The sequence below is a fragment of the Peribacillus sp. GL_122 genome (assembly GCF_057835005.1).
Genome location: NZ_CM174415.1, coordinates 2,713,945 through 2,771,615, shown reverse-complemented (window position 1 = coordinate 2,771,615; position 57,671 = coordinate 2,713,945). Strand labels below are relative to the sequence as shown.

Below are 57,671 nucleotides of genomic sequence, written 5' to 3'. Positions count from 1 at the left end.
TTTATAACAACAAATATGATAAACAAACTCATCGAAATATACAAAAGAAACCCTAATTACTCCTTTGTTGCCTCTAGTTTTTATGGTTGTATACGACCTCCCATACTTATTGACAAAGATCTCTTTTCCGACATTCACCTTTTACGAGGAGACCGAGGCGCAAGACAGATTCTAATGGCGAAGAGAGAAAAGGGGATACTTGTTCCTTTTTATGTGGAAAAATGGTTTGTTGATATTGATAATATGAAAGAATATCTTTTTTGGAAAAACAAAATAGATAACAATTAAATAAGAATAATAATGAAAATGAGGAGACTATATGGATATTATCGGAAAAGGGGTAACTCGAAAAGATGCCTGGGAAAAGGTGACTGGGCAGGCGATTTACACAGGAGACCGCGAAGAAGTAAAAATTCTCCATGTTAAAAAGGTAATTAGTCCTTATGCACATGCCCTTATTAAAAATATTAATCTAACCAAAGCTGAAAAAGTTCCAGGCGTTCGTGCAATCATAACAGGTGGGAATTTACCACTAACAGGAGAAGAAATCAGGGATCGGTACCCCATAGCTCAAGATAAAGTCCGCTATCATGGAGAAGTAGTAGCACTTGTTGTTGCTGATACAATGAAACAAGCAGAGATTGCAGCTGACAATATTCAAGTTATCTATGAACCTTTAGCCGTTGTCAATTCACCAACGGAAGCCTTAAATCCCAATTCCCCTCTACTCCACCCAGATTTAGACACCTATAAAAAAATATCCGAGGTATTTCCCGAGCCAGGCACAAATATAGCAAATCGAACCAAAATCAGAAAAGGTGACAGGAAAACAGGTTGGCAAGAGAGCGAAATCATTATTGAGGAAAAGTTTTCTTTTTCCCCCTCCGACCATGCAGCCATGGAAACAAGATGTTCATTAGCGGAAATTCACTCAGATGATAAGATCATTATCACTTCTTCTTCTCAAGCTCCCTTCATGATCAAGCGTTTGATAAGTGATTACTTTGATGTTGAAATTGGAAACGTCATAGTAAACACTCCACTTGTTGGAGGGGCATTCGGTGGTAAAGCCTCGGTCCAACTTGAACTATTAGCTTATATCGCGTCAAAGGCCGTTAATGGCAGGCTAGTAAAAGTTGAAAATAGTCGTGAAGAGGATATTTTGACATCACCTTGTCATATTGGATTAGATGCAAACATTAAATTAGGTTGCACACAATCTGGTTTGCTAAAGGTCGCAGAGCTGACGTATTTATGGGACGGGGGAGCATATGCCGACAAATCTACAGATCTAAGCCGTGCTGGAGCTGTAGATTGCACCGGACCTTACAACATAGAAAATATTTGGTGTGACTCTCTCTGTATGTATACAAATCATCCATATGCCTCGCCTTATCGAGGTTTCGCCCATTCAGAAGTTCTGTTTGCTTTTGAGCGGACTATGGATTCTCTTTCAAAAAAGCTTGGAATGGATCCACTTGAACTTCGTGAATTGAATGCGATACTGCCAGGGAACTCCACCCCAACACAAGTTAAATTGAATTCGAGCACGGTAGGTAATCTTCCTAAATGCATACAAGTGCTTAAGAAAAAAATGAATTGGGAAGAGGGCCAGTTAGTTAAAATAAACGACAAGATAATAAGGGCAAAAGGGATCGCTTGTATATGGAAAACTTCAACGATCGATACCAACGCTGGATCTGGTGTCATTTTAACCTTTAACCCTGATGGCAGTGTAAACCTTATTTCAGGACTAGTAGAAATTGGTACAGGAACGAAAACGATATTAGCACAGATTGTATCAGATAAATTAAAGGTCTCAATTGATCGTGTAAACGTTCAGATGAAGGTAAATACACAAAATACTCCAGAACATTGGAAAACGGTAGCAAGCCGTGGAACATTAATGGCAGGAAGGGCTGCGATTCAAGCTGTGGAAGATGCTCTTTTACAAATAAAGAAACTTGCTTCTTGTGTATTACGAGCTCCAATTGAAGACATCGTCCTTGGCCAGGAAAGGGTCTTTATGAAAGGGGAACCGAATATAGAAATTCCTTTCAAACGGCTAGTGTATGGGTATACATATCCTGACGGAAGCACAATTGGAGGACAAATCATCGGTAGAGGGCAATATACCATACCACATATAACAAATTTAGATCCCAATACAGGTGCGGGCAGACCAGGTCCTGAATGGACTGTTGGCGCACAAGGGGTAGAAGTAGAGTATGACATAAATGAATATACTTACAAGATAGTAAGGGCAATATCTGTCATTGATGCAGGAAAGGTTCTGAATCAAAAAACTGCAGAAGGACAAATAATGGGTGCAATGAGCATGGGCATAGCATTTGGTGGGCGTGAAACATTCTATTTCGATCACCTTGGCAGAGTATTAAACCCTCAACTCAGAACCTATAGACCGCTAAGATATGGAGAAAACCCTGAATATATCTGTGAATTTGTAGAAACACCACACTTAGATGCCCCATATGGCGCAAGGGGCCTTGGAGAACATGGGCTTCTTGGTATGCCAGCTGCTTTAGGTAACAGTTTATCTTTGGCTGCTGGGATTCCTTTGAACCAGTTGCCATTACTTCCTGAACTCATTTGGAGGGGGAAGAGAGGGAGAAGAGCGTAATGTTACCTTATAATTTTGATTATTATAAACCTCAATCGATAAAAGAGGCGATTGAACTTTATCAACTATTAAAATTACAAGAAAAAAAAACTATGTATTATGGTGGAGGGACTGAAGTTTTAACATTAGGACGTTTAAATTTTATATACACCGATGCGATTATTGATTTAAAAGGGATTCCCGAATGCAATGCATTCGGGTTTAAACACCAAGAACTGATCATTGGCTCAACATTGAGTTTACGCGCAATCGAAGAAAATAGGCTATTTCCGCTATTAGCGGATACTTCAAAAGAAGTTGCTGATTATACATCAAGAAATAAAATCACTATAGGTGGAAACATATGTGGTCAAATTTTTTATAGAGAGTCAGTTCTTCCATTTTTATTATCAGATAGTACTGTCATTATTGCAGGACCAAAAGGAACGAGGAAAGAATTTATTAATGAAATTTTCCATAAAAAGCTACGACTTGACGAAGGGGAATTTCTCGTACAAATTGTAACAGAAAAAGATTATCTGAAAGCTAAACACATTAGTGTAAAGAAAAGGCAGCAATGGAAAACGGGATATCCGCTTTTAACAGTTGCCTCATTAAAAAAAGAAGGATTTATTCGATTTGCATTCAGCGGGGTATGCCCATATCCTTTTCGGTCAATTCAAATGGAAAACAAACTAAATGATAAGAGTTTATCTTTTAAAGATCGAATTTTAACCTCTTTTGAGTTTTTACCAACTCCTGTTTTAAACGATATAGAAGGATCCAATGAATATAGATTATTTGTTTTAGAAAATACCCTTTCATACATTTTGTCATATATAGGTGGTGAGGAACATGAATAGCCATTCGGCGGATCGAAAAATTACCATTCAATTAGAAATAAATAAAGAACGGTATGAGAGGGATATATTGGCATCAGATATATTGCTAGATGTTCTCCGAGACAAAATTGGACTTACAGGAGCTAAACCTGGATGTTTAAATGGAGATTGCGGCGCTTGTACGGTTATAATGAATAAACAGCCAATGAAATCCTGTTTAATGTTAGCCATTGAAGCCATTGATTCAGAAATCCTTACAATAGAGGGCCTCAAGAATACCCCGATTCAGAGAGCATTTGTGGAACATTTTGCTTTTCAATGTGGGTATTGTACATCAGGATTTATAATGATTTGCCAGGCTTTACTCCTTAATGACAGGAACCCAAGTCCTGAAAAAATTGAAACATGGCTTTCTTCGAATATTTGTCGATGTACCGGATATAAAGAAATTGAAAAAGCAATATATTCAGTAATAGAACTTTTAAATATAAAAAATCAAACAAATCAGTGACGTTTGCCCGTTTATATGAATAAAATGCCTACATGGGGAGTGGTGATATTGATTGAAACCTGTGTAGATAATTCAGAAAAAAAAGTAATTCACTCCTTTCAGCGTAATCTCGAAATTACAACAGCCATCCTATTATTAACTGGACAAATCACAATCATTGGCGTTTTTGTAAGAGCAGGCAGATTTAGTCTCTCATTAGGTGGGCCCCTTTTTGGGGGCCATCGTTTAGAAGGGAAGGACCACTCGCAAGTGGGAAATCTTTTTATCGATATATTGGACATCATTATAGCTATATTATTAATCAATGATGCCATACATGTGACTGGAATATTTATTTCGTCAGGTGATTTCTCAATTAATGTTTCCGGTCCTATTTTTGGTTATCCTGAAGTTGTTCCGGCATTGCCAATTGAAGATTATAATTTTTTTAATACGATTGTAAAGAAGCACTATAACGTACCACCAGAATTATTAACTACATTAAAAGGGAATGAGTAAAAATGTCATTAACAGATATTCCTACAATTAAAAGTTCGAGAAACAATGCCTTTCTAATAGCCATTCCCATTATCATCTTCATATTTTTTTTCACTCAGCAAAAGTCCACAGATGTCTAAATTACAATAAAGGAACCTACCTAAAACCTAGAAAAGATTGGGTTAGAAACTTTGAATCATTTACGGATTCAAATGAACTAGATGAAACACCCGTAATGATTAGATCATGCATTATAGAGCGGAAGTACAATTTAAGTGGATTGATCAATTAACTTTGATACCTTTAGAGTAATAAAGGTTTTAATCACTTCAGAGGTAAGGCCTTTTTGTGGCTTTACCTTTTTTTGTTGTGCTGTTTGATGTTATATAGGGTAGAGATGGAAGCGAATAAATTTCGGACAAAGAATTGAAGGAGTCCATATCCACGATAAATCCATTTTTGAATAAACTTTGGATAAAAATCTAAAAACACAAGCATTAAATAGCAAACTAACATAGAAATGAGAGAGGGAATTTGATAGTAATTCCATTTAAACTCTCTATATAGTTATTTTATCCATAGTCTATTCTAAAGAAATCCCCATTCTAGCCAGGAACTATCACCTGGCTTAATGCTAATAAGGTTTCAAAATACTCTATACAGGAGGTAGATAAAAGTGGAAAAGAAAAAAATGATAATAAATGGAAAGATGGTATCTTATATCGAGAAAGGCAATGTTAATGATCCCCCAGTTCTTTTATTGCACGGGGTACCTGAGTCCAGCCTTTTGTGGAAGGAAATGATTCCATGCATTGTGTCTTGTGGATTTAGAACCATTGCACCGGACCTCCCTGGATTCGGCCAAAGTGAACAGTTTGATGAATCCTCAACATGGGAAAGATATGAACAGTTTGTATCGGATTTTACAAGGGAACTAAAACTAGATAAATTCCACCTTATTGTACATGACTGGGGCGGACTTATTGGACTGAAATGGGCATGTGATCATCCAGCGAGAATACTAAGTCTCTTTGTTTCAAATACAACCATATCAGTAGATTATAAGTGGCACTCACTTGCTCAGATTTGGAGAACACCATATGCCGGAGAGAAAATAATGAAACGCATGTCAGATGATCCCCAAGCTCAAACTGAATTGAAGAAAACGATTCCGAGCATAGTTGACGAAATTCTGGAAGACTTCTTTCGTGTCTTTAGAACACCCGAATCTTGTAAAGTCATCTTAGATCTATACCGTTCCGGAAATATAGAAAAGGTAAAATCGTACAATCAAAAACTAAATCAGATCAAAATACCTGTCACAATAATTTGGGGAGAGATGGATCCTTATATACCTTTTGAATTTGCCTACAAGCTCCAGAAAGAAGGTTTCCCACATGCACAGGTTCACATTATTCAAAATGCCGGGCATTTTATCCAAATCGAAGTGCCTGATAAAGTGAATTCTTATATCCAACAGCATTTTAAAAACGTGTAAACCTTTTATAAGATATATAGAAGGGGAGAAGCGGATGAAACGTCAGCATTCCCCTTTTCGATTAATGTTAACAAAACTTTATTGATAATCTTATTGTATTATTAAAAAGAGTACCTATAAAATAGAGAAATAGAAAGCCCTAAAGCAGTGAGTCTTTGGACAAAACGCTGCAAGTAGTTGAGTATGACCAATTCTAATATGTTGAGAGATTATAATATAAAAAGGCTTTGTTCATTATCAGGGGCTGATTTGCAGCTCTTTTTCTGTTGCAACTATGGGGTAAGAATAGTTTAAGAAAAAATTATTATACATAAATTATATAATTTGAGGAGCGTGCGGATGAAAACCGATAATTTTGATTATATTGAACTTTGGAAACAGGCAATGGCAGATCATACAGGGAAGATACCTAACAGGCTAAAAGATGATGCAGCAGAAGAAGATTTTTGGTCTTCCAAGGTGGCAGAGAAAAAACAACATAAAGCGGATCCTTATGCAAAACATGTGCAGCAAGAGTTATTGGCATTATTAAAACAGGATGATCATGTTTTGGAAATCGGCCCTGGATGGGGCAATTATACATTCGATATTGCAAAAGAAGTCAGGAAGCTAACTTGTATAGATAGTTCCAAAAGCATTATCAATTTTTTGGAATCCCAGGCGAACGAAAAAGGTTTCGAAAACATGGAATTGATTCATGATAAGTGGGAAAGTGATACTAAAAGAGACAGATATGATGTAGTATTTGGTTTTAATTGTTATTACCGTATGACAGAAATCGGTCAAACCTTATTAAAAATGAATGATTCTGCAGCCCGGTTAGTGATTGTAGGTATGACAACCGGCCCAGAAAAACCTCATTATATGGAATTGAAGCAACGAGGATATACGATCAATTTAAGAAAGCGGGATTACATACACATCTTGAATGTTTTGTATCAACTTGGAATACTGGCGGACTGTAAGATCGTTAAATTGAAAAGTAAAAAAATCTATTCCACCTATGAAGAAATGATTCGCGATAATACAACAAAAATTCTCGATGAACATTTTTCCTATGATGAAGTAAAAACGATCCTTAATAAATATGTGGTGGAAAAAGAAGGAGCTTTCGAATACGAATATCCGTTTCATGCAGCTTTGATGTATTGGAATCCGAGGTGAAATTAACTATTCCAGTACCATTTTCTCTGAATTCATTATCTTCTTTTTAATGTCCTTTAGGAAAAAGGTATTTTTTCTGAAGGATATTCGCAAAATAATATTAACAAGGCTACAAAACAATGATGGGAAAACGGAGTGTGAATGATACATGAAAGAAATATCCGAAAAGAGATTTTGTGAAACTTGTAAAAAAGAGACAGTACATACAGTAACTGAAGATGCATTAGAAATAGAATATTCCTGTAATGAGTGCGGTCAGCACCAAGACATTTTCAAGACATTTTTTTAGAAAACATTCGAAACAATTCGAATGGAATTCGCAATCGAAATTTTGCTGCAAGGGAAGAAGTTTGACTAAAGTCGTCTTTCTTTGGTATTTTGACATGACCAACCCTAATGGAATGACTCCCCGAATAAAGGGATACCAGTAGGAGTTCTTTCAACACCGCGCAGATATTCCCACTCCCCAGTTGAATTAGTCAATCTCAATGATGCCGAAGGGGTCTTGAAGATTGCAAAAGGAATCGTATTGGACAATGGAGGGAAAGATTTAAGTTTTATTTAACATATTATTGCGTAAAGAATGAGTTAAGTTTCTTATACCGTTCATACTTTAGAAAATAAATAAAGGTTAGCAGTTTTCCGCTTTCCAAGGGCAAAAGAATAACTTATTAATGATGGGATAATCTCAAATAAAAAGACAGCACTCTGGTTGGGATTGTTGTCTTTTTGGTTTGAAAAGAAAGTTCCCTCTTTCGTTAGAAATCATTGTTTCTAATTATGTAAATGTTTGAATTCTATTATTCTTGGGCTTTTACTTTCTCCGTTGACGAGACCATCACGACTGAGTCTTACGCCATGTGGTGGAGCAATTATGAAATCAATTAAAAAATACAGCGGTAAAACTTTCTTATTTCTATTTCAACGGCATGCAATATGTGATATATTGCATATTATATATTGGTATTTCAAGGAGGTAAAGCCGTTGGTGCATTCAAATTCATCACATAAAATTAAACGTACTTCTGTACGTGAAGAAGCATACATGATTTTGCGGGATTGGATTGTGCAGGGAATCCTAACGCCAGGCCAACAATTACGCGACAAAGAATTAGCTGAACAATTGGGAGTAAGCAGAACCCCCATTAGAGAAGCACTTTTAAGGCTTGAGGATGAGGGATTTGTAGAGACCAAGCCTAGCCGTTCAACTATTGTTTCCCCTATTCAATTCGAAGAGGTATTAAACATATATTCCATTGTTTGGACACTGGAAAAGTTGGCTATGGAACAGGCTTTTGATTTTATTGAAGAAAAACACTTAATTGAGATGGAAGCCATCAATCATGAAGTGAAAAAAGCAATCGACGAGGGAAATCAAATAATGGCCGTTCAGAAAGATGATGACTTTCACTCCATTTACATCAATCTTTCTACAAATGATGAATTAAAGCGGATTCTATCAGGACTCAAACAAAAGCTTATACGAATGGAACTGTTTTATTTCAATCAGGTAAGTGATGTTCATCTTTCCATTGATGAACATGTTCAGATCATACAGGCATTAAGAAATGGAAATCTCACTATGGTGCTTAAGGTGATAGAAAAGAATTGGAAAGAAAGTTACTTTAGAATTCAAGCCCATACGGAACGTGTAAAAAGTGGGGAAGAAAAAAATGAGTAATGATACTTTAGTTGCTATATCAACTTCAAGAAATAAAGGAATTGCACTAGTACTGACTGGCGCTGCGTTATGGGGAGTATCAGGAACGGCCGCTCAATATCTATTCCAGCAGCAAGGTTTCAGTCCAGAGTGGCTCACTGTTGTACGCTTGTTGCTTTCTGGGATCATCTTATTGGGGGTCGCGTATAAGAATGAAAGACTGAAAGTTTTTGAGATTTGGAAAACTAAAAAAGATGCGCTTCAAATTATCCTTTTTGCAATTTTGGGAATGCTCGCTGTTCAATACACATATTTTGCAGCAATTGAACATGGCAACGCAGCCACTGCCACAGTCCTTCAATACTTGGCACCGGCCCTGATCACTTGTTATTTAGCCATTCATTCCAAACGTTTTCCAAGCATTACTGTGAGTGTAGCTGTGATCATAGCGATTTTAGGCACTTTTTTGCTTGTGACAGGAGGAAGCATACGTACACTTTCCATTTCCGGGTGGGCAGTATTTTGGGGAATAACATCAGCCTTTGCATTGGCATTCTATACATTGCAGCCTTCTAAACTCCTTTCAAGATGGGGTTCAATGATTGTTGTGGGATGGGGCATGTTGATTGGGGGCATATGCTTTAGCATGATTCATCCTCCATGGGCATTCGAAGGCAATTGGACGTTACCTTCATTTTCAGCGGTATTATTCATCATCATTTTCGGAACGATCATTGCTTTTTATTTTTATTTGGAAAGTACAAAATTCATCTCTGCTTCAGAGGTAAGTTTATTAGCTTCAGTTGAGCCATTATCCGCAACCTTAATATCCGTTTTCTGGCTGAATGTAACATTCGGTTTTGCCGAGTGGCTCGGCACACTCTGCATTATAAGCACTATTACGATTTTATCAATCGTAAAAAACAAGTAATATCTGTTGTAAACCGGGCAAAATAATGGAATCTCTGCTGTAGAATATAAAGCGATATATAGACTTTAACTTATAAACTACCATGAAGCTCGAACATACATTAAAAAAAGCAATTACACTACATGTGAATTGCTTTTTTTGTATTTTACGAGTTTTACGCATGCATTTAATCATTCAAAAATACATTGATTTTTAAAAATGCTTTTCTAGCCTGAGCAATTTTTACATATTACGGCTGTTGTCGAGATGGTATTACAATAAACTCATTAACAGTACCATCTTCAGGTTGAATTAAAGCAAAAAAAATCGTTTCCGCAATACGATCTCAAAAGCATCGTATAATTCTTCTATGAAATGTAATTGAGAAGAGTTTACCTTATATCTATATAATGTTGCAGAACCTTTGACGGGAAGAATTTGAGGGGCAGGGGGCGTAAGGAAACAATAATGGCAGGGGGCATTGTTAAATTCCGTTGTGCTTGCTTTAAACAGTTATACATTGCTTTACCGCCAACTGAATTGGCAGAGTGAATAGTGATGCGGTTAGCAAAAAGTTTTTCTTTGACCATCTTTTGAACAAGCATAAAACCATTCCTAGTTTTATTTAATAAATCATGGTCCAAAGAGAGGTGTTCAATATCAAAGTTTTGCAATAGCTCTATACATTCGTCAATAGTCTCGACTAACACATAGCCATCGGGAGCTTTCCGATAGTCATCCAGAAAAACGCTGATTTTCTCCATTTCTTATACTCCTTCCCTTATAGAAGTGTGATTAATAAAAGTCAAAAAAACCCAAGAAAATATGGTTTTATATATTAAGTCTAACACAACAATGTAAGAAGGGGACATTTTCGACGTTAAAGGCTAATATACGACAGCCTTTTTTTATAAATATTCTTTATACTTATCGTTGTGCTTCTTCAGCCACTCCCTTATGAAACTCAGTTGCATGGTTTTTTAACTAACCTATTGTCTTCGGACAGTTTAGTAACTCCCTCTAAATATTCCTTGTGAAATATGATACAAAACATCCGCTTAAAAGTTAATAATTGTAATAATTAGGGTAAAAGGTAATATCTTACCTAAAAGGAGAAGTGATATGTTACATCCAGAAGAGATTTTCCTTGTACTAAGGGACAAAACGCTGCTGTTGGAGTTAAAGGAACAAATAAATGACTATCATATTTTCTACTTATCAATGATTGATGATCAGCTTTCATTGATTGATAATGTTTTAAAAGAATGTAACGTTGATTCCTGCACTATATCAAAAGGGTAAAACCAACATTCACTGTCTTATATAAAGGGAATCAATTTATTAACTATAAATAACCAGCTTAGCGCCCCTGAGAAAGGCGCTTTTTTATGTCAAATTTAACTTGCTCCTATATTACACCCACTATTTCTTGGCGTCTCATTCTTGAAGTTTCAAGTAATTTAAACATTAGTTCATCATATTTTAAGCACAAATTGCGACGTTGTAGTGTCCGTGTATTAATACTATGATAAATGACCTAATCTTATAAAAAACAGCTTACATAGGACCATGTGAAGTAGAACCATTATTATGAATATTAAAATCCTATATATCAATAATAAAAAGGTGTTATTAAACTTTGGAAGGAGATGGTGTTATGAAAAAATTATTGTTGATGGGATTTATTTTTTTATTTCCTCTAAGCATGGTGTCTGGAACAACCAGTGCATACGCTAAACCGCAGGTACAAAGTGTTAGTCAATCTGAGGTAAAGTTCGCAAATGAATTCAGGAAACTTTGGATTGATCATGTTTTGTGGACAAGTAATTACATTACAAGTGCAACAACAGCTGGAGCGGAGGATCAAAAACAGGTATTGGCTAGGCTTCTGAAAAATCAGGAGGATATTGGAAATGCTATAAAGCCAGTATACGGAGTGAAAGCTGGGAACAAACTTACGGATTTGCTTAAGGAGCATATTGTTATTGCGGGAAAGATTGTAGATGCGGCTAAAAGCGGAAATGAAGTCTTGGTGAAACAGCTAAACAAAGAATGGTATAGAAATGCTGATGAAATAGCAGCTTTCCTTAGCGGTGCCAACCCCTATTTGAAAAATGAAGATCTAAAAAATTTGCTTTATATGCATTTGAAATTAGTGACAAATGATTTATCTACAAGCTTAGCAAAAAATTGGAACGGAAGAATCGTTTCAATTGACGAAGGGGTCACACATATAATCTTAATGGCGGATACTATCTCTGCGGGAGTTATAAAGCAGTTTCCGGATAAGTTTTAAAAATAATCTTAAGAATCCTCAGCATTCTGTTGGAGATTCTTTCATTTTGAGAGGCAATTGATTATGTTTATATACTGGTTTAATCAAAAGCCGCACGCTGGTTGGGTAACTGCATTATTACACTAAATTGCCTGGTTACTTTAAGTACATTCCTTCACAACCTCTATTATAAAAGAGATTTCTTTAGCATCATGCCAGTACATATAAGGTAATTACAACATCAGAAATGCTTTGATAATGAATTGTTTATGGTATGAGGTATCAGGAAAGCATCTAGATAGTAAAGCTACTTTAAGAAAATTTATGGATTAGGAAACCGAACATTCTTTAGCTAAGGAATGTTCGGTTTTAATTTTATTGATGCTCCTACTTTATTTGAATGCTTTAATGACCAACCAAACATCTTAGTAATGTTTGGTTAAACGTTTTCTTAAACTCTCGAGCAATTCTCATATTAATATGTCACAGTATTCCTTAAAAAATCGCTTAATTTTCAACACTATTTTTAAACATAACCAAAAGAAGAACCCTTTTCGAAAAGAGTAGGGTTTTTTTTATTTCCAGTTAAAGATTGAAGTCCTCAAGAGCTTCTTCCAATGTATCGGAGAGTAATGGACGGAAGCCGATTGGTTGAAGCTTTTGTAATATCTTCTTGGTAATAGCCACAATGAATTCTTATTCAACTAAAGGGTGCGTTAGCTGAAGATCAGAGCTATCTTTAAGGCGGCTTTTTCTTATGGCACTAACTGGACAGGTTAGTTGAACAAGCTATGAAGATCCAGCTGAATACTTATGGAAAAAGAAATTTTTGACAGTTATGTGAACTGGTAGGATTAGCGACTAGAAATAAAGAATACCTATTTATCAAAAGGGGGCATCTTTAATGGAAAAAGAAAACTTACTAGCTGTAAAATGTTCGTACTGCAAAAAGGAATTGGACGCAATAGACTTGGTCATCATCAATGAATCACTTCAGCTGACGCATATTCAATGCCCTGATAAAGGAGAAAAAGCAATTATTGATGTAGGATATTTTAATGCTGTATCCCGAAAATACCTGACCTGTACTCGTGAAGAAGCCCCTATAAGTTTTTAGTGGAGCGTAAGTCCATGGCTTTAAAATCCTTCTACAACTAACAGGTGTGTTAGCTGAAAATGAAAGCTATCTTTAAGTGAGTTTTTTCTTTTTACTATAATTACCTTTTTTTTAGATTCAGCATGAAATCGTTCCAGGATTTATTTGCATTGTAATGGGTTACGATATTAGTAATTTATCTATTTTAATTTTTATCATAATGAATTAAAGGTTATATATCCGAAATAATAAAATTAAAGTATACCAATTAATCTGTTTCTATCACATTTGGTTGTCTGGCTCCTGCAAGACACAATGTATTCTTTAGAGTACAATTGTCATATGATAGCAGAATCTTATTCCTTTTAGGACACAACTCCATATTAGTTAAATCCCAAATTTAATAAATCGGAGGTATGAATGTTGAAAGACAAATTTAAAAAATTAATAAATGATCCAAAAGTACAAAAGGCAGTAAAAGAAAAGGTAATTCCTTTGGTGAAAAAAGAAATTGAAAAAAGAAAAACAAATAAAACATAATCCTTATGAAGGACCTAGGCTGCACCGAATGGATTCGAAGTGATTAACTACGAACACACGGATGTTTCCGACATTAGAAAGTTACCATTTGAAGCCAATTAAAGTTTAAACACATTATTAACTAACGAGTGTCTTAGTTCATTTAGAAGGCCACCAAATTGGTGGTCTTTTGAATGTAAGATTCTTATACAAATCATACATTCAAATTAGAGAAGAAAGTACCCTTATGCAACTAACGGTGCAGGTTAGTTCACTAAATATGGATACTTTTTCAATTTACATATATTGTAGAAGGAAGAAATGGAGGGATGAAATTTGAGGATTTTCAAGATATTTTCTATGTGCATTTTAATGATAATATTCTTAAATGCTTGTAGTTTAGAAACTACAAAAACGAAAAGTGGAATTTTGGAGATACCTAATGAAGATGAATATACAACTTTATTAGTGCAAGGTGTTGATGAGGACGGGGTAACTTCCCAGTCAACTTCAAAGATCATTACAGATATTAATGAAATACAGGCTTTTATAGAAAAAGTGAACAAAATGGAAGTTGTGCAACCTCCTAATAAGGAGTTATTGGAGAAGAGTAAAGAATTAAATAAAAAAGGGAATTATTTTTTTGTTTTATCCGATAAGGAAACCATGGATAACAAAGTATACACTATAAATTTTTTTAGTGATGGAAGGATTATGTTTCAAGAACCGAACGGAAAGAAGCAAGAAACAAATGGAGCAGAACAGAAAATGATGTATTTATCAAAAGAAAAACATTCTGAAGTTCTTCTTGAAATGAAAGAATTATTAAACATTAAGTTTTAATTAACCATTCTTCAACTAAAAGGTCGATAGTTTAACAAAGGGTTGCTGCCGCAACCTTTTCTTATGGCACTAAAGGGGCAGGTTAGTTGAAGAACGGTAACAGAAAAAGTAGGGTAATTTGTAGGAGGTGCTAGTATTCGAGTTTTCTTATGTTTTTTTTATTTGTTTCTTTTAAGTGGTCTAGTAATGGGTTCAATGGAAAGTATTTTTTTTACTGATATTTTTGGTAAGGCAGGTAAAGTTATTCCAACACTTTTTGCAATACCTTTAATTTATTTGATACGGGATCATTTTAAAGAGATAAAAGAACTGGATTTTGGAATGATGTTGTTTTTAAGTATTGCTTCTTTTACAGGACTTGCAGTCATCTTTGTTGTTTAGAGATGTTAAAAGGTGATTTTAAAATTTCCTTAATGAACTCCCTCAGTTTAATAGATAATGCTAACGAATACTCGCTTATTCGCAGGATTTCAAACCACATGGTATAGGTTGCTTTAGATGAACGAAAGAGATAGGACCGTTTTGATAAGATGAGGGCAGATTGAAATAGGGGATCTGTTGAAAATCCCATATTATTACATATACTGCACGCATTCTCCACGCTGCCCCTGGAGGCTTTCCCTCCCATGTCTCAACGGGTCATAATCCTATGCCCTTTCATTCCTTCGTCATGCCTATCCAAGGGGTGAAGGCCGGGTTTTGCTAACGGAACGGGTCATTGCCCTTTTGTTCATTACATCCAGTACTTCGTGCTTTCTTTGAAATCCTACGGATAAGCCAACTTTCGTTAAATAACAATGTGAATGTAAATTTACGCTGCTAGTTGTTCAAGTGGGAAGATCATTTCCGGTTTATAGGCAGAGCCATTACGAGCTATCCCTACTAGGACACGGGCGAGTTCAAAGTTTCATGATGGATTTCATTTTCTTAATCTTCTTCACTTTAACATTATTCGAGTGTAGGGCTTTAAACTCAGGGTTATTCATCACCAGACTCATGATCTTCCACGTTTGGAAAGAACAATTTGGCCTTTCCACTTCCCAGAACTTGCTTCAGCGAGATGCAATCCTCCATGACGAAGGAGCGCATTCCCGTGAGCGAACCCACTCAGATCTCCAGCTTCTCCTAAGATTCCCGCTAGTGAAATCTCGCTGATTCCTTTAATGGCAAGTATTTGCTTAACGAATGGAATCTGTTCCAAGACTTTTGTGACTTCTTGCGTCACTCTTTCGAGTTGGAATGAAGCGAGATCATATTCCTCTAATAACTGTCCCAAGTGAAGTTTATACGCATCAAGGGCTTGTTTCGTACCAATTGAACGCTTGGCCAATACAAGCAGGGAACGGGCTTTTTTATGCCCGGAATGTCGCTTCATACATGATTTCCAACCGGTTACGATATCTTGAGGCTGTAAGGAACATAATTCAGCTGGGGTAGGAAAGAGGCGTAGGGTTGCGATTGCCCCTTTACATGATACGTCTTTAAACACTTGCCGGAGCTCGGGAAAGACAACATCCACCCGGCGATTAATTTGGTTGATGGAGCTAACAAGACGCTTAACGATCACATTTCGGTTAGCCATAAGGACACGAAGTTTTTCAAATGATTCTGAAGTGGAACGAACGAAGGCATAGTAGCCATTCTTCACCATATCAGCGATGACAAGGGCATCTTTTTTATCACTTTTGGATTGCGTATTATCACGATTTTCTTTGTTTCTTTTGACATGGTGAGGATTGACGGTGACGACATCCATGTTTTGTTTGACTAGCCACTTTGAAAGGTTTATCCAATAATGTCCGGTAGGTTCCATTCCGACTATCGTTGTGTCTAAGTTTTTCATTTGTTTTAGTTCCTGGATCCAGTTTAGTAATCGAGTAAAACCCTCTTCGTTATTTTCAAAAGACAAGGGTTTCCCGACCACAATGCCCCGAAAGTTTACAGCACGGGCCACGTGTACGTGTTGGGCAATATCCACACCAACAACTAGATGTTGATCCGTAATTCTCTCAATTAGTTGATTTTGTTTGTTTTGCATTTTAAAATTCATAGTAGGGCTTCCTCCTTAAGACTTTGAGTTAGATTGGTCTCTATACTCGTATCTTACTGAGGGGCTCTATTTTTTTCAAACCTGATATTTAACGATCTACAGGAATGCTAACGGGTGCGTTAGCTGAAGATCAGAGCTGTCTTTAAGGCAGCTTTTTCTTTATGGAACTATCGGGGCAGGTTAGTTGAACAAGGAATTAGATAATTAGGCTAATATAAGACTTAAGTTAGTGGGAGATAATGTGGATGACAAATTAATGGAAATGCCCTTTCCAGAACTTATCTCAAAATTAGCGATAGCACCTTTATATATTTTAGTGGTAATAGTGGCTATTTTAAATGTAATACTAAATAGAAAAAATAAAGGGTGTTTTAATTTTTTCTTGATAATGGGTTCTTGGGTATACATTTGTATATATTTATTATCACTGTATTTCTTTTTCTTTGGAAAATAAATGGTTATACAACTAGCATGAAAATAAGTATTTTTAAAAATGAAAAATGACAATACTTAAGAAGACCCTGCTCAATCGTTTAAAAAAAGAGGGAGAGCGTTAATTAATTAGTCTATGGATTAGGGTTGACTGGATTAAGGTCAGTATCAGTATTGACACTTCCTAACCATTTTCATTCTTTGTGGTGAATCGCCGATTTTTGCGATTCATGGATGGCTAAAGGGTGCGTTAGTTTAAGATTGGAGCTGTCTTTAAGACAGCTCTTTCTTTATGCAACTATAGTGCAGGATAATTGCATAGGAATGGCTTAAGGTGGCGGTCAATGGGTGAGGTATACCCTGAAACAGGGTATACCCAAGACTCATTTTTCCTTTTTTATCCAAAAAGTCCAGAAGGAAGGAACAAAACAGTGCGTAGAACCCTATTACAAGAAGGTAGTAACTTGGAATGTATCCTCTCACGAATAAGAAAATTGCAAATAACAAGTACGGAATTGTTAAAATGATTCGCAACTTTATCACATGGACACCTCCATATTCATGGTTACCTTGGGAACTGCTTAACCATTTCAATCATTTCGGCTTCCGTATAACCAATGACGGATAGTGCGATTTCAATTTCTTCAGCAGCTTTATAGTCAAATAAATTAAAATTTAGACAATAAAGAGAACGCTTGTTTATTTTCTATTGCCAAGGAAACTGCTTCGACGTCTTGTAGTAACTTCAGGTCCTCAATGTAGAATTGGGCGGTTCTCATCGCTAAGTATTCATTCAGTGCAGTTGAACTGAAGAAGAGTCTTGTCAAAGTGGTGATTGCATGAGGGATGAAAATTTTATTCATCGTAGCACCTCTTACTCATAATATTCTGTTACTTAAATGAGGTACCATGTGTGGGTTGTAAACCTTTATTCCAGCTAATATGTGATGAGAAAAGTTACTCACCAAATGAAAATAATAAGGACTAACCAAGTTGATTAGTCCTCTGAACCATGCAGTCCATTGTCGCTGATAATATTTTTTCTGGAGTGCTGCGGAAATTATGCTTTTATTCAGTAGTAATCTCTTGTATTCCTTCATTTATATAAAAGAGTTTTTCTTCTATGCCTTGAAGGAAAATTCCCTCATCTAATTTTTTAATTTCCAAAAGAATTAACAAAAGCAAAAAAAGCAACAGAATACCAAAGATATACAAACTAAAAGTATGCACCTTTTTCATAGTTGTTTTTATCTCCTTTTTTGCTGAGATGGGGATGCTTTGTTAAGAAGTATTATATATTTGGAATTTCTCGATTATGTTCTTTTTAAATACTCTTTATTTTTATTTTTACAATCAAATTTACTGCACCAAAGTAAATTATTTTACAAAATATAATTTATTCTTTTTCACTCCCATAATAGTTGAAAAGGGTATTCTATGTATTCGTTCGTCCACATTAATTACTCTTAAATGTCCGTTCATTTGATCCACATAATGTACCAATCCTTTTAGCTACTCAGTCGATTATTTTTGTAAAGCGTAAAGGAAATCGGAAAAGTAAACTCCATCGAAACAGCAATTAAATCATTCATCTCTTCCAGGTATTGTTCATCCAATACGGGTTCGGGTTCATCGTAATATTCCTCGTCAAAATAATGCCGTAGCATTTTTATATGTTCAGGTAGCATCAGACTGGTCCATTTAATATTACCTCTATTTCAAATGGTCATCTAAATCACTCCTTATTTAGATTACAAACGAACGTATGTTCTTTTTTGAATAGCTTTTTATTTTGAGTTGGTAATCCAAGTTGGAACGAATCATGGATTTGAATCATTAAAATTTGCATATCAATTATGTTAAATAGACAGGCTTTTTTATTTAAATTGTGGTTTAAGCAACTAATAGTTAATAAAAAAAAGGTGCGATTTGTAGATGGCTAACGGTTTGTTAGCTTAAGATCGAAGCTGTCTTTAAAGCAGTTTTTTCTTAAAAATTCTAATTATAAAAAAATAAGATGTTTCTTATCAAGAAACATCTCATAAATATCTATTCTTTAAATTTTAACAATCTCATTGCATTTAAAATAACAATTAAGGCTGCACCTGTATCACTTAATACAGCCATCCATAGTGTAAGCCAACCTGGGAAGATAAAGACCAACGCAAGGACTTTAATAATGATAGAGAACCAAATATTTTGTTTAATAATCGTTAAAGCTTTTTTGCTTAACTTCATTGTATGAGATAATTTATCAAGATTATCAGCCATTAAAACAATATCAGCTGTTTCCATCGCGGTATCAGTTCCTGCACCACCCATAGCGATACCTAAATCTGCTGTTGCAAGTGCTGGCGCATCATTAATACCGTCTCCAACCATTGCCACCTTATGACCTTCATTTTGTAATTTCTTTATGGCATCTACTTTATCCTCTGGCAATAATTCTGCGAAATAACGATTAACATTCGCTTCTGAAGCAATCATTTTAGCGGTTCCTTCATTATCTCCAGTCAACATGACTGTTTGATTAACTCCACTTTGTTTTAATGCTTCTAAAGCTGATGCTGAAGTGTCCCGTATTGTATCAGAAACAGCAATAATCCCGATAACTTGATTTTGTGTCCCTATTATAACTACTGTTTTCCCTTTGTTCTGTATTTCATGAATATGTTTTTTTATATCCTCTAAATATACATTCATTTCTTCGAATAGCTTTAGATTACCTGCGTAAAAAATATCTCCTTGAATTGTAGCTTGAACGCCTTTTCCTACAATACTTTTGTATAACTCACCATTTTTAGGTTGGATTCCTTTTTCGTTGCCGTAACGAACAATCGATTTTGCAATAGGATGTGTTGAGAAACCTTCTAGTGTTAATGCTATGGACAGTAATGTCTCTTCTGATACGTTTATCGTCTTAATTTCTGATACTTTAGGCTTTCCTTCCGTTAAAGTTCCTGTTTTATCAAATGCAATGGCCGTGATGGCACCTGCTTTTTCTAAAAACGTTCCGCCCTTAATTAATATTCCGTTCTTTGCGGCGTTTCCAATAGCTGATACGATCGCAACAGGAGTAGAAATGACTAAAGCACAAGGACAAGCTACAACTAGTATTTCAAGTCCTTTATATAACCACTCTCCCCAAGTGCCAAATCCAAGGAGTGAAGGTACAACCATAACTGCCATTGCTAAAATAAATACAACAGGTGTATAAATACTTGCAAACTTATCTACAAATGCTTCTGTTGGTGCTTTTTGTTCTTGTGCTTCTTCAACTAAGTGAATAATTTTTGATATAGTCGTATCTTCCACTAACTTAGTGACCCTAATCTCAAGAGAACCATTTTCATTTATAGTTCCTGCGTATACTGTATCACCAATATTCTTATCGATAGGAATTGATTCTCCTGTAATAGGTGCCTGATTTACACTTGATTCACCTTGAATAATTTCACCGTCTAATGGAATTTTATCACCTGGTTTAACAAAGATAATGTCACCGACATTTATTTCTTCAACTGGTTTTTTAATGATTTCTGAGCCAACATAGATCCAAGCTTCAGGGGGAGCTAAATCCATAAGATTACGAATCGAATTCCTTGTTCGTTCAATTGATTTTGTTTGTAGTAAATTGCCGATTGCAAATAACCAAACAACGGTGGCACCTTCAAGCCATTCACCGATTAGAGCAGCTCCAATAGCCGCAACAGACATTAGGACATTCATATCCAGTGAACGACTTTTTATTCCATAGAATGCACTTTTAACTGGCTTAGCCCCACTTATCACCATTGCAATGGCGTAAAGTATTGAGGACATCATTGTAGAAACTCCATTAAATGAACCGATAAAGCCAAGAACTATTAGTACACCAGATAAGATCACTAAACCATTTTCGTTTTTATTTTTATGAGTCTGTATCGACTGATTGTTTGATGGTAAGGAAGCTTTAAATCCGATTTTAGAAACTTCAGTCATAATATCTTCAACACTATTGGAATGTTCGATTTTCATTTTTCCAGTCGAGAAATTAACGCTGACATTTTTAACGGATGAAAGGGTATTTAAGTGGTTTTCAATGCTCTTAGCACAACTACCACAATCCATTCCTTCAATTTCAAATGTTTTTATATTACCATTTTGATTTAAAGGTTCAATAGAAAATCCGAGTTTTTTGATTTCACTCTCAATCGGGATAAAGGCATCAGCGTTACTGGCTGCAACTTGCATTTTCGCTGTGCTGTAATTAACCTTTACTTCAGCTATATCCTTTAATGTGCTTAACCCTTTTTCAATGGTTTTTGCACATGCAGGACAATCCATTCCATGCACTCTATATGCCATCTTCTCGCCAGGAGGAAGAGAATTCGAGATTGTATCTTTTGTCCGTGGATCATTACTATTACAACAGTTTGTTTTCACGGGAATTTTATCTTCTGTTGTTTCACTATTACAACAAGCATTAGTTTTTTGCTTATTGTCACTTGTAGGGGAAGGGCTACAACAGCTTATTTTTTCTAGCTCATTAACGGTTTCCTTCGATGAATTACTGCTACAACAATTATTTTTTTTTTGAATTAAAATAGGTACTGGGTTAATACCATCTACTGAATGATGGTTACTTGAACAACAACTTGAATTCTCTAGTTTTGCGATTGATATATCAGAAGCGCTACAACCATTTTCCTCTTTATTTTCATTCATTTTATTTGAGCCACAACATTGTTCATCCAATTTAATCACCCCTAATCTATATGACGATCGCAACATGCAACATCATTTTGAACATCTCCAAGAACTGTATCAAACATCGTTAATAAATCTCGTATATGTTGATTTCGTAAACTGTAATAGCTGTATTTTCCTTCGTTCCTCCCCACAATAATTCCACAACCTTTTAAACACGCAAGATGTTGAGAAATATTAGATTGATTACCGCTAATCTCTTCTACAATTTGGGACACCGTTTTTTCTTCGTTTTTTATACTTTCGAGAATTTGAATCCTTGTTTTATTAGAAAATCCATGGATTAGTTTAACTTTCATATCGATATCAATATTTTGCATATATTTACCTCCGAACATATTAGACAGAGCTAATGTGTTTTGTCATTATCATATTAGCAACGCCTAATATGTGTGTCAAACAATATTAAATAATTACATAATTAATGAAAAGGAGTTTATTGAATGACTAAAAGGTAATGGGTGTATTGTGCGTTTAATCATTTTATTTAACTCTAAAGTATCCAATAAGATAAGTTTATAAGTTTAGAAAATAGTTTCAAAGAGGTGCTATGATGACGAAAAGAGAAAATTCACCATTTAAGATTGCAGTAATTCTAACATTAGCTGTATTTGTTTTATTGGCTGCATTAGTTACGATTAACAAAATGAAGTCTAATGCAAATAGTGAAACAACTTATGATAAACAGCCACCAATAGAAGGTCAACCTACGTTAGGTGATTCTGATGCTCCGGCAACAGTAGTGGAATTCGGTGATTTTAAATGCCCTTCTTGTAAAGCTTGGGGGGAAACAATTTATCCACAATTAATGAGTGATTATGTAGACACGGGCAAAGTGAAGTTTTCGTATATAAATGTGTTATTTCATGGGGATGAGTCCAAGCTAGGTTCATTGGCTGGAGAAGCAGTATATAAACAAAATCCAGAAAGTTATTGGATATTCCATAAAGAGTTATTTAAAGCACAACCAAGTGAGAATCACGACGGATTATGGACAAATGAGAAAATTTTAGAAATAGCTAAGACTATTCCTGAGATTGATGTACAACAATTACAAAACGATTTAGAGAACCAAACGAGTTTAGAAGAAGTAAATAAGGATGAAAAATTAGTTGAAGAGTTTAAAGTACAATCTACACCAAGTATCATGCTAAACGGTACGATGCTTGAAGACCCCTTTGACTATAAAAAGATTCAAAGCCTTATAGATAAAGAGTTAGAGGAAAGTAAATGATGAAAGAAGCTGCAAGAAGGTCAAATAATACACAGTTATTTCTTTATATGGCATGGCTAGTTTCTGTTGTGGCTACGTTGGGAAGTCTTTATTTTAGTGAAATTCGAGGGTTTATTCCTTGTGAACTATGTTGGTATCAGCGTATATTGATGTACCCATTAGCCTTAATTCTTGGAATTGGAACTTTTCAAAATGACGCTTCGGTAAAAAGATTTATACTACCAATGGCGATAATTGGTTGGTGTATCTCTCTTTTCCACTACCTTGAACAAAAAGTTCCAGGTTTTGCCGAATTAAAACCATGTGTAAATGGTGTTCCTTGTAGTGCAGAATATATTAACTGGCTTGGCTTTATCACGATTCCATTTTTAGCATTATCAGCTTTTTCTTTGATTATCGTGTTCATGCTTTTGATAAAAAAACCAAAAAAAGATTAAAGATAAAGGCGATCCGATAGGGGGAAGAGCTTGAAAAAGCATTCATCAGATATGGGCGCTACTCTAATTGTCACACTCAACAACCTACGAGTTCTAACTTCTCAGATTAAAAGACAAATAACAGAGGGCTCCCATCGAGGGAGCCTATTTTGATAGGAGGGGAAAGCGATGAATAACAAGTGGAATAAATTTATTTATAAATGTTGGTCGCCTATTTACGATTATGTCTTTAACGCTGGATTATTTTTAAAAGCAAGAAAAGAAATCTTTCATGAAGTTAGCTTGGACAAGGGAAGTAAAGTTCTTGTAGTCGGTGTTGGAACGGGTGCGGACCTCCCATACTTACTCCATAAGGGATATGAGATTACGGCTATTGACTACTCGGGTGATATGTTAAAACAGGCACAAGGGAAATATGTCGATTCATCCATAAGGTTTAGAGAAATGGATGCACAGTAAATGGACTTTGAGAACGAAACATTTGATTTTATTGTTGCCAACTTAATTCTTACGGTGGTACCTGATGCGGAAATGACAATAAAAGAAATGGTAAGAGTATTAAAGAAGAATGGCAGATTTCTGGTGTTTGATAAATTTGTACCAAAAGGAAAAAAAATAAGAATGGGGCAGAGAGTATTCCGTCCCATACTAAAAGGAATGGGAACAGATATCGGAATGGACTTTTATAACGTTTACAAAATTGTCGAAAACACCTGCGAAGTTATAGAGGATAAGGATGTTATGATGAATGGGTTGTATAGAAAAATAACAGCTAACAAGAAAGGATAGATCATAAAAATGAAAAAGATACTCTTTATGTTGATGTGCATGTTTATATGCATTCCTACCATAGCTAATGCACATACGGAACTTACTTCCTCCAATCCTAAAGAGGGGCAAATGGTTACCGAGGAACTGGATGAAATCGTTCTGGACTTTGCAGGATCTATAGAGGAATTAAGCACCATGAAACTAATGAAAGATGGAGAAGAGGTTTCGCTTTCTCAAGTTCAGGTACAAGACAAGAAAATGGTTGGGTCACCTTCTGCCCCTCTTGAAAATGGTTCGTATATCATTGACTGGACTATTGCAGGGGAGGATGGTCATCCCATTTCTGGCAAGGTTTCATTCACTGTACAAATAGAACAAATGCAAGAAGAAAAAGAAGAGGCACAACCAAAAGCAGCTAACAAAGAAAATGAACAGCAGGATAAAGGAGAGGTGCAAAAGGAAAATCAAACCTCCTCCAATTCAGTAACAACCATCATCACCGTAATTCTTTTAGTCGTTTTATGCTTGGGTGTAGCTTTGATGTTCAGGAAAAAGCGTAAATGATGAATATGCTTATCCCTTTTGCTGAATTAGGAAACTATATATTGTTTTCGATTCTTGCGGGGCATGTGGCACTACAATTTGTACCAGAAGAAAAAAAACCAGTAATTAGGATGCCGAAACCTGTTTTGCTTCTTTCTACTCTGGGTATTATTATTTTTACATTAGGACCCATTGTTCAAGTTATCTCCTTTTTTAAGGAAGGTATTGGGTTACAACAAGCTACCCTGTCCGCCTTTACTGAATTTCAGGTAGGAAAAGCCTGGACTTTCATTAGTTTTATGGCGACGTTATTATGGATGACCATCCATGTACAAGGATCAAAATATGTACAGGCGTTGTTGTTATTTCTAATGTTCCTTGGAGTGGGCTATGCAAGCCATAGTGCATCGTTGTCATTTTGGTCGGGATTGTTCTCTCACACGACACATTTCCTTATTGTCTCATTATGGACAGGCATACTCATCCATGTTTCTTGGTTCTCAAAGAAACAGTCCAATTGGTTAAGGTTTTTACGATGGTTTACACCATTTGCTCTTGGCTGTTTAGTCATCATATTAATAAGTGGGTTTATCATAATGTTTTCTTTTGTGGAACCACAGGATTATATGAAATCTTGGGTGCTGCCTTACGGGCAGATGCTGCTTCTTAAACACATAAGTATCATACCTGTTATCGCTTTTGCATTTGTTAACGGTTTTCTTGTAAAAAAGGCATTGTATCTTTCATCATTTAACCCACGTCCTTGGCTAATAGGTGAAACCATTTTACTGATGATTGTTTTCTATCTTACAGGAGTATTAGGGACGCTCATGCCTCCTCATGAAATTGATTTTACAGTAAGTTCAGAAGGTGCCTCTCCTTGGGTAGAATGGTTATTAAGCAAAGATATTATTGCTCCATTGTACATACAGTTCATCCCATCTCTACAAACCATCTTGTTAATGATAATTTCCATCTTATTTTTGACGATGATTGTTGTAAGCTTTAGAAAAGCAAAACCCTATTTAGGACTCGTATTTGGAATATGTTTTATTGCGGCCTTATATATGGGGTTGATGCTGTCCATTTCCATATAAAAAGTAGAAAGTTCACTTATAAGCAATTTAACCTAATCCCGTTATAAAACCTCGGCAATTGCTGAGGTTTTTTTGCATATAAACAAATAAGAACTATAAAAGTAACATTAAGAACGATGTGATTCAAATAGTAAATTGCATTGTTCTTTTTACTCGTATTAATTAAAAACGAGGAACCCCATTTATGACTTAGTGAAAACGTAATGTTTGTATCACTTAAATTATACTTGCAACTTGCAAGTATTTGTATTATAAATTGGATATAGAATATTTGTAATGAATAATTTGCTTTTACAAGTGAAAGGAGAAGGGGAAAGGTATGATCATTCGTGAAGCGATGGAAGCGGACATAGATTTCATCAAAGAAATTTACAATCAAGGGATTGAGGATCGGGTTGCCACGTTAGAAACGGAACTGAAGGACCAAACTTACATGGAAGAATGGTTTGCCAAGCACATTGGACGATATAAGGTAATTGTGGCTGACCAAGAAGGAGAAATCGTTGGATGGGCTTCCTTGAATCAATATAACAGCCGCGATGCTTATAAAGGGGTTGCCGATTTATCCGTTTATATCTCAAGAGATCATCGAGGAAAAGGAGTTGGCGGTTTATTGCTGCAATCAATCGAAAAGCTCGCAAAAGAAAATGACTTCAATAAAATTGTGTTATTCACTTTTACCTTTAACCAGATGGGTCAAGGATTGTACAAAAAATGGGGATATCGCGAAGTAGGAGTGTTTAAGAACCAGGGAATTTTAGACGGGAAATTTGTCGATGTGATGGCTATGGAGAAATTACTGTAAACAATTTGGGGGTAGGAGGATTATGACAGTGAATCATTCAAGCGTATTGTCTGTTGGTTATTTTGATGCCTATTTCAAGCTGGTTTTAGCTTCTCGTGAACCTGTGGTGGAAAAGGCAAAAGAATTCATTGAAACCAACTTTTTTAAAGGCAAAGCGTGTTATTATGGCGAGCAGACTTACCGAAATTTCATGACAGCTTTTAATAAGCTAAAAGGAGCAACAAAAAAATAGTTGAATCGAATAGTTGCAAAATGCAAATAACTAACTTATAAATAAAGAGAGGTGAAAGTAATGGAAAATGAAAACCTTAGAGGTCTCTTCCAACTCTTAACTAGACGTTTTGGATTATTGAATAAAAATTGTTGCAGCGCTGATGGAATTGAGATATCCCTTGTTCAAAGCCATATCCTGTATGAAATAAACCGACAAAATAAGGCTTCCATCCAGCAAATTGCAGAAACATTGGGAACGGATATTACGACGTTCAGTCGACAAATCCAAACCCTAATAAAATTGAATTTAGTCACAAAAACCCCTGATGCGGAAGATCGGAGAATTTCTATCCTTTCTCTGACCGATGAAGGCGTGAAAACCAATCAAACCATCGACCAACAAATGAATGATTACTTGAATGAGATTTTCAAAACGATGAATGAGTTTGAAAAGGAATCAGTCGTGCGTTCTCTGCAATTGCTTAATGATCGAATGTTGAAGTCTTCCGTATGTTGTACTACTCCTTGGGGGTAGTATAATTTTTCGACAATACTTGCAAATTACAACTAAAATATAGGAGGGAATAATGATGGTTCAATTTGATAAAAGTACATTACCCGTAGCAATTATAGGTGGGGGACCTGTGGGGCTGGCCGCTGCCGCTCACTTACTAAAAAAAGGGGAGAAGTTTATCGTATTTGAAGCGGGGGATTCCGTTGGTTCGAGCATGTTGGAGTGGGGACACGTTCGAATGTTTTCTCCGTGGCAGTATAACATCGATAAAGCAGCAAAGGAACTGCTTGAGAATGCTGGATGGGCGTCACCTGACGAAGAAGCTTTGCCGACAGGTCGCGAATTGGTAGAAGAGTACCTTTTGCCGTTGAGTAACCTACCAGAAATGAAGGAAAACATTATGTTACAAGCAAAAGTAGTCGGTGTTGCCAAAAGGGCACACGATAAATTAAAAACAGGACAACGGGATACTGTTCCCTTTCAACTGTATGTAGAAATGAATGGTGACACAAAAGTCATTGAAGCGAAAGCAGTGATTGATTCCTCAGGTACTTGGACCAATCCGAACCCGATCCTTTCAAATGGAATTTGGACGAATGCGGAGAGACAATTACACAAACAAATCCACTATGGCATCCCTAACGTCGTACAACTAGAAAACAGATATCAAAATAAATCCACCGTGGTGATCGGAAGCGGTCATTCTGCCATAAATGCTCTATTGGATCTGGCCACCTTACAGCAGCAATTTACGGATACCAAGATCTACTGGGTTCTTCGTAAAAAACAGATTCATGAAGTGTACGGCGGGCAAGAAAACGACGGCTTGGCAGCTCGTGGAGAGTTGGGCATAAGAATTCAGCAATTAGTGGAGTCTGGACGAATCCATATTCTTACTCCCTTTCATATTAAAAGAGTTTATCCAACAAACGGTCAAATCACTGTGGTGGGAGAACTAAACGGAGAAGAATTCACACTTGGTGATATCGATGAAATCGTTGTGAGTACGGGTTTCAGACCTGATATATCCTTTTTAAATGAAATAAGGATAAACCTTGATTCAGCTGTGGAAAGCATAGACACGCTTGCTCCGCTAATTGATCCCAATATTCATAGCTGTGGAACGGTGCGGCCGCATGGTGAACAAGAATTGCGACACCCTGAAAAGTACTTCTACATTGTTGGCATGAAGAGTTATGGAAGAGCACCTACATTCTTACTGGCGACAGGCTACGAACAAATCCGTTCGGTAGTGGCTTATCTTACTGGCGATAATGAGGGAGCAAAAGAAGTACACTTGGAACTGCCTGAAACAGGAGTTTGCAGTGTGAACCTGACATCTAGCTCCTGCGACTCTGATACCCCAGCAACTGAAACTAAGGATGAATCTTGCTGTGGGAGTCCTGTTTTAGAGAGATTGGAAATTAAAAAGAATTCTTGCTGCTAAAGAAACGGAACAGTGGAAAGTTGAATTGCTGGAACCATCCAAAGATAAACACTTAGCACAAAGAGAAAAAGGGAAATACGAAGTATATAGCTTGTTGGTGACTAACCAAGGCAATAAAGCATACAACGTTAATATTGGGGCTTTTAGAAATGAACCAAGTAACAAGAAAATGTTTGGGCTAGCACCACAAGTGGAGAATGAGATAATGAACGCTGGTCAAACTTTTAGTTTTACAAACTTTCTAGTTAAGGAAAAAACAGAAGAATTGGAATGTGTTGTAACTTGGGAAGATGAACCTGTTACATTAAAAAATGGTAAGAAAGCATCAGGAAGAAAATATAAGGAATCCATCGTTTTTACTCCTTAAATATAAGTGGAGTTACTAACGGGTGCATGAAAAACGGACTTTCGAAAGTCCGTTTTTTGTTTTTTACGCCCCCCATTAACCCGTTGGAGGTTGTACGGTTTGGACGTGTTTTTGTACACTTCTTATGGGGTATACCACATAACGCACCTTTAATTCCTTACCCATAACAAATCTGGTAAAATGATTAAGACAAAAAACAAAGGCATTATGATCCAACCTATTTTCTTTGGTATCGTCTTCTTCAAGTAAGGAATTTTCTCTAATAGATAAAAACCCATTCCAATGGAGATAAAAACAAAAAGAAAACTCAACCAAATATTTTCAATCATAGGGGCAAAATATGTAATAATGATTACGAACCAACATCCCCTTGCTATAGCATTTAACTCCATCTCTTTTTCCTCACTTTTACTTCTTCCTCAGAAGAAATCCAATAGTTACAACTATTATCACTAGAAAGCTACCTATACACGCAGTATCATATTAAAATAATTCGAACCTTTAAATAATAACAATAAAGAGTAATTATTCATAAGGGTAAAATAATCCATAGTAGATAAGTTATATAATTTTAATTAGACTTCAGTACCCATAAAAAAGAGCTATAAACATAGCTCAAATTCATTTATGTAATAGAAACCTGTTAGTTCTATAAGGATTTTAAACCAATCTTCATATATCCAACAACCAAAGCATCCAATCTTTCTCCTCCTAAAAGGCTGTAATTCACATCATTTTATCAGAAAACAATCATTTAGCATTTAGATAGAATATGGACATTCTTTTTCAACAAACCTGCCCCTTAGTAACTAAATTGTAACCGGATTGTTACGCAAATAGCATTGTTGGAGGAGACTTCAATATATATAATTAAGACTCGTTAAGGAGTGATGAAAGATGATAAGCGTTACAGTAGATAAGTTAAAATTCAAGAAACAATTATCGGGGATTGAACAAATCACACTGAAAGATTTTCTGTATACCTGGGTAGGTAGCTCAAGCAAGGGATTTGATGATTTTTTTCACCTTGAGTACACAGTAGATGTATTTGCCAAAATGGAAAAAACGACGAATGACACCGATTTGTTGATTTCTGATGATGATTATTTCAGATACATAACATTGACGGAAGATAATCAAATTGTGATAGGTGTTTTAGATATGAATTCAGAATTAAAACATAGAATAATTTCACTAGATAAGATTAAATAATTCTTCGTTTTCTTTAACCCATACAAAAAGAGGCAGTGGTACACTGTCTTTTTTTATTTGTTCACTATATGTCTTATACGACCTTACTGAATTATCCTGCCCCGTTAGTGTCCATAAGAAAAAGCTGCCTTAAAGACAACTCCGATCTTCAACTTATGCACCCTTTAGCCATCCATGAAATGAACAAAGATAGCTGTTAGCTGATATTATTATCGTTACACCAAGCACTAAAACAGGGAAGAACGCTGTATTTATGAAATGACTAGAAATCCATGTATCATACATTTAACTCCACCTCAGTTTTTGTTTTTAATGGTGTGAACGAAACTCTGGTGTTCCACTCAATGTTAAAGTCCATATTTTTTAAAGAGAAAACTACCAGCGACAAAAAAGAGAAATTTTAATATGTAAATTGAAAAAACTATTATTAGGATAGGGAGTCGTTTTATATTTTTCATCATTTTAATAATATGGCTCTTACTTAGAGCTCACAGTACGAATACACTGCGTTAGTTGATTAAGAAACACTATTTTTCATTTATTAGTATTCCGCCTTTTGACTGATAAACTCTCAATGTCTTTCCTTGTTCAGTTTGTTGATAATACTCTACTTCACAGTAGTAGTTACCTTCTTCTACACCCTGATAATTCTTAGGAAACATAATGCTATGCTTTCCAAAGTTAGCCTCTGTATGTCCCCCTCTTGTAATATCGAATATGACGACCTCACAATCCCCTTTATATTGTTTCGTATTATCAGCTAAAAAGTTAGGCAGGTCTAACAAAGAAAAAACAAACAGGAATCCTGATAGGAGAAATAAAAAGGCGACTCCAAAAATGTCCTTGATCGGTATCTTATACGAATCTTCGTTTTTCTTTTTCAATTTATAAAAATGCCAAAAATAAGCCGACATCCCCACAAGCATTACAAATGACAAGATTAGTAAAGAGTAATACTGTGCCAATTTCCTTCAATTCCTTTTTTATAGTTTCTTCATATACGTTTCCCGATGATGTTTCAATTCACTCGTTTTTAACCCAAAAAAGGAATGAAACCTTATGGAACTATACTGCCCCGTTAGTTGCATAAAGAAAAAGTTGCCTTAAAGACAGCTCCGTTCTTCAGCTAACGCACCCGTTAGTTCATCAAGAAAATTAACAACACCCTTAAACAAGTCTTTGAAGGGGGCTAATAGGCTCGGAGATATTTTGAAACCATCTTTTAAGCAGACTAAAATAAAAAATTATTTTGTTGAATAGTTAAGCCTTGATTAAATAAGAATATGCTTATACAATGATATTGAATAATCACATAAGCATTTAATTATATATTCGATTAGGCTAGGAGGGATAACATGCAAACGAATGAAGCGTTGGAAATAGAAGGTACTGCAAACGTTCTTAAACTTTTAGGTGATAAAACACGTTTGACCATGGTGAAAATTATGTCTGAACATGAATGTTGTGTCTGTGAATTTGTAGACCTGTTTGATATGAGCCAACCTGCTATTAGCCAACATTTACGAAAGTTGAAAGATAGCGGAATTGTGAATGAAGCGAGAAGGGGACAATGGATATTTTACTCGTTAAACCAAGCATCCTCGTATTACTCATTTATTCAAACGGTTATCAAGGACTTGCCAAGTCAAGCATTTAAAGTAGAAGAATTAACAGCACAAGGAAATCGAATTTGTTGTGACTAACGAGGAGGAGAACATCAGTGGGTACAGTTATATTAGCGAGTATCATCTTTTTGCTGACGTTGACATTCGTCATTTGGCAACCCAAGGGATTGTCAATCGGCTGGTCAGCATGCGGGGGTGCGTTACTTGCCTTACTCGTTGGAGTTGTTGACTTCAACGATGTAATTACCGTTACGGGGATTGTATGGAACGCGACGTTGGCGTTCATTGCTATTATCATTATTTCTTTAATTTTAGATGAAATTGGTTTCTTTGAATGGGCAGCTCTACATATGGCGAGAGCGGCCAAGGGAAATGGAGTTAGGATGTTTGTGTATGTGAGCATTCTCGGAGCTCTAGTCGCTGCGTTCTTCGCAAATGACGGTGCCGCGCTCATCTTAACTCCGATTGTATTGGCGATGGTTCGAAACTTGAAGTTGGAAGAGAGAATGATCTTCCCATTTATCATCGCGAGTGGGTTTATTGCGGACACTACATCCTTACCGCTTGTGGTAAGTAACCTGGTCAACATTGTTTCTGCTGACTTTTTTGATATCGGGTTTATTGAGTTCGCATCTAGAATGATCGTTCCCAACCTGTTTTCATTAGTAGCTAGCATCCTGGTATTATATTTGTACTTCAGAAAGAGCATTCCGAAGAATTATGATATGGCTCAATTGAAGAAGCCAGTCGATGCCATTCGGGATGTAAAAATGTTTCGCCTGTCTGGGATTGTTTTAGGTGTTCTGTTGGTAGGCTATTTTATCAGTGAATTTTTCAACATTCCTGTATCCATCATTGCAGGTGTTATCGCCATTTTCTTCTTGTTTATGGCAAGAAGAAGTCCAGCTGTAAATACCAAGACCGTTGTAAAAGGCGCACCATGGGCGATTGTGTTCTTCTCCATTGGAATGTATGTCGTGGTGTATGGATTGAGAAACGTTGGATTGACGAACATTTTAGCCGACCTAATCCAAGTGACAGCTGATCAAGGATTATTCGCTGCTACTGTCGGAATGGGATTCATCGCAGCTGTTCTTTCATCGCTTATGAATAACATGCCGACGGTCATGATAGACGCTCTGGCTATTTCCGACACGAATACAACGGGCGCGATTAAGGAAGCCCTTATTTATGCCAATGTCATCGGTTCGGACTTGGGACCAAAAATTACACCGATTGGTTCTCTGGCTACCTTATTGTGGCTGCATGTCCTTTCATTAAAAGGCGTGAAAATCTCATGGGGAACCTACTTTAAAACGGGTATTATCTTAACCCTCCCAACATTGTTCATCACATTAGTTGGCCTATATATATGGTTGAACATTATTCACTAAACACATCATTTTACTCATAAAGGAGAGAAACAACATGACTAAAAAAACACTTTACTTCTTATGTACAGGTAACTCGTGCAGAAGTCAAATGGCTGAAGCATGGGGTAAGAAATATCTAGGAGACGAATGGCAAGTTCTAAGTGCAGGAATTGAAGCACATGGGTTAAATCCGAAAGCTGTTAAAGCGATGAACGAGGTTGGAATGGATATTACCAATCAAACTTCCGATATCATTGACCCTGACATTTTAAATAATGCCGATTTTGTGGTCACATTATGTGGCGATGCGGCGGACAAATGTCCCATGACGCCACCGCATGTGAGACGTGAACATTGGGGCTTTGATGACCCAGCAAGAGCGGAAGGGACCGATGAAGAAAAATGGGCGACCTTCCAACGTGTTCGTGATGAAATCGGAGAAAGAATTGAACGTTTCTCTAAAACGGGCGTATAAATAAAACTGAAAAGCCGAGTAATCACTCGGCTTTCGTTTTATCCATAGCATAAGTAAATGATTATATAAGAAGGGGAGAGAACAAATGATGAAAGTGGAAATCTTTGATCCTGCCATGTGCTGTTCGTCCTTTGTGACCAATATATAAACTTTGCATGCCTGGCTTCATAATCATTTCACGTCTTTTGTAGTTCCAAAGAGAAGCCTATGTACACATCTATATTCATAAATGACACTCAGAAAATGGTTTACACCGAGCCATTATTGTACACCGTAAAGGAAAGCGGGAAGGATATACCATGCATTCTTCAAATTAACTATTCATTTCTTTCAATTGCTGTTCATCTAACACAAGATCGGGGACGTCATAATATTCCTTGTGAAAGTAGTTCCGAAGCATTTTAATATGCTCTGGTAGCAGGCTGGTCCATTTTATATTTCCTCGGACGCGGATAGTCTTGTTCAACAACAAATCATAGAACAGTTGTTAAAGTGGAAAGATGTAAGGTTAAAGTTGTTAACATAATCAAAAAACGGCATCTATTTTGCCGTTTTCAGCGGTAACTTTTAATTAACTAATAAAAAAACTGTTTATGGCTTTTTTCTTCTGTTCAAAATCTATATGGGTGTACATACTCGTAGTAGCAAGACTTTCATGGCCTAATAATTCCTGTAACGTTCTTAAATCCACTTTATCTTTGTTTTCTTGCAATAGTAAGGTAGCAAACGTATGCCTCAAATGGATCAGAGAGAATCGGTGAGCGGGTAAACCAGCTCGTTCTAAAATCTCTTTAAATATTTTGTGCAATCCACGCGGATTTAAAGGCTTATTTTTTTGATTATAAAAGATTGGTTCACTATAATGTTTTTGCTGCTCTAAAAGAGTTTCTTTATAGTCTTGAAATAACGGAAAGACAATGGGATGAAGGGGAAGGAGGCGTTCTTTTCTCCCTTTTCCTCGAACTAAAATCGTTTGATTTTCTAAATTTACTTACTCCCATGTTAAATCCACTAATTCTTGACGTCTCATTCCTGTTGTTCCAAGTAGTTTAAACATTAATTCATTTCTAATTCTTTGGGGTCGTGGATCATGCTCTAAATAGGTAAATAACTTTTGAAGATCCTGTAAGGTCATATATTCAGGTAAATTCTTATCGACTTTAGGTGCTTGAATACCTGCTGTGAAGTCAGACTTCATGTAATTTTCTTTTAGACAATATTTACTAAATGATTTTAAGCACGAAATGCGGCGTTGTAGCGTTCTTGGCTTAATACTATGACTGATCTTGCACAAAACGACGCACACTGGACGACGTGAGCTCATCTAAGTCTAATGATCGGTTGTTAGCAGTTAATAACTCACCGTAGAGCTTTAAATCGAATGCGTAACTAGTTAAAGTGTTCAAGGAGTAATTTTTCTCAACTTCTAAGTGAGATAATCATCCGAAGCTTGAACGTAATTCATAATTATCATTCCTCCTGGGAATTATTCTGTCCAACCCAAGGAATTATGTTCGAATCCATTTATTATGAGAACTAACCGACTAATCGGAAGCAGCATTGAATATTATAGTCAACTTGAGCCAAATTAGGGGACAATAATGAATCTTATGGGAACTTGAAGCTGAGACCACTTGGTACTATTATGTTTGTATCTAGTTTACATAATATATATTATAGGAAGTTATATTTTTATTGTTAATTTTATCTCATATCTTAAGAATACTTAACTTAGTGAGACGAAATGCAAATTTTTATATTTATCTGCACAATTATTTATTATTATCTTTTTATCTAATTACTCATTGTTAACTAATACTTTAAGTAAATCTTGTTACGTTTAGTTAGAAAAAAATGATTAATCTTCAATTTTATATTGGGATTAAATATTGGCAGTGATTTTTCTTGGATTTAAGCTAATTTCACAATGAGTTAAGTCCCATAATATTTAATTCTCAAATGTCAATTAAATTTTAGATTTTTATTCTCAATCGTAATTTATCTGTTAATGGCTAACATTTTTCGTTTTTGTCTATTTTGTTTGTTTACGATTAATCACTTAATCGTTTTAGTTCCCTTATTATTTATTATACTTAGTCATTTGACTCTAAGGATCTCAAATCATTTTGTTGTATTAATTCTAAACTATATTATGTTTTTCCTTCATGTAAAAAACCGGTTTCAGCATTGCTCGATACAAAGAATTTGGATAAATCTTCAGTTGTTGTGTATGAAGATATAGACATGAAGTAAATAAACGATTCCCCCCTCTATTAATAAAAATAACGCCGCTCTGCTGAGACCCCTATAATCTTTTTATTTAGTTGCTCATTTGAAATTCTATAGTTATCAAAACATTACGCTTAACTGACCTGATTTACCAATTTTGTTATTCTGATATATATAATATATGGCAATATGAGAAAAATCACGGGTTAACACTTCTAAAAAGTTATATTAATATACTTTCTCTTATGACAACTCTAAGGGTTTTTATCTTGAAATTCCCGCTTTTTCTTCCTGAAAGTGATTATAGGGTCCTCTATTTAGCAATATAATCTCTCTTTAAACTTATAACTGCCTATATCATGAATAACCTTTAATAAATGATGAAAAATCCGCTCTGTTTTTAAACTTATTTTTAAGTAAAGGTTACGATTTTAAGGAACTGCTTTCATAATTGCAAGGAAGCTGCCAAAGGCTATAAAGTAAACCTTCAAATTGATTTTGTTAAAAAACACTTCCTACCTTCAGCAATCAGTTCTTTGGTATAATGGGTGTAATTCATTTATATGTAAATCTAAAAAGTCGATTTTTACATATAAATGAATTACAAGGTTTCAGAAATCAAGGCAGATTATAAGTTAATGCGAGATGACAACATATTTTTATAAAACGGAATAATAATGTTATGTAAACTCTAATCACGAAATGTTGATTACCTATTTCTTTGGTTCTTTTACAAAAGTCTTTATTAAGAAGTTGAGGAAAGTTGGTTAGCAAGTTATTGATGAGTTATGTACCTTTTTTTCTTATTTGAAGGGGCATTTCGCGTTAGAGTTTCGATTAAACGAGTTTTTCCTTCAACCTTATGTCTAATAGACAAAAAAGGAACACGAAATAGTACTTGATCTCATGTTCCTGATACATTATTCATGTTCGAATGGATTCGATACGGCTTTGGATGAATTCGAACGAGGTTTTTGCTTCTTGGACGATTTGTTTTATTAGTTCATTGACGGTCAATATTTCTTTTATCAGTCCTACGGATTGCCCGCATGACCAGATTCCTCCGTCTAAATTTCCTTCAAAGTATACTTTCTTGCTTCGTTGTCCCGTAATCAGTGGAATCAATTCCTCTATAGTGGCACCTTCATTTTCAAGTTTGTCCACTTCTTTACTGACTGCATTTAATGCTACACGTGACGGACTGCCTATATTCCGTTGGATGACAACCGTATCCATTTCATTGGCAGATACCATCCACTGCTTCACGTTATCATGGATCGGTGCTTCTTGCGTTGCCATAAAGCGAGTCCCCATGACGATACCTTCAGCACCGAGTGACAAGGCACTAATCAGGCCTCTGCCATCCGAAAATCCTCCGCCTGCTATTACTGGTATAGTAACGGAGTCAACGGCTCTAGGGAGCATGACAAGCGTTCCTACATCCCCCATGCCTGGATGTCCGCCTGTTTCATTCCCTACAATTATAATGGCATCGACTCCTAATTTCTCAGCCGACATTGCGTTTTTGATGTTCGCTACCTTATGTATCACGGTAAAGCCTTGCTCTTTAAGTTTGGGCATTAAACTTTCTGGGCTTCGGCCACTCGTTTCAACAATTTTTACATCTTCGTCAATTAAAATATCGATGAACTCATCATTCGGAGTTGCCGTTTGACTTGGAAACAGGTTCAGGTTGACAGCAAAGGGCTTCTTGGTCATAGTTTTCACTTTGCGTATTTCATCACGTAGACCTTCTGGTGTCACCTGTGTTTTCGAAGTTATGATGCCTAGTCCCCCCGCTTCTGAAACGGCGGCTGCAAGCGGGGCTCGGCCAACTTGAAACATCCCGCCGCAAATAATCGGATATTCAATCCCCAATAATTCTGTAATTCTTGTTTTCATTTGCCATACCCCTCTCATTTTCCATGGATTTCTATCAATCTACTCTTCTTACATAATGTACACACGCCATGTCTATATCCCATACTTATGAAGCCGCTTGTAAAATGTACTTCTGGGTATATCCATCAACTTTGCTGCAGCCGTTACATTTCCTCTTGATTTTTGTAATGCCTCTATCATTAAATCCCGTTGAATTTTTTCACGGATCGTCAGTTCATTTCCCTTGATGCCTTTTTTACCATGTTCATCCCATGAAGGGAAATCATCATGTCGGGTAACCGGCTGTGAATGCATGGAATTCAACACTTTAGCATAATCCAGAGGTCCTTCTGCAAGTAAGATGGTCAATCGCTGAAGTACATTCTGCAGTTCTCTAATATTGCCTGGCCAATTGTAATCATTTAAATGTATCAATAAATCTTCGGTTAATGGAATATTCCAATTATTCTTCGAACACAAGTAGTTGACTAGATAAGGAATGTCTTCAATTCTTTCCCTCAATGGAGGTACATGAATGGGGTAAACGTTCAACCGATAGTATAAATCCTTCCGAAAGGACCCTTCATTGACAAGCTCTTCAAGATTACGGTGTGTTGCAGTGATAATGCGAATATCCAATGAAATGCTTTTTGTGCCACCGATTGGAACGATTTTTCTTTCTTGAAGTACACGCAGTAAGGCAACTTGCATCGCTGAAGGGATTTCACCGATTTCATCGAGAAAAATGGTCCCTCCATTTGCCTGCTCGAACTTCCCTTTGTACCCTTGCCGTTTAGCCCCTGTAAAAGCACCATCAACATACCCGAATAATTCACTCTCCATTAAATCTTTAGGTATGGCTCCGCAATTTATCGTGACGAACGGTCCTTTTTTACGGAAGCCATTTTCATGAATGGCCATGGCAATAAGCTCTTTCCCGACCCCTGTTTCACCAGATATATACACATTGGCTTCTGTCGGTGCAACAAGCTTCACTTTGTGTAATGTGTTATGAAAGGATTCGCTAATCCCGCTTTCCCCTTTGAAGGCAAACCTTTCTGCAGGCATTGAAGCAGGGAAAAGCCTATTGGTTTCATGACCATGATTCTCTGATAAGAATAAACACTTACCTGAAATCCTATTATCCTCTTTGGATAGAAGCGGATTTTCCTTTACGATTCGATATCCATGATTTAATAGATCAGCCAATGCCATACCAATGGATTGAGGAATTTTTTTGCGAATCTGTTTACTGGCGGAGATTATCATTTCTTTATGATTACAGACGATAAAAGGCAAATCCGGATAGGTCTCTGCAAGTTCTATCGAGTGCTGGGTCAGTGCCAGCTCCTTTTTATAGGAACGCACTCCCATTTCCTGTTCGATCGTATACGCCAAATTGGCTACCATACCCAGCATGGAGGGATGGAAATAATCTACTGGACAAGATATATCCAAAACTCCCAATATCTTACCGTCTTCATTTAAAATGGGCATGGCAGAGCAACTCCATTTGTGGGAGGCAATTGAATAGTGCTCGGTACCTTGGATCATTACGGATTCACCCGTTTTCAAAGCTGTTCCAATTGCGTTCGTTCCGACCTCACCCTCCGTCCAGCATACGCCCTCCACAAAATTTATTTTACCTGCCTCCTCGAGGATTTTCTCGTTTCCGGAAAGTGAAAGGACATATCCATCCGGATCGACCAATAGAGCCATCATTCCAGATTCTTTTATCGATTGATTCATCCTAGTTAATTGGGGTGATGCCACTTCTAATAGGAAGGAGTTTTTTTCTCTTTGAATGTCCAATAATTCATTCGTCAAAATGTGTTTGCCTTTGTTAAGGTATGGGTTGACTTGTTCTTTTTTGCAGCGATGCCAGGATTCCATTATTCGCTTGTTCAGACGATTTGAATCGAGAACCCCTTCACTGACAAAGCGTTCCCATGTGCGTAGATAACAACTAGTGGATAGCATATAATCCTCCTCTAATCATTTGGTTTAAACCTTCATTTGAACAGTCAATCTAGAGGAAAAATACCATGGAGTATAAAATAAGATGTTAATCGAGGTCCATTTAATTATAGTAGATTATGTATTCGCTTACAATATATAGATTTAGTTTACACAAAAAGCATCATGTGATCATTCACACGATGCTTCTCCTTCTAACAATATAATTCGTTAGTTTTATGAAAATATAACCCCACCATCAATCATGATGGATTGCCCTGTCATATAATCCGAATCCGGTGAAGCAAGGTAAGATACGAATTTCGCAACATCCTCTGGGGTTTCAGAGCGTCCTAAGGTTATGGAATCTGTAAACTTTTTAAATGTTTCACCTTTAGCAAGATTCATATATTGGCCCATTTTTTCATCGATTAAATCCCACATTTGCGTCCCGACAATTCCTGGACAGTATGCATTCACCGTAATGCCAAACTGGGCCAATTCCTGTGCTGCCGCTTGTGTAATGCCTCTTACGGCAAATTTTGTGGCCGAGTATGTACCTAATAAACTAAAGCCTTTGTAACTGGCGATGCTGGCAGCACTTATAATTTTTCCGCCTTCTTGCTTTTTCATTTGTTCAGCAGCGGCTTGCAGGCAAAAGAGGACACCATTTACATTTATATTGAAAATCTGTTCCAGATCCTCTTGAGTTACCTCCAATAGAGGCTTTATTTGAGCAATTCCTGCATTTGAAACCATAACGTCAAGTTGTCCAAAACGTTCCACAACTTGATTCACCATATCGAATACTTCCCGTCTATTGCTTACATCCGCTTTAACGGCAAAGCTTTCACGTCCAATTTCCCTGATCTCATTCACGACCGATTCAGCCGTATCCATATTGACATCGTTAATGACCACATTCAATCCATCTTGAGCTAATCTTAATGCAATGGCACGTCCGATACCACGTCCGGCACCAGTGACTACCGCCGTCCTTTGACCGCTAGCCATACAAAAATCTCCCTTCTGTCAAAAAAAGCTTATTTATAATTTTTTATGAATGCACAGCTTGACCTACAACGTTCAAAAAAGCTTCATGTATGGATTCCGACAAGGTTGGATGTGCCGCTACAAAATCTCCCATCATATCTGCCGTTATTTCTGCATGCAGCATGACCGTACCTTGACCAATCAATTCTGTCGCATGTTGACCAACAATGGTAAAACCTAGAATTTCATTATATTGTGGGTTCACTAGGACTTTGACCTTTCCTACCGGTTTATTGGAAAGGATTGCTTTCCCATTTGCCGAAAAAGCGAATTCACCAACTTTAATTTCCCCATATTTTTTACGCGCTTCTTTTTCAGTCAAGCCTACACTTGCAATCTCCGGGGAGGTATAAATGCAGCGAGGGATTGCCCGGTAATTAACTTGTGCAAATTGACCACAGGCATTTAGAGCCGCAACTCGCCCTTCATGAAAAGCGACATGGGCAAGTTGTATGCCCCCTATCACATCACCACAAGCATATATAGATGGATTGCTTGTTTGCATTCGATCATCCACCGAGATGCCAAGTCGGGAAAAATCAATATCATTTCCCTCTAAGCCCATTTCGTTCACTCTTGGTTTTCTCCCTATTGATACGAGTACGTAATCTGCATGAAGTTCTTCAAATTCGCCATCGCTTTTCTCTAAAAATACCGTCTTACTGGCTGCATTGATGCTTTTGACAGATGTGGATGTATGGACCGTTACACCTTGGGTTTTCAATTCTCCATGCAGGATGCTCGTAATATCATCATCTTCCCCCGGAAGCAGCTTTGGCCCCATTTCGATAACGGTAACCTTGGTGCCCATCCTGCTATAAATACTGGCAAATTCACATCCGATGACGCCGCCTCCGACAATTAGCAGCGAATCGGGAATGGCAGGAAGTGACATGGCATGGCCACTGTGGATGATCCATTCACCATCAAACGGCGCAAAAGATAAAGGAATCGGTTCGGACCCCGTTGAAATGATGATCTTACTTGCTTCAATCTCTTCATTTTTATTTCCGTTCTCGATCCGAAGTCGATGGCTCGTCAGGATAGACGCTCTTCCCTGAATGACTTTTATTTTATTCTTATTCATTAAATATCGAATGCCGTTCACTAGTTTAGATATGACATCTCTCTTTCGTTCCTGTACGGTTTCCCAATCGACTTCAATCGAATTGGAGGGCAGACGAATTCCCATATGCCCGGCATTTTTCACCAAGTCATACGTATCGGCACTTTTCAATAATGACTTCGTTGGCATGCAGCCTTCGTTTAAACAGGTGCCCCCCAATGGCCCATCGACTACCAATATGACTTCCTTATCCTGCTGGGCAGCAGTGATTGCCGCTACATACCCAGCAGGACCGCCGCCTATAATAGCTATACGATTCAAGAGCTTTCCCTCCTTTTTTATAAAATCACGGTGATCGGCTCTTCTAAATACCGTTTTAGTGTTTGTAAAAAGGCAGCAGCGGGTGCCCCGTCGAGTACACGGTGATCAAAAGTTAAACTGAGTGGCAAGATCGTTCTCCTCTCCAATTCTTCGCCAATATAAAGCGGGGTATCATAAGCAGAGCCAATTCCCAGTATCCCCGTTTCCGGTGTATTGAGAATCGGTGTAAAATGCTCAACGCCATATGCCCCAAGGTTACTGATGGTAAAAGTGGACCCTTGCATGTCTTCAATAGGCAATTGACCGTTACGTGCACACCGGGCCAATTCCTTACCTTTATTCGATAACTGCCTTAGGGTACAATTTTCGGCATTTCTTATGACAGGAACAACGAGCCCCTTCTCCAAGGCCACCGCTAATCCAAGATGGATATGCTCATTCAAAATGATGTTATCTTCAATATAAGCACTATTCATTTTAGGATGCTCATTAAGTGAAAGCACGACAGCCTTGGCAACAAAGTCCGTTATAGTCAATTTAGTTGATTCCTGTTTTTGTAGCGTTTCAGTAGCCTTTTTTTGTAAAATGACTAAATCGGTGACGTCAACTTTCATCGTTAGAGTTAATTGGGCACTGCTTTGCAAGCTCTCTTTCATACGTTTTGCAATGATTTTCCTCATTCCGGTAACAGGGATCTGTTGCCGACTCTCTAAAGTAGGTTGGGGAGGAACTATTCTTTCTTCTGTTGTATTTACCGACATGGAATCCCTTTTTTCGATTACTTTCTGTACATCTTCTTTAGTGATTCTTCCTCCTGGCCCGGTGCCTTGAATCTTCTCAATGTCAAGATTCGCTGCCTGTGCCATTTTTCGTGCAACCGGGGTGATCATCAAACGATCTCCCATTGACAAAATGGGTGACTCTTTTATTTTCGGCTTTTCTTGTTCAGCAATTCTCGACTGAGTTTGTTCAGCAATATGATCATCTATCACTATTTCTTCATTCGGATTTCCGATATGACAGATAACGGTTCCTGGAGGTACTCCTTGTCCTTCTTGGACAGCTATATTCAGAATCGTACCTTCCGCCGGAGATTCAATATCCATTTCGATTTTCTCTGAATTGATGCTGGCTATTGCCTCACCTTTTTCGACTGGATCCCCAACAGCCTTACTCCACAAAGAAACGGTGCCTTCTTTCATTGCCATGCCTAGTTTCGGCATTACTACTTCGACCGCCATAACTTTTTTCTCCCTTCAGATTGGTTTCTGTGTCCAACTTTGGTTTTGTTGCTCCAACTTTTGCAGTTCTATTCGAAAAAGCTGGAGCATGCATCATATTGATTTATTTACACCCTAAGAATGGAAGGCTCCCCCAATAATTCTGAAACGACTTGTATCACTTTTTCTGATGTTGGAAGGTAAATATCTTCTAGCGGTGGAGAAAAAGGTACAGGTGTATGTGGTGCCGTAATCCTCTTAATTGGCGCATCGAGCGTGTCAAATCCCTTATCCGCCACCAGTGCGGCAATATCCGTTGCGACGCTGCATCTTGGGTTCGCTTCATCAATCACGATCAAACGATTTGTTTTTGCCACAGAATTGAGAATCGATTCTTCATCCAGTGGTGACAAGCTCCGAGGGTCGACAATCTCAACTTCAATGCCTTTAGCAGTAAGTGTTTCAGCAGCCTCCATCGCGGTGTGAACTTGTTTACCGATGGCAACGACCGTCAAATCCGAGCCTTTCCTTTTAATTTCAGCTTTGCCGATTGGGATTGTATAGTAGCCTTCCGGAACCTCTCCGACCATGTTGTATAGCGTTTTATCTTCAAAAAAGATGACAGGATCATTATCTTCTATTGCTGAAAGTAAGAGCCCTTTTGCGTCATAGGGGGATGAGGGAACAACTACCTTCAATCCAGGAATGCTAGTGAACAAGGCATAAAGGCTTTGTGAATGCTGTGCTGCAGCCCTGAACCCTGCACCATGCATCGTACGGATTGTCACGGGAACCTGTGCTTTTCCTCCAAACATATAGCGGAACTTCGCACCTTGATTCAATACTTCATCCAAACAGCTGCCAATGAAATCGTTGAACATTAGCTCAGCAATCGGTCGTAAGCCTGTCGAAGCGGCTGCCATGGCCGCACCCATATAACCGGCTTCCGCAATGGGAGTATCAAGGATTCTATCGCGGCCAAACTCTTGAACCAATCCTTTTGTGACACCTAAAACACCACCCCATGCTTCGTCATCCTGCAAATGATCAACCTCTGCGCCTCCGGCTACATCTTCTCCCATAAGGATGACATTTTCATCTTTTCTCATTGCCATGGCCATTGCTTCATTTATTGCCTGTGACATACTGATTTTTCTACTCATTTCAATTCCTCCTTTTATAACTTAATAGGATACATAAACATCTTTTAATAAATCGGAAGCCTCTGGATATGGGCTATCTTCACTGAACTTGACTGCTTGTTTAATAGATTCCTCAACGGCAATCTCAAGAGAAATCAGTTCTTTTTCCGCCAGCAGATTCTGTTTGAGTAAGTAATTCCTAAACAGGGAAATCGCATCTTTCTCTTGTTTATGCTCCTTTTTGTCTTGTTCTTTTTTATATTTCTGTGCATCTCCCTCGAAGTGTCCATAATTACGATAAGTAACGCATTCGATCAATGATGGACCTTCTCCCCTGCGAGCCCTCTGAACGGCTTCTTCGGCAGCCTTATACACATCCAATACATCTTTCCCATCGACTCGGACACCCGGGATATTGTAGCTAATCGCCCGATCGGCTATCGTTTTACAGCTTGAAGCATAATTGAATGGCGTGGCCTCCCCATACCCATTATTTTCTGCGATGAATATTACGGGTAGCTTCCAAATTGCCGCCAGATTTATACCTTCATGGAATGTCCCATGATTATTGGCACCATCACCAAAAAAACAAACACTAACATGATCGGTCTTTTTATATTTCGCAGTTAATGCTGCACCGCATGCGAGCGGAAAGCCTCCACCAACTATCCCGTTTGCACCTAACATCCCCTTATCCAAATCGGCAATATGCATTGAACCGCCTTTTCCCTTGCAAAGCCCTGTCACTTTCCCATAGATTTCAGCCATCATCCCGTTAAGGTCACATTCTTTTGCGATACAGTGGCCATGCCCCCTGTGAGTGCTTGTAATGCTGTCCTTTTCAGAAAGGTGAGCACATACTCCTACAGCTACCGCTTCTTCCCCAGCATACAAATGGACAAAACCTGGTAAAATCCCTTTTGCAAAAGATTCATGAACTTGGTCTTCGAATTTCCTGATCTCCAGCATTTTTTTGTACATCCAATAAGCCTTGTCCTGTGATAACTTTATTTCATTCGATTGAACCGTTTCCATTTTTCAGCCCCCAATCATTAATAATGAGTCAATCTTTATATTGATATTGCAAATGCCGTGCCAAGATGGGAGGTCGGTAAATTAGGATTTTATCTATTTTCAGTCGAAACAAAACGAGACAAAATGAGATTGTTGTCTCGTTTTGTCTCGTTTTTTTAAAATATACTATCACTCATTTGAGAATCTCTTTTCTTCGTTGGAAATACAATTGACTTTTATATATGTAAATCAAGGATAAACAAGAAGCCAAGCGCCTATTCAAGAAAGCCTTGGACTTTTCGTACGTGTCTAAGCCTAGCGTAATAAAAATAGATGAGAAACATGCTTACCCTGCCTGAAGGCATGCAGGTAAGGAAAGTTGGTTAAAGAGGAACAAGATCTTCTTTTTATTAAGAAGCGCGTGTCTTCTAAGTTGGAGTTCAAGTCATTTATAACAGTAACCTATATAATATGTGGTGCACCAGTACCAGTTCATATTATATAGATGGATTCAAGTGCAAGTTGTCCTTGAAATCACGAGTATTCTCCGCTGCTAATTGCCATTGGATCTTTGACGACGGAAAGACCTTTTTCAAATTAAGCCCACTGTAGCAATGATGGTCAAAACAGCGCAAATGATTAAATAAATGAAAGCTGATATAAAGGATCCGTTGAATGTTTCAATTAAATAGCCCATTACCATCGGTGCAAGGAATCCACCGATCATCCCACCAAGGTTAATTACCCCGATTGCCAATCCAATATTATTCTTTGAAAATACTTTATGCGAAATCGTTCACAAAGACTTAAACGTAATGACAAGGGTAACGGATGGTGCGTTGAATATTAAATACAGAAACAAAATGACCAAGATAGAACATAGAATAGCGAGATATTTTTCCTTTCCACTCAAGTAGGACTGACGAGTTTACCGCCTATTATAGTGCCGATCGCGCCAGTAAGTCCTGGAATGGAGGTAGCATACCCATGAACAGGAGGTCAAGGCCTCTTTCTCCTACTAGATAAGGAGGCATCCATGAAGTAAGTCCCAAAATAAGCGGACTCATCCCAAACCACATTATAGAAAACTGCCATACAATTGGAATCTTCACTAAATCTTTAAAAGATATTTTCTCTAATGTCTCTTTTTCCGGAACTGTCCGCCTGCCTATTTTCCGGCTTCAAGTAATACCATAACAAGGCTGCCACTAATGACAATAAATTGATTTTGCCAACCGATCCACACAAGTAATGGTGTGGCAATTAGCGGTGCTATTACGCCTCCAAGTGAATTGGATGACATCATTGTAGTCTGCGCACTAGGCCGCTCTTCCTTAGGAAAAACATCCGCAATCGCCTTGGAAATTGCTACAGGATACCCACCTTTTCATAGACCGAACATAAAGCGGTTGATAATCATGGACATTAGGGACCAAGCCATCCCTGTAAAAACGGTAAACAAAGACCAAAACAAAATAGCAACAACGGTTAGAACATGTTCTTGTTCGGAATACCGTCCAGCGATTACTGGTTATTGTACAGCTGGAATAAGTTATTGAGGCGAGGACATCGTAGGAAAAATGACAATTTAATTTGGTTTTCTCAGAGTGAAATCTCAACAATATTTTCAATCTGTGAAAAAGGGGGTTTTTACCGTAAAAGTTGGAGTTCATGCTCTATTGCCATTTTCCTTATCTTCACATATGCAGTAATTTCTAAAAAGGTTAGTAAAGAGACAACTGAATATAAGTTCCAAAAAACACGATACTTAGGGAAAACCTGATCAAGCACTGCTTGAAATTGAAGTTTCGTTTGTACATTTAACCTTATACATGTACATGTCTTCTAGTACGACTTCGAAGGATTATGAGTTGAATTCCTCGTTTTTTATTTGGCTCCAAGACTTCTTTAATTTACTACTCGCAGAGATGGGAAATTCTGAACATGATTAAGCCAAGTAAACCTACTGAAGCTCCCACAACTTTACATATCCCAGCTGTGATCCGTCACTTACAAGATAATGGAAACCGTACATAACTCCCAACCCTGCGATTGGTTTGGCCCCTCCCGGTTTACATGGTCAGCTTTACAAGACGAGAACGGCCGTTGAACCCGTCGATGCTAAATAAGAGTTCTTTCAACTAATAATTTCAGTTATCGAACAGGCGAAAAAGCTAAAGTACATTTCGAACTTAAGATGCTGTTTTATTTTATAAGCTCCGAAATTAGCAGTAGATCGCCCCAATCAAAAAATGCACAAAAATAAGGCTGTTATTCGTTTTTGAAATGAATGACTAAAATTCTATCACTCTAACGAGGGCACTACTTTTATGGAATTGATTCAATCATAATATAGATTGAGATGTGGGTATTATATAGGAATAGGTATAAATAGTAATGGTGTCCCATTTGAGATGTTTGATTATTTTCTGCAAACTCATTCCTATTCCCTCCTCTTTTTAGATAGCTGCTCCAGTCTAAATCTTGTCCCCTGTTTTTGCACGTAAAAAAAGGACAGAAAAGAGTAATGGTAACATTCCCTTCTCTGTCCTTTTATCTGAGAGTTTAACTCTCAGATAAAAAGAGTCTTCCCTTTTGTGGCGTTTTATAAACGCGCTCTCCAGAGTTGCGTCCCATTGTGGTTCTTTTGCCTGAGAGATTTGTTCCAAGATTTTTTATGGAAATTGCTCATTCGGTCACTGTCTACATTGCACTCTCTCACAATCTTCATCCTTTATTTTTGAACAACTATAGTTATTCTGAATAAACAATTATTTACATAAGTGTTTTTATGATATTGCCTCTATATTTTTACATATTCAGGAAACTAAAAAAGATAAAACGGAGGAAAATTACTTTATATCAGCAAACGCTTTCAAATTTAACAGACTAATGCTTCTTTATGAAGTTCTGCTCTTGATGATCGCTGATTGCATCCTGGTTTTTCTCTTTTTCTTTTAAAACATAACTAAGCAAGTCTAATGAGAGGCGCGCTGCCACTTGTCCAGTTATTCCCGTATGATCGTAAGGTGTAGCTACTTCTACCATATCAAAACCGATTACTTCTCCTCTTTTTGCAATTCCATGGAGTAATTCGTTGACTTCATCATAAAGCAGGCCTCCAGGAGAAGGTGTGCCTGTCGCAGGGGCGATTGATGGGTCGAGGCCATCAATGTCCATGGTAATATAATATTTTTCACCTGCTGGAATAAGTTCCAGAACTTGTTCAAATCCCATCTTTCTCATTTGGCGGGGAGACAAGATGACACTTCCGTATTCTCTGGCAGCATCGACATCTTCTTTTTTACTGCTGCTGATTCCACGAATGCCCAATTGAAAAATCTTTTGAACATGATTCATTTCAGATAAGCGGCGGATGCAGCTTCCATGTCCAACCCGCATTCCTGAACGGTGATCTGCCCAGTCTAAATGCGCATCAATCTGGATCACATGAAATGGCCCGAGTTCACCCAAGCCCTTTCCTACTGGAATTGTAATGGAATGATCTCCACCTAAAACAACCGGCATTGCACCTTTTGAAACGATTTTTCGAATGGCTTCTTCCGTATTATCATGGGATTGCATCATATCCCCATGTACCATGTCTACATCGCCGCAATCAACAACTTTCCATTTCGGGCCAAGATACGTGATATCATTTTCAATATCATAGGCTCCATCTAACCCGAAACTATATAATGTAGAGCCTTCACGAATTCCTCTTGGACCCATTCTTGCGCCTGACTTCCATTGTGTTCCCATATCATTTGGAACTCCAATGACAGCTACATCTGCATCTAGCTGATCTAGATCCGGACATACGGGATATTTCCCGAAAGTACAGATTCCGGTAAAAGGTAAATTAAGATGTTGTTTTTCATTATTCGACATGTACTTTGCCTCCCACTTGTATTACGTACTCGTTAATATATGCAAGCTTCATGCCAACCTATAAAACTAGGAGTCAATAATGACTACTAGGAACCAACATATTTTCTGATTACTCGATTTTTCTTAGTAAACGCCACTGAGAAAGAGCTCGGAGAATATAATTCATATACTATGCTGTCTTATTAGGTCTTAAAAAAGACAAATCTTGATGAACTGGTCTTTTACTCGTAAAATAATCAAGTAGGCTGACAGCTTTCTTTCTGTTAAAGCCCATCTTCAGAATTAATATTTGAAAATTATTAAATTTTAAAATATTGGCAAATTAAAAAAATGCATCCTCTATTATTAGTCAAAAATTTCTTCGATGTAAGCATTACTCACTCTCTTTTACTCATTTATCTCTACTTCTCCATTTTTAATGATCAAACCACTTGGTTGGCTCCACTTCTAAATTAATGTTGATTTGTTTTACCTCACTAAACTCATCTAAACCAAAAGTTCCTAACCCCCGGCCAATTCCGCTCTGCTTGTAGCCTCCCCACGGTGCTTCGTTGTAGGCTAGATTGTAGGCATTAATCCATGTAATTCCGGCTCTTATTTTCTTAATCACTCTTAATGCCTTCGCACCGTCTTGGGAAAATACACCTGCTGCGAGGCCGTATGGGGTATCATTCGCAAGCTGGATGGCTTCCGCTTCATCTTTAAACTTTTGCACAGTCAGTACCGGACCGAATATTTCTTCCTGTACAATTCTCATGTCAGGTTTAGTGTCAACAAATATCGTCGGCTCAACAAAATAACCATTTTCAAGCCCCACGCTTGTGATACGCTTGCCTCCGCAGGCTAGTTTCGCCCCTTCTTCTATACCTAGTTGAATATAGCTGAGCACCTCATTCATATGGTCTTCACTGACAAGCGCCCCCATTTCTGTAGACGGTTGATCGCCAGGGCCGACCCGGATTTTTTTCGCCTTCTCTACCAGTCTCTCGATAAACTTGTCATGAATGCTCTCTTCAAGCAGTAAACGAGATCCTGCATTACAAACTTGGCCGGAATTGACAAAAATTCCATATAAAGCATAATCCATGGCTGTCTCAAAGTCTGCGTCGGCAAAAACGATGTTAGGTGACTTTCCGCCTAATTCAAGTGCAATGTTTTTAATATTTCCAGCTGCTGTTTTCATGATGTTTCTGCCTGTTTCTGTGCTGCCAGTGAACGAAACCATATCGACTTTATCGCTTTCCGCTAGTTCATTTCCTACTGTTCCCCCGCCGCCCATAACTAGGTTGGCAACGCCATCCGGTATGCCGACTTCTTGGATAATCTCAAATAATTTAACAGTCGTAATCGGAGTGATCCCGGCTGGTTTAAACACAATCGTATTTCCTGCAGCAAGGGAAGGGGCAATTTTCCAGGCTCCTGTCAGTAAAGGGAAATTCCATGGAGCGATTAGTCCGCATACCCCTACCGGCTCCCGAACAACCATAGCCTGTACAGGACCGGAAACCGGGTATGTTTGTCCATCGGGTTTAGTGACTAAACCGGCATAATATCGAAAACAATCCACTGCATCCGCAATGTCAAATTCCGCTTCTCTAAGAGGTTTTCCGGTATTCGCTGTTTCAAGCTGGCTAAGCTCAGATGCACGTTCTTCAAGTGTCTCCGCTATTTTAAATAGGTAGGAAGCCCGTTCTGAAGCTGGCAGATCTGACCAAATCCCGGAATCAAATGCGGTTCTCGCCGCATCAATGGCCATTCGGGTATCTTCTGCATTTCCCTTGGGAGCCTCTGCAATGATCTTGCCGTTTGCCGGATTTACAATATTTTTCTTCTGTTTACTTAAAGAATCCATCCACTCACCGTTTATAAACATTTTCAACTTATGCAATTTGAAAAACCTCCAGTTCGTTATTCTTACTTTATAGCAATCTCATATCCATAAATAGCTAATTATGTACCCGCAGCAAGTGGGCATACGCATGTTTTCTGTAAACCATGGCGGCCGCCCAATTGACACTCCCATTAAGCCGACCGCCGATTCAAAAATTCTAGATCAACATTAATCTAGTTAAATTTTTAAATTAATGTTGTGTTTTTCGCCTCATAAGTCTTTTGGAATAATGCCAAATAATCTTCGCGTGTCACTTTTCTTGAATTCGTCTGTGTACATAAATGAACTGCTGCCCCTTCAGCAAGGAATGGGAAATCTTCAGGATTGACATTATTTAAATCTCGAAAATCAGGAATGCCAATTTTACGAGCAAGCTCTTTTAACAATACAACACCTTCATAGGCAGTTTCTTCAATTGTTTTACCTTCTTTATTTGCTCCAAGTTTTTCAGCTACAATTGCATGCTTTTCAGGGTTTGAAGGAATATTAAATTCAAAAACATGTGGAAGAAAGATAGAATTTGCTACCCCATGTGGAGTATCATATAGACCTCCAAGTGGTTCAGCCATAGCATGTACAGCACCAAGATCCGCGTGATTAAATGCCATACCTGCAATTAAACTGGCTACAAGCATATTTTTCCGTCCTTCTAAGTCGTTCCCATTTTCTACAGCTAACGGAAGGTACTTAGCAATTAATTCAATTGCATAAAGACTGAGAGCATCTGAAATCGGTTCAGCAATATTGCTGGTATAAGCCTCTATAGCATGTGTAAGTGCATCCATTCCGGTAGCAGCAGTAATAGATTTAGGCAGAGTTAGAGTTAATTCAGGATCCAAAATTGCTAGTTTCGGAGCCAGTCTAATGTCAAGTATAGCCTCTTTCTGTTTTGTAACTGTATCTGTAATGACAGAACCTGTTGTAACCTCACTTCCAGTACCTGAAGTTGTAGGAATACAAATAAGTGGAGTGATTTCTCTCTCTAGTAAATTAAAACCGTAACGATCTCTAAGCTCTCCTCCATGTGTTAAAAGTGTACCAATTGCTTTTGCTGTATCCATCGAACTTCCGCCGCCAAGACCTATCAAAAGATCTATTTCCTCGTCTTTAAATTGTTGATAGGCTCTATGGCAATCTACATCTTTTGGATTAGGAGTAATTTCATCAAAAACAATATAATTGACACCTTCTTGGTCTAACGAATCGGTAACCTTTTGTAAAATTCCAGTTTGCGCCAGTCCTTTATCGGTAATAAGAAGTGCCTTTTTTCCTCCTAGCTCTTTTGCTCTTTTCCCAATATTTTTAACTTTTCCGTTCCCGAACTCTATAGAGGTAGGAATATTGAAATTAAAATCCCAGATCATGATTAATTTCCCCTTTCAATTTTTCAAATATTGTAATAGTATAGTGACTCACACTCTTTTACTTTTTTATTTCTACTTATCCATTTTTAATGATCAAACCACTTGGTTGGCTCCACTTCTAAATTAATGTTGATTTGTTTTACCTCACTAAACTCATCCAAACCAAAAGTTCCTAACCCACGGCCAATTCCGCTCTGTTTGTAGCCTCCCCACGGTGCTTCATTATAGGCTAGATTATAAGCATTAATCCACGTAATTCCGGCTCTTATTTTCTTAGTCACTCTTAAAGCCTTCGCGCCGTCTTGTGAAAATACACCTGCTGCGAGGCCGTATGGAGTATCATTGGCAAGCTGGATGGCTTCCGCTTCATCTTTAAATTTTTGCACGGTAAGTACTGGCCCGAATATTTCTTCCTGAACAATTCTCATGTCCGGTTTGGTATCAACAAATATCGTCGGCTCAACAAAATAGCCCTTTTCAAGTCCATTGCTTGTGATACGCTTGCCGCCGCAGGCTAATGTCGCCCCTTCTTCTATGCCAAGTTGAATGTATTGGAGTACCTTATTCATTTGTGCTTCACTGACAAGAGCACCCATTTGTGTAGACGGATGATCACCAGGGCCGACCCGGATCTTTTTCGCTTTCTCTATCAGGCTATCGATAAACTTGTCGTGAATGCTCTCTTCCAGCAGCAAACGCGATCCTGCATTACAAATTTGGCCGGCGTTGACAAAAATACCATATAAAGCATAATCTAGAGCTGTCTCAAAGTCTGCGTCGGCAAAAACGATGTTTGGTGACTTGCCGCCTAATTCGAGTGCAATGTTTTTAATATTTCCAGCTGCTGCTTTCATGATGCTTCTGCCTGTCGATGTACTGCCAGTGAACGAAACCATATCAACTTTATCGCTTTCCGCTAGTTCATTTCCTACTGTTGCACCACCACCCATAACTAGATTTGCAACGCCATCTGGTATGCCAACTTCTTCGATAATCTCAAATAATTTAGTAGTTGTAATCGGAGTGACCTCGGATGTTTTAAATACAATCGTATTTCCTGCAGCAAGGGCAGGGGCTATTTTCCAAGCTCCAGTCAGTAAAGGAAAATTCCACGGAGCGATCAGTCCACATACCCCTACCGGCTCTCGAACAACCATGGCCTGTACAGGACCGGAAACAGGATACGTTTGGCCGTCCGGTTTTGTGACTAAGCCGGCATAATAACGAAAACAATCCGCTGCATCCGCAATGTCAAACTCTGCTTCTTTAAGAGGTTTTCCGGTATTGGCTGTTTCAAGTTGGCTAAGCTCAGATGCATGTTCTTCAATTTTCTCTGCTATTTTAAATAAATAGGAAGCCCGTTCCGAAGCCTGCAGGTCTGACCAAATCCCGGAATCAAATGCGGTTCGTGCCGCATCAATGGCCATCCGGGCATCTTCTGCATTTCCGTTGGGAGCCTCCGCAATGATCTTGCCGTTTGCGGGGTTAACAACATTACTCGTTTGTTTACTCAAAGAATCCATCCACTCACCGTTTATAAACTTTTTCAGCTTCAACAATTTGAAAAAACCTCCTGTTCGTTATTCTTACTTTAACAATCCCGCTTTAAAAATAGGTAACGCTTTCATTTTTCCTTATTTTCAAAATATTCACACCTCCTTTAGTTACATATACTTACTTCAGTGTAAAAAACGGATTAAAAGTCTTCTACCTTTTGGGAAAGAATTTTTTCATTCATATCTTCTACCTCTTGAGGAATGATCTCCTCATCAAAATGAAACTCAGGAAGAGGCTTGCGGAAAAAATTTGTCATATAAAGAAGATATGCTAAGCCACATATCACCCAAATGCCTCCAAGAATCAATGCCTCTATTTCTAAATGTGACCATAACCACATAGTAAATACTGCGCCAATGAACGGTAAAAATAAATACCTTATGCAATCGTTAAAAGATCGTTTCTGATTTTTTATAAAATAATGGGCGATGACAGATAGATTAACAGATGTAAAAGCAATGAGCCCTCCAAAATTGATAAACTTGATGACTTGCTCCAGAGTTAACACGACGCCTAGTAAAGAAATTATTCCTATCACGATAATACCGTGTGACGGTGTTTTAAATTTGGGATGAATATAACCAAATAGATTTTCAGGCAATACTGAATCCCGGCCCATTGCATATAACACACGTGATGCGCTTGTAATTGAAGCAACTCCTGAAGAAAAGTTACCAATAATTACCGCAGTAATAAATAATGATTTAAATAGGTTTCCTCCAACAAGTATAGCGATTTCCATGGCTGCTGAATCAGTGTTTTCAAATGAAAAACCCGGATAGACCAATTGTGCTAAGTAGGATGAGCCAATATACAAAACCCCTATTAATAGCAACATTATGATAATAGCTCTTGGGATGGTTTTTTCAGGATTGATTGTTTCCTCTGACAAGGTAGTAAGTGAGTCAAAACCAAGGAAACTAAAACAAAGAATTGAAGAGCCTGCTAAGATTACTGACAAGGGAACCTCTGAATTGAATAATGGTTTACTCGAGAAAAGAGTTCCTGTCCCAACTCCATCTAATAAATTTTTGACGGTTAATATCCAGAAAAAACAAACGAAAATGATTTGAGCAATAACGAAAATTTTACTTGCGGATGCTGATGTCTTTACCCCTAGTATGCTTGGTACAACTATGATAGTAGTTAAAAGAATAATCCACACATAATGTGGAATCCCTGGAAACACTGCACTTAAAAAGACAGTGGACATCAAACACGTCACCATAGGTGTTAAAATATAATCAAGCATAATTGTCCAACCTACAAGAAACCCAACTTCAGAATTAATAGACTTTTGAGTAAATGTATAAGCTGAACCTGAGATAGGATATGCTTTTGCCATCTTTCCGTAGCTGAGGGCTGTAAACAGTATCGCTAGAAATGCAATAATGTACGCACCCGTAATTACACCATGTGAGGTTACGGTAGCTATTCCATAGGTATTAAAAAATACCATGGGGTTATTCCAAGCAATCCCTAAAAAAACAACCTGTGACAAAGTAAGTGTTCTAGCAAGTTTCTTCCGTTTCATAATCAGCTCCCTCACATTTATAAAGAATACTCAGAAGATTTAAATTATTGTGTATTTTGATTATAAAGGTTGTTGTAACACAAAGGTCAACACCTGTATTATATTTTTTAAGGGGGCGATTAAACTGAAAGAAAAATTAACAATTGGTGAGATGGCAAAGTTACGAGGGATGACTGCGGAGACCTTGCGCCATTATGATCGGATTAACTTATTCAAGCCGCAATATATCGATTCACATTCGGGATACCGCTATTATTCTATTTTCCAGTACGAGGTTTTAGGAACCATCAAAGAATTACGGCAACTTGGAATGAGTACGGACGAAATAAAGGATTATTTCAATGAACGCAATTTTAGTAAGTCTTTGGACATTCTTAAAGCAAAGCACGCAGATCTTGTTTCAAAGCTGAACGAATTAACAGACTTGGAGGAAAATATCCGGGAAAAAATTGTATATTTGGATCACGTAGCAAGAGAAAAGGAACTTCAAACGGTTATGTTTCGTGAATTAGGACGCAGGAAGTTAATTACATTGAATGAAAAAATCAATACTAATTTGGAACTCTGTTATGGTGTTATAAGGCTAGAAAATATGCTTGCTGAGAAGACACCGATTCTGGCCAGTAACAGACTAGGCATTCTCATCCAGGAAGCGGATCTTAGAACTAAACGTTTTGAAGAACCATCAGTCATTTTCGTTGTGGCAAAAAGTAAAGAAAAAATACCAAAACAGTACCAACGGATCGTTCCGGCTGGGTTATTTGCGTGTATCCGATATAACGGAGAATTACTATGGAACCGAAGCGAAAGCTTGAGTAAAATATTTGATTATCTTGATGAAGGTGGTTATCAAATTACCGGCGATGCGCTGCAAATTATGCATGTTGATATTACGATCACAGATAAACCAAACGAGATTACCTTTGAAATTCAAGTTCCCGTTCAAAAGGTCTGACCTATTTTCGCAGGACAAATGTTTATGTGTATGGTTTAGACTAAAGATATAGGAGAAGTTTTGATATGGAAAAGAACTAGCTAATTGCTAGTTCTTTTTTCAGAAAGGATGCCAACGAAAAAAAATTAAATGGGAATCTTCACTCTTCGCGTTGTGAAATTTACATTTTATACTTATGTTTAACAGTAGTTATTTAATTATTTGCTTTAATATTTAATCCAAAAAAGATGTGTACCAAAAACGCTCCCATCTGGCTCCATACTACACAGGCAATTAAAAGACTCAGGCTTAACACGAAATAAGACTTTTTCTTCCACTTTATAATTTATCCTTTTTTAAGGATTGAATTTTTTGTTCCAATTTTTCAATTAAACTTTGTTGGACGTGATTTCATAACTGAGCTCAAGGTATAGGTTTATTTATATGAACCGAAAATTTCCTTTGCCAATCTACGCCCAGTAGGAGTCGCAGCCAGCCCGCCCTCTGCTGTTTCACGAAGTGCAACCGGCATGGTCAATCCTATTTTATACATGGCATCGATAACTTCGTCACATGGAATGCGGCTCGTAATGCCTGCAAGTGCCATATCAGCTGCCGTTATCGCATTGGATGCACCCATTGCGTTACGTTTCACGCAAGGAACTTCAACCAATCCAGCCACTGGATCACAAACCAGTCCAAGCATATTTTTCAATGTGATCGCCATCGCTTCTGCGGCTTGGCTCGGTGTACCGCCGGCCAGTTCTACTATCGCAGCCGCGGCCATTCCACTTGCCGAGCCCACTTCTGCTTGGCAGCCACCAGCCGCTCCAGAAATGGAAGCGTTGTTTGCGACCAC

The 57,671-nt window shown here is 37.6% G+C and carries 55 protein-coding genes, 4 pseudogenes and 1 riboswitch (2 of these 60 only partly in view); of the genes and pseudogenes, 31 read left to right on the top strand and 28 right to left on the bottom strand.

What is annotated here, in order from left to right:
* From AC3ISB_RS13365 to AC3ISB_RS13320, 10 genes are all read left to right on the top strand, one after another.
* A protein-coding gene (locus AC3ISB_RS13365) for a nucleotidyltransferase family protein (protein ID WP_430099472.1) crosses the window boundary here: on the top strand, positions 1-288 show its 3' end. 315 nt of this gene lie to the left of the window's left edge; 288 of the gene's 603 nt are visible here — the last part of the coding sequence; the start codon falls outside the window, past its left edge; its stop codon occupies positions 286-288.
* Positions 289-319: 31 nt separating this feature from the next.
* Complete coding sequence (locus AC3ISB_RS13360) at positions 320-2,641, top strand: xanthine dehydrogenase family protein molybdopterin-binding subunit (RefSeq protein ID WP_489276749.1); 2,322 nt, start codon at positions 320-322, stop codon at positions 2,639-2,641.
* Entirely contained in the window at positions 2,641-3,483 is an 843-nt protein-coding gene (locus tag AC3ISB_RS13355) for an FAD binding domain-containing protein (RefSeq protein WP_489276747.1), read from the top strand. The genes AC3ISB_RS13360 and AC3ISB_RS13355 overlap by 1 nt, the downstream gene beginning before the upstream one ends.
* Positions 3,476-3,973, top strand: a complete 498-nt coding sequence (locus tag AC3ISB_RS13350) for a (2Fe-2S)-binding protein (protein WP_098372369.1) — start codon at positions 3,476-3,478, stop codon at positions 3,971-3,973. The genes AC3ISB_RS13355 and AC3ISB_RS13350 overlap by 8 nt, the downstream gene beginning before the upstream one ends.
* A gap of 42 nt (positions 3,974-4,015) precedes the next feature.
* The gene (locus AC3ISB_RS13345) at positions 4,016-4,471 is read left to right on the top strand and encodes a hypothetical protein (RefSeq protein WP_397429082.1); all 456 of its coding nucleotides are present in this window, start codon (positions 4,016-4,018) and stop codon (positions 4,469-4,471) included.
* Between the two features lie 655 nt (positions 4,472-5,126).
* Positions 5,127-5,948: an alpha/beta fold hydrolase gene (locus AC3ISB_RS13340; protein ID WP_480340329.1), complete on the top strand. Its 822-nt coding sequence runs from the start codon at positions 5,127-5,129 to the stop codon at positions 5,946-5,948.
* A 339-nt stretch (positions 5,949-6,287) separates the two neighbouring features.
* Positions 6,288-7,112, top strand: a complete 825-nt coding sequence (locus tag AC3ISB_RS13335; RefSeq protein ID WP_489276744.1) for a class I SAM-dependent methyltransferase — start codon at positions 6,288-6,290, stop codon at positions 7,110-7,112.
* Positions 7,113-7,533: 421 nt separating this feature from the next.
* Complete coding sequence (locus tag AC3ISB_RS13330; RefSeq protein WP_286177145.1) at positions 7,534-7,677, top strand: hypothetical protein; 144 nt, start codon at positions 7,534-7,536, stop codon at positions 7,675-7,677.
* A gap of 423 nt (positions 7,678-8,100) precedes the next feature.
* The gene (locus AC3ISB_RS13325; protein WP_489276925.1) at positions 8,101-8,793 is read left to right on the top strand and encodes a GntR family transcriptional regulator; all 693 of its coding nucleotides are present in this window, start codon (positions 8,101-8,103) and stop codon (positions 8,791-8,793) included.
* Positions 8,786-9,703, top strand: a complete 918-nt coding sequence (locus tag AC3ISB_RS13320) for a DMT family transporter (RefSeq protein ID WP_098372365.1) — start codon at positions 8,786-8,788, stop codon at positions 9,701-9,703. The genes AC3ISB_RS13325 and AC3ISB_RS13320 overlap by 8 nt, the downstream gene beginning before the upstream one ends.
* Positions 9,704-10,074: 371 nt before the next feature.
* On the opposite strand, the gene AC3ISB_RS13315 is transcribed toward AC3ISB_RS13320, so the two are convergent.
* A complete protein-coding gene (locus tag AC3ISB_RS13315; protein ID WP_098372364.1) occupies positions 10,075-10,446 on the bottom strand; it encodes a cyclic-phosphate processing receiver domain-containing protein in 372 nt (123 codons plus the stop codon).
* A gap of 358 nt (positions 10,447-10,804) precedes the next feature.
* Between AC3ISB_RS13315 and AC3ISB_RS13310 the strand changes: the two genes are divergently transcribed.
* From AC3ISB_RS13310 to AC3ISB_RS13290, 5 genes are all read left to right on the top strand, one after another.
* Positions 10,805-10,984, top strand: coding sequence for a hypothetical protein (locus AC3ISB_RS13310; RefSeq protein ID WP_480340327.1), 180 nt, complete (start codon positions 10,805-10,807; stop codon positions 10,982-10,984).
* A gap of 355 nt (positions 10,985-11,339) precedes the next feature.
* Entirely contained in the window at positions 11,340-11,978 is a 639-nt protein-coding gene (locus AC3ISB_RS13305; RefSeq protein WP_489276740.1) for a glycosyltransferase, read from the top strand.
* Positions 11,979-12,861: 883 nt separating this feature from the next.
* The gene (locus AC3ISB_RS13300; protein ID WP_489276738.1) at positions 12,862-13,074 is read left to right on the top strand and encodes a hypothetical protein; all 213 of its coding nucleotides are present in this window, start codon (positions 12,862-12,864) and stop codon (positions 13,072-13,074) included.
* A gap of 834 nt (positions 13,075-13,908) precedes the next feature.
* Positions 13,909-14,415 carry a hypothetical protein gene (locus AC3ISB_RS13295; protein ID WP_480340325.1) on the top strand — a complete coding sequence of 169 codons (507 nt, stop codon included), beginning with the start codon at positions 13,909-13,911 and terminating at the stop codon, positions 14,413-14,415.
* A gap of 186 nt (positions 14,416-14,601) precedes the next feature.
* On the top strand, positions 14,602-14,796 hold the full coding sequence (locus tag AC3ISB_RS13290) for a hypothetical protein (protein ID WP_098372359.1): 195 nt from the start codon (positions 14,602-14,604) through the stop codon (positions 14,794-14,796).
* Between the two features lie 430 nt (positions 14,797-15,226).
* On the opposite strand, the pseudogene AC3ISB_RS13285 reads toward AC3ISB_RS13290, so the two are convergent.
* The 6 genes and pseudogenes from AC3ISB_RS13285 to AC3ISB_RS13260 all read right to left on the bottom strand — a co-directional run bounded on the left by AC3ISB_RS13285 (position 15,227) and on the right by AC3ISB_RS13260 (position 21,966).
* Positions 15,227-16,465 (bottom strand): annotated as a pseudogene (locus tag AC3ISB_RS13285) (IS110 family RNA-guided transposase).
* Between the two features lie 1,100 nt (positions 16,466-17,565).
* Complete coding sequence (locus AC3ISB_RS13280; protein WP_480339068.1) at positions 17,566-17,760, bottom strand: hypothetical protein; 195 nt, start codon at positions 17,758-17,760, stop codon at positions 17,566-17,568.
* Between the two features lie 205 nt (positions 17,761-17,965).
* Entirely contained in the window at positions 17,966-18,136 is a 171-nt protein-coding gene (locus AC3ISB_RS13275) for a hypothetical protein (protein ID WP_480339067.1), read from the bottom strand.
* Between the two features lie 269 nt (positions 18,137-18,405).
* Positions 18,406-18,585 carry a YolD-like family protein gene (locus tag AC3ISB_RS13270; RefSeq protein ID WP_489276735.1) on the bottom strand — a complete coding sequence of 60 codons (180 nt, stop codon included), beginning with the start codon at positions 18,583-18,585 and terminating at the stop codon, positions 18,406-18,408.
* 361 nt (positions 18,586-18,946) lie between these two features.
* On the bottom strand, positions 18,947-21,604 hold the full coding sequence (locus AC3ISB_RS13265) for a heavy metal translocating P-type ATPase (protein WP_480339087.1): 2,658 nt from the start codon (positions 21,602-21,604) through the stop codon (positions 18,947-18,949).
* 41 nt (positions 21,605-21,645) lie between these two features.
* The gene (locus tag AC3ISB_RS13260) at positions 21,646-21,966 is read right to left on the bottom strand and encodes an ArsR/SmtB family transcription factor (protein ID WP_098372355.1); all 321 of its coding nucleotides are present in this window, start codon (positions 21,964-21,966) and stop codon (positions 21,646-21,648) included.
* Between the two features lie 233 nt (positions 21,967-22,199).
* On the opposite strand from AC3ISB_RS13260, the gene AC3ISB_RS13255 reads away from it, so the two are divergent.
* The 11 genes and pseudogenes from AC3ISB_RS13255 to AC3ISB_RS13205 all read left to right on the top strand — a co-directional run bounded on the left by AC3ISB_RS13255 (position 22,200) and on the right by AC3ISB_RS13205 (position 30,286).
* Positions 22,200-22,880 (top strand): DsbA family protein, encoded by a 681-nt coding sequence (locus AC3ISB_RS13255; RefSeq protein WP_489276922.1) that lies wholly within the window; start codon positions 22,200-22,202, stop codon positions 22,878-22,880.
* Positions 22,880-23,317 (top strand): disulfide oxidoreductase, encoded by a 438-nt coding sequence (locus AC3ISB_RS13250; protein WP_141994934.1) that lies wholly within the window; start codon positions 22,880-22,882, stop codon positions 23,315-23,317. The genes AC3ISB_RS13255 and AC3ISB_RS13250 overlap by 1 nt, the downstream gene beginning before the upstream one ends.
* A 168-nt stretch (positions 23,318-23,485) precedes the next feature.
* Positions 23,486-24,106 (top strand): annotated as a pseudogene (locus AC3ISB_RS13245) (class I SAM-dependent methyltransferase).
* A 9-nt stretch (positions 24,107-24,115) separates the two neighbouring features.
* The gene (locus AC3ISB_RS13240; protein ID WP_098372352.1) at positions 24,116-24,652 is read left to right on the top strand and encodes a copper resistance CopC family protein; all 537 of its coding nucleotides are present in this window, start codon (positions 24,116-24,118) and stop codon (positions 24,650-24,652) included.
* Entirely contained in the window at positions 24,649-25,728 is a 1,080-nt protein-coding gene (locus AC3ISB_RS13235) for a copper resistance D family protein (RefSeq protein ID WP_489276732.1), read from the top strand. The genes AC3ISB_RS13240 and AC3ISB_RS13235 overlap by 4 nt, the downstream gene beginning before the upstream one ends.
* Positions 25,729-26,047: 319 nt before the next feature.
* Entirely contained in the window at positions 26,048-26,533 is a 486-nt protein-coding gene (locus tag AC3ISB_RS13230) for an arsinothricin resistance N-acetyltransferase ArsN1 family A (RefSeq protein ID WP_489276731.1), read from the top strand.
* A 22-nt stretch (positions 26,534-26,555) separates the two neighbouring features.
* Positions 26,556-26,765, top strand: a complete 210-nt coding sequence (locus AC3ISB_RS13225; RefSeq protein WP_480339062.1) for a hypothetical protein — start codon at positions 26,556-26,558, stop codon at positions 26,763-26,765.
* Between the two features lie 60 nt (positions 26,766-26,825).
* The gene (locus tag AC3ISB_RS13220; RefSeq protein ID WP_489276729.1) at positions 26,826-27,281 is read left to right on the top strand and encodes a MarR family winged helix-turn-helix transcriptional regulator; all 456 of its coding nucleotides are present in this window, start codon (positions 26,826-26,828) and stop codon (positions 27,279-27,281) included.
* Between the two features lie 52 nt (positions 27,282-27,333).
* Positions 27,334-28,707, top strand: coding sequence for an FAD-dependent oxidoreductase (locus tag AC3ISB_RS13215; RefSeq protein ID WP_489276727.1), 1,374 nt, complete (start codon positions 27,334-27,336; stop codon positions 28,705-28,707).
* Between the two features lie 25 nt (positions 28,708-28,732).
* Positions 28,733-29,074, top strand: coding sequence for a hypothetical protein (locus tag AC3ISB_RS13210; protein WP_480339059.1), 342 nt, complete (start codon positions 28,733-28,735; stop codon positions 29,072-29,074).
* 897 nt (positions 29,075-29,971) lie between these two features.
* The gene (locus AC3ISB_RS13205; protein ID WP_098372345.1) at positions 29,972-30,286 is read left to right on the top strand and encodes a hypothetical protein; all 315 of its coding nucleotides are present in this window, start codon (positions 29,972-29,974) and stop codon (positions 30,284-30,286) included.
* Between the two features lie 153 nt (positions 30,287-30,439).
* On the opposite strand, the gene AC3ISB_RS13200 is transcribed toward AC3ISB_RS13205, so the two are convergent.
* Positions 30,440-30,571 carry a hypothetical protein gene (locus AC3ISB_RS13200; RefSeq protein WP_339202200.1) on the bottom strand — a complete coding sequence of 44 codons (132 nt, stop codon included), beginning with the start codon at positions 30,569-30,571 and terminating at the stop codon, positions 30,440-30,442.
* 242 nt (positions 30,572-30,813) lie between these two features.
* The gene (locus tag AC3ISB_RS13195; RefSeq protein WP_489276724.1) at positions 30,814-31,251 is read right to left on the bottom strand and encodes a hypothetical protein; all 438 of its coding nucleotides are present in this window, start codon (positions 31,249-31,251) and stop codon (positions 30,814-30,816) included.
* Between the two features lie 390 nt (positions 31,252-31,641).
* Between AC3ISB_RS13195 and AC3ISB_RS13190 the strand changes: the two genes are divergently transcribed.
* Genes AC3ISB_RS13190 through arsC form a run of 3 tightly spaced genes read left to right on the top strand, consistent with a single transcriptional unit; the run spans position 31,642 to position 33,759 of the window.
* Complete coding sequence (locus AC3ISB_RS13190) at positions 31,642-31,989, top strand: ArsR/SmtB family transcription factor (protein ID WP_489276722.1); 348 nt, start codon at positions 31,642-31,644, stop codon at positions 31,987-31,989.
* 17 nt (positions 31,990-32,006) lie between these two features.
* Positions 32,007-33,305, top strand: a complete 1,299-nt coding sequence (locus AC3ISB_RS13185) for an arsenic transporter (RefSeq protein WP_489276720.1) — start codon at positions 32,007-32,009, stop codon at positions 33,303-33,305.
* Positions 33,306-33,339: 34 nt separating this feature from the next.
* Positions 33,340-33,759 carry an arsenate reductase (thioredoxin) gene (gene arsC, locus AC3ISB_RS13180; RefSeq protein ID WP_141994867.1) on the top strand — a complete coding sequence of 140 codons (420 nt, stop codon included), beginning with the start codon at positions 33,340-33,342 and terminating at the stop codon, positions 33,757-33,759.
* 571 nt (positions 33,760-34,330) lie between these two features.
* On the opposite strand, the gene AC3ISB_RS13175 is transcribed toward arsC, so the two are convergent.
* From AC3ISB_RS13175 to AC3ISB_RS13130, 10 genes are all read right to left on the bottom strand, one after another.
* Positions 34,331-34,729, bottom strand: coding sequence for a tyrosine-type recombinase/integrase (locus tag AC3ISB_RS13175; RefSeq protein WP_489276921.1), 399 nt, complete (start codon positions 34,727-34,729; stop codon positions 34,331-34,333).
* A 21-nt stretch (positions 34,730-34,750) separates the two neighbouring features.
* Positions 34,751-34,957: a tyrosine-type recombinase/integrase gene (locus AC3ISB_RS13170; protein ID WP_286178847.1), complete on the bottom strand. Its 207-nt coding sequence runs from the start codon at positions 34,955-34,957 to the stop codon at positions 34,751-34,753.
* A 76-nt stretch (positions 34,958-35,033) separates the two neighbouring features.
* Positions 35,034-35,165, bottom strand: a complete 132-nt coding sequence (locus tag AC3ISB_RS13165) for a hypothetical protein (protein WP_489276718.1) — start codon at positions 35,163-35,165, stop codon at positions 35,034-35,036.
* A gap of 1,747 nt (positions 35,166-36,912) precedes the next feature.
* A complete protein-coding gene (locus AC3ISB_RS13160; RefSeq protein WP_489276716.1) occupies positions 36,913-37,890 on the bottom strand; it encodes an NAD(P)H-dependent flavin oxidoreductase in 978 nt (325 codons plus the stop codon).
* Positions 37,891-37,962: 72 nt separating this feature from the next.
* On the bottom strand, positions 37,963-39,849 hold the full coding sequence (locus tag AC3ISB_RS13155; protein ID WP_489276714.1) for a sigma-54-dependent Fis family transcriptional regulator: 1,887 nt from the start codon (positions 39,847-39,849) through the stop codon (positions 37,963-37,965).
* 213 nt (positions 39,850-40,062) lie between these two features.
* Positions 40,063-40,839 carry an acetoin reductase gene (locus AC3ISB_RS13150; RefSeq protein WP_098372337.1) on the bottom strand — a complete coding sequence of 259 codons (777 nt, stop codon included), beginning with the start codon at positions 40,837-40,839 and terminating at the stop codon, positions 40,063-40,065.
* Positions 40,840-40,882: 43 nt separating this feature from the next.
* Entirely contained in the window at positions 40,883-42,265 is a 1,383-nt protein-coding gene (gene lpdA / locus AC3ISB_RS13145) for a dihydrolipoyl dehydrogenase (RefSeq protein ID WP_489276712.1), read from the bottom strand.
* Between the two features lie 17 nt (positions 42,266-42,282).
* Positions 42,283-43,506 (bottom strand): dihydrolipoamide acetyltransferase family protein, encoded by a 1,224-nt coding sequence (locus tag AC3ISB_RS13140; RefSeq protein ID WP_489276710.1) that lies wholly within the window; start codon positions 43,504-43,506, stop codon positions 42,283-42,285.
* Positions 43,507-43,613: 107 nt separating this feature from the next.
* Positions 43,614-44,648: an alpha-ketoacid dehydrogenase subunit beta gene (locus AC3ISB_RS13135; protein WP_489276708.1), complete on the bottom strand. Its 1,035-nt coding sequence runs from the start codon at positions 44,646-44,648 to the stop codon at positions 43,614-43,616.
* 21 nt (positions 44,649-44,669) lie between these two features.
* Complete coding sequence (locus tag AC3ISB_RS13130) at positions 44,670-45,662, bottom strand: thiamine pyrophosphate-dependent dehydrogenase E1 component subunit alpha (protein WP_489276706.1); 993 nt, start codon at positions 45,660-45,662, stop codon at positions 44,670-44,672.
* A gap of 198 nt (positions 45,663-45,860) precedes the next feature.
* On the opposite strand from AC3ISB_RS13130, the pseudogene AC3ISB_RS13125 reads away from it, so the two are divergent.
* Positions 45,861-46,146: pseudogene (locus AC3ISB_RS13125) on the top strand (transposase domain-containing protein); the annotation flags it as partial.
* 87 nt (positions 46,147-46,233) lie between these two features.
* Here AC3ISB_RS13125 and AC3ISB_RS13120 read toward each other — a convergent pair.
* From AC3ISB_RS13120 to AC3ISB_RS13085, 8 genes and pseudogenes are all read right to left on the bottom strand, one after another.
* Positions 46,234-46,398: a hypothetical protein gene (locus AC3ISB_RS13120; RefSeq protein ID WP_489276704.1), complete on the bottom strand. Its 165-nt coding sequence runs from the start codon at positions 46,396-46,398 to the stop codon at positions 46,234-46,236.
* Between the two features lie 411 nt (positions 46,399-46,809).
* The gene (locus AC3ISB_RS13115) at positions 46,810-46,995 is read right to left on the bottom strand and encodes an MFS transporter (RefSeq protein ID WP_489276919.1); all 186 of its coding nucleotides are present in this window, start codon (positions 46,993-46,995) and stop codon (positions 46,810-46,812) included.
* 359 nt (positions 46,996-47,354) lie between these two features.
* Positions 47,355-47,551, bottom strand: a pseudogene (locus AC3ISB_RS13110) (IS110 family transposase); the annotation flags it as partial.
* 719 nt (positions 47,552-48,270) lie between these two features.
* Positions 48,271-48,372: riboswitch (glycine riboswitch) on the bottom strand.
* Between the two features lie 158 nt (positions 48,373-48,530).
* Positions 48,531-49,532, bottom strand: coding sequence for an agmatinase (gene speB / locus AC3ISB_RS13105; RefSeq protein WP_141994874.1), 1,002 nt, complete (start codon positions 49,530-49,532; stop codon positions 48,531-48,533).
* A 415-nt stretch (positions 49,533-49,947) separates the two neighbouring features.
* The gene (locus AC3ISB_RS13100) at positions 49,948-51,420 is read right to left on the bottom strand and encodes an aldehyde dehydrogenase family protein (protein ID WP_489276702.1); all 1,473 of its coding nucleotides are present in this window, start codon (positions 51,418-51,420) and stop codon (positions 49,948-49,950) included.
* Positions 51,421-51,608: 188 nt separating this feature from the next.
* Positions 51,609-52,787, bottom strand: a complete 1,179-nt coding sequence (locus AC3ISB_RS13095) for an iron-containing alcohol dehydrogenase (RefSeq protein ID WP_489276700.1) — start codon at positions 52,785-52,787, stop codon at positions 51,609-51,611.
* Positions 52,788-52,873: 86 nt separating this feature from the next.
* Positions 52,874-54,346: an aldehyde dehydrogenase family protein gene (locus tag AC3ISB_RS13090; RefSeq protein WP_489276699.1), complete on the bottom strand. Its 1,473-nt coding sequence runs from the start codon at positions 54,344-54,346 to the stop codon at positions 52,874-52,876.
* A 137-nt stretch (positions 54,347-54,483) separates the two neighbouring features.
* On the bottom strand, positions 54,484-55,878 hold the full coding sequence (locus AC3ISB_RS13085; protein ID WP_201253574.1) for an APC family permease: 1,395 nt from the start codon (positions 55,876-55,878) through the stop codon (positions 54,484-54,486).
* Positions 55,879-56,029: 151 nt separating this feature from the next.
* On the opposite strand from AC3ISB_RS13085, the gene AC3ISB_RS13080 reads away from it, so the two are divergent.
* Positions 56,030-56,833, top strand: coding sequence for a MerR family transcriptional regulator (locus AC3ISB_RS13080; protein ID WP_141994878.1), 804 nt, complete (start codon positions 56,030-56,032; stop codon positions 56,831-56,833).
* A gap of 415 nt (positions 56,834-57,248) precedes the next feature.
* Here AC3ISB_RS13080 and sdaAA read toward each other — a convergent pair whose 3' ends face one another.
* On the bottom strand, positions 57,249-57,671 hold the final stretch of the coding sequence (sdaAA, locus tag AC3ISB_RS13075) for an L-serine ammonia-lyase, iron-sulfur-dependent, subunit alpha (RefSeq protein WP_489276698.1). It continues 453 nt past the right edge of the window; 423 of the gene's 876 nt are visible here — the last part of the coding sequence; the start codon falls outside the window, past its right edge; its stop codon occupies positions 57,249-57,251.

Bases quoted from the DNA above. Each gene is read 5' to 3' on its own strand.
- AC3ISB_RS13240 (WP_098372352.1), top strand. From the start codon at position 24,116: ATGAAAAAGATACTCTTTATGTTGATGTGCATGTTTATATGCATTCCT.
- AC3ISB_RS13310 (WP_480340327.1), top strand. From the start codon at position 10,805: ATGTTACATCCAGAAGAGATTTTCCTTGTACTAAGGGACAAAACGCTG.
- AC3ISB_RS13220 (WP_489276729.1), top strand. From the start codon at position 26,826: ATGGAAAATGAAAACCTTAGAGGTCTCTTCCAACTCTTAACTAGACGT.
- speB (WP_141994874.1), bottom strand. From the start codon at position 49,532: ATGTCGAATAATGAAAAACAACATCTTAATTTACCTTTTACCGGAATC.
- AC3ISB_RS13255 (WP_489276922.1), top strand. From the start codon at position 22,200: ATGACGAAAAGAGAAAATTCACCATTTAAGATTGCAGTAATTCTAACA.
- AC3ISB_RS13355 (WP_489276747.1), top strand. From the start codon at position 2,641: ATGTTACCTTATAATTTTGATTATTATAAACCTCAATCGATAAAAGAG.
- AC3ISB_RS13300 (WP_489276738.1), top strand. From the start codon at position 12,862: ATGGAAAAAGAAAACTTACTAGCTGTAAAATGTTCGTACTGCAAAAAG.
- AC3ISB_RS13360 (WP_489276749.1), top strand. From the start codon at position 320: ATGGATATTATCGGAAAAGGGGTAACTCGAAAAGATGCCTGGGAAAAG.
- AC3ISB_RS13130 (WP_489276706.1), bottom strand. From the start codon at position 45,662: ATGGAAACGGTTCAATCGAATGAAATAAAGTTATCACAGGACAAGGCT.
- AC3ISB_RS13230 (WP_489276731.1), top strand. From the start codon at position 26,048: ATGATCATTCGTGAAGCGATGGAAGCGGACATAGATTTCATCAAAGAA.
- AC3ISB_RS13260 (WP_098372355.1), bottom strand. From the start codon at position 21,966: ATGCAAAATATTGATATCGATATGAAAGTTAAACTAATCCATGGATTT.
- AC3ISB_RS13335 (WP_489276744.1), top strand. From the start codon at position 6,288: ATGAAAACCGATAATTTTGATTATATTGAACTTTGGAAACAGGCAATG.
- AC3ISB_RS13250 (WP_141994934.1), top strand. From the start codon at position 22,880: ATGAAAGAAGCTGCAAGAAGGTCAAATAATACACAGTTATTTCTTTAT.
- AC3ISB_RS13270 (WP_489276735.1), bottom strand. From the start codon at position 18,585: ATGCTACCTGAACATATAAAAATGCTACGGCATTATTTTGACGAGGAA.
- AC3ISB_RS13140 (WP_489276710.1), bottom strand. From the start codon at position 43,506: ATGGCGGTCGAAGTAGTAATGCCGAAACTAGGCATGGCAATGAAAGAA.
- AC3ISB_RS13235 (WP_489276732.1), top strand. From the start codon at position 24,649: ATGATGAATATGCTTATCCCTTTTGCTGAATTAGGAAACTATATATTG.
- AC3ISB_RS13225 (WP_480339062.1), top strand. From the start codon at position 26,556: ATGACAGTGAATCATTCAAGCGTATTGTCTGTTGGTTATTTTGATGCC.
- AC3ISB_RS13320 (WP_098372365.1), top strand. From the start codon at position 8,786: ATGAGTAATGATACTTTAGTTGCTATATCAACTTCAAGAAATAAAGGA.
- AC3ISB_RS13305 (WP_489276740.1), top strand. From the start codon at position 11,340: ATGAAAAAATTATTGTTGATGGGATTTATTTTTTTATTTCCTCTAAGC.
- AC3ISB_RS13275 (WP_480339067.1), bottom strand. From the start codon at position 18,136: ATGAAAAAGGTGCATACTTTTAGTTTGTATATCTTTGGTATTCTGTTG.
- AC3ISB_RS13160 (WP_489276716.1), bottom strand. From the start codon at position 37,890: ATGAAAACAAGAATTACAGAATTATTGGGGATTGAATATCCGATTATT.
- AC3ISB_RS13135 (WP_489276708.1), bottom strand. From the start codon at position 44,648: ATGAGTAGAAAAATCAGTATGTCACAGGCAATAAATGAAGCAATGGCC.
- AC3ISB_RS13085 (WP_201253574.1), bottom strand. From the start codon at position 55,878: ATGAAACGGAAGAAACTTGCTAGAACACTTACTTTGTCACAGGTTGTT.
- AC3ISB_RS13170 (WP_286178847.1), bottom strand. From the start codon at position 34,957: ATGAAGTCTGACTTCACAGCAGGTATTCAAGCACCTAAAGTCGATAAG.
- AC3ISB_RS13080 (WP_141994878.1), top strand. From the start codon at position 56,030: ATGGCAAAGTTACGAGGGATGACTGCGGAGACCTTGCGCCATTATGAT.
- AC3ISB_RS13265 (WP_480339087.1), bottom strand. From the start codon at position 21,604: ATGAATGAAAATAAAGAGGAAAATGGTTGTAGCGCTTCTGATATATCA.
- AC3ISB_RS13155 (WP_489276714.1), bottom strand. From the start codon at position 39,849: ATGCTATCCACTAGTTGTTATCTACGCACATGGGAACGCTTTGTCAGT.
- AC3ISB_RS13215 (WP_489276727.1), top strand. From the start codon at position 27,334: ATGATGGTTCAATTTGATAAAAGTACATTACCCGTAGCAATTATAGGT.
- AC3ISB_RS13205 (WP_098372345.1), top strand. From the start codon at position 29,972: ATGATAAGCGTTACAGTAGATAAGTTAAAATTCAAGAAACAATTATCG.
- AC3ISB_RS13350 (WP_098372369.1), top strand. From the start codon at position 3,476: ATGAATAGCCATTCGGCGGATCGAAAAATTACCATTCAATTAGAAATA.
- arsC (WP_141994867.1), top strand. From the start codon at position 33,340: ATGACTAAAAAAACACTTTACTTCTTATGTACAGGTAACTCGTGCAGA.
- AC3ISB_RS13095 (WP_489276700.1), bottom strand. From the start codon at position 52,787: ATGATCTGGGATTTTAATTTCAATATTCCTACCTCTATAGAGTTCGGG.
- AC3ISB_RS13315 (WP_098372364.1), bottom strand. From the start codon at position 10,446: ATGGAGAAAATCAGCGTTTTTCTGGATGACTATCGGAAAGCTCCCGAT.
- AC3ISB_RS13290 (WP_098372359.1), top strand. From the start codon at position 14,602: ATGGGTTCAATGGAAAGTATTTTTTTTACTGATATTTTTGGTAAGGCA.
- AC3ISB_RS13190 (WP_489276722.1), top strand. From the start codon at position 31,642: ATGCAAACGAATGAAGCGTTGGAAATAGAAGGTACTGCAAACGTTCTT.
- AC3ISB_RS13200 (WP_339202200.1), bottom strand. From the start codon at position 30,571: ATGTATGATACATGGATTTCTAGTCATTTCATAAATACAGCGTTCTTC.
- AC3ISB_RS13280 (WP_480339068.1), bottom strand. From the start codon at position 17,760: ATGAATAAAATTTTCATCCCTCATGCAATCACCACTTTGACAAGACTC.
- AC3ISB_RS13150 (WP_098372337.1), bottom strand. From the start codon at position 40,839: ATGGCTAGCGGTCAAAGGACGGCGGTAGTCACTGGTGCCGGACGTGGT.